We start from the raw sequence: 41,907 nt of genomic DNA on the forward strand, positions 1-41,907 counted from the left end.
GCAGGGCGGCGGGGCGGGGCCGGGACGTCCGGTCAATCACGGCCGTACTCGGCGAGGACCTCGCCGTAGAAGTCGCGGGCCGCGTCGCCGCCGTCGCGTCGCCACTGGGCGACGATGTCGCCGAGTTCGCTCACCTCGCGGCGGCCGCGCAGGATGTCGGTGATCCTGTCCTCGGTGGGCTGCTCGGCGCTGGCGTAGGAGGAGGGGCGCTGGATGCGGATGCCCTCGAAGGGGTTGTCCTCGGTGTACTGCGCGGCGTCGTTGAACCAGGCGGTGAAGGACTCCACGTAGTCGGGGTACTCGCTTTCGGCGATGGCGTTGTTGCGGCCGCTGATGAACAGGTAGCCGTTGGACACCTCCTTGTGCCCGAGTTCGGTCAGCTCGGGGGCGCCGTCGTCGTTGAGCTCGTGGTGCGTGCCCTCCTCGCCGTAGCGGTAGGCCATGTACTCGGCGGTGCCGAAGGGGGCGGCGCAGTAGTTGAGGATCGCCAGGATCTCGGTGACCTTCTCCTCGCCCAGGCCCTTCTTGATGAACACGCTCTGGTTGGAGGGGTCGTTGCCGTGCAGGGACGGGGTGCCGCCGTCGTGGGCGAAGGCGGGCACCAGGTCCATGCGGAAGTCGGGGTTCTGCGGCAGGATCGCCTGGTAGGCCTCGGTCCAGCCGCCGAAGCCGTCCTGGGTGAGGAGGATCTTGCCGCTGTTGAACAGCTCCTTGGAGTTGGCGCCGGAGCCCGAGGCGATGTCGGGGTGGACGAGTCTGGCGTCGTAGACGCGGCGCATGAACGCCACGGCCTCCTCGAACTCGGGGTCTCGTAGCGGTGCACGAGCTCGCCGTCCTCCAGGCGCCACTCGCGGGGGGCGCGGAAGATCTGGCGGGCCACCCGGTAGAAGTCGCCGAAGGCCCAGCGGTTGTTGCTGGGGTCGTTGATCTCCGCGCCGAGCGCGAACAGCTCCTCGGCGGTGGTGGGCAGGGCCCAGCCGTGCTGGTCGAACAGGTCCTTGCGGTAGAAGATCCACTCCGACAGCGGGTCGGTGGGCCAGGGCACGCCGTGCAGTCGGTCGCCGAAGACGCTCCACTTCCAGGCGTTGGTGGGCAGGCTGGCCAGCATCGGGTAGGGCTCGACCGCAGCTCCGGCCAGGTAGGGGGTGAGGTCCTCGAACAGCTGGAGGGCGGCCTCGGCGAAGTCGGGGATGAGGTTGATGGCCCAGTCGGGGATCATCGTGATGTCGACGACGTCGCCGGCGGCGATCACCGCGTTCATCTTGTCGATGATGGTGTTGCCGTCCTGGAACTGGAAGTCGACGGTGGCGCCCAGCTGGCCGTTGACGAAGTCGTAGAAGGAGTTCTCCCCCAGTCCCGGCGGGATGGGGCCCCACAGCGGGGCCATCGCCTTGTAGGTCCCGCCCCTGCCCGGGGTGCCCTCCACCGCGCGGACCAGCTGGTCGGGGTAGGAGGTGAAGCCGGGCGGGGCGCCGTGCCGGCCGGGGATGTCGGGTTCGACGGCCTCGAACGGGATGTAGTCGGGGACGAGCGCGTCCAGTTTGTCGAGGTCGGCGGCCGATCCGCTGCTGCCCGGGCGGGGTCCGTCGGGGGCGCAGGCCGACAGCAGGCCGCCGCCGGCCAGCAGTGCGGCGGCGGTGCCGGTCAGGCCGAGGAAGCGGCGCCGGCTCGTCGTCCAGGCGGGTGAGGGGCGGGAGTGTCTCATGGTGGTCCCTTCGGGGGAGGGAGGCCCTGTTGTTTTGCGGTCACTCTCTGGAGTCCGGAGGGCGACCGCGATAGAATTAGTTCGGGTTATAGACAAACAAATTACTCGTGAGTGATGCGGACCACAAGATCCGCAACCGAAGCGCTGCGAAACGGGAACGGGACACACGGTGATCGGCAGGACAAGAGACCCCAACAAGGCAGAGGTGGGCGACGTCCGCGCCACCAACCTGGCCCTGGTGCTGCGCTGCGTCCGCGAACAGGGCCCCTGCTCGCGGGCCGACATCGCCGCGGCCACCGGACTGAACAAGACCACCGTCTCCAGCCTGGTCTCCGAACTGCTGCGGCGCCGGCTGCTGCGCGAGACCGGCACCACCGAGAACCGGGTGGGCCGCCCCGCCATCATGCTCACCCTGGACGGCGCCTCGTGCGCGGCCATCGGCATCGAGGTCAACGCCGACTACCTCACCGCCGTCGCCGTCGACCTGGCCGGCCGCCCCGTGCTGTCGTGGCGGCGCGCCTTCCCCGCCAGCACCGTCCCCCCCGCGCGCGCCGTCACCGCCGTCACCGCCCTGGCCCGCCGCGTCGTCACCCGCATCGAGCACGACGGCCGCCAGGTCCTCGGCCTGGGCGTGGCCCTGCCCGGCCTGGTCGACCCCGACGGCCGAGCCCGCCTCGTCCCCGCCCTCCACTGGCGCGACGTCGACTTCGCCGCCGAACTCGTCGACGCGCTGCGCGGCCCCGGCTTCCCCGTGGAGATCGGCAACGACGCCAACTACGCGGTCCTGGCCGAACACCGCTTCGGCGAGCACGTCGGCACCCGCGACCTCGTCTACCTCACCGGCGGCACCAGCCTGGGCGCGGGCCTGCTCGTCGACGGGGCACTGCGCCGCGGCCACTCCGGCTACAGCGGCGAGGCCGGACACATCCCGGTGCCCGCCCCCGGCGGCTCGGCGCGCCTGGAGACGGTCGCGTCGGTGACCGCGATCGCCCGCCGCACCCTGCCCGACGAGGCCCGCGATGACGGACACCTGTCGCTGGCCGAGGTGGAACTACGCATCGACGAGATCGTCGCCCGTGCCCGCGCCGGCGACACCACCACCCTGACCCGCCTCGACGAGGCCGCCCACGACCTGGCCGCAGGTGTGTTCACCCTGGTCAGCGTGCTCGACCCCGAACGCGTCATCCTCGGCGGCTACTACGCCGAACTCGCGCCCTGGCTGCTGCCCGTGGTCAACGGCCTGCTCGACACGCGCGGCGTGGCGGTCGAGGAGCCCATCGCGGTGCCCTCCACCCTCGGCCTGGACGCCCCCGCGCTGGGTGCTGCCGCCCGCATCCTCGACGCCGTCGAGGAGGGCCCGCCTCCCCGACGGCACCACCCCGACCCACGACCTCGCCGCGGCCGCCCGCGCCCCCCGCTGACCCCGGCCCGCCCTCACGACCAGATTGGGACCCACCGTGACCGAACCCTTCCGCGACCCCTCCCTCAGCCCCCGAGAGCGGGTCCGCGACCTCGTGGCCCGGCTCACCACCGAGGAGAAGATCGGCCTGCTCCACCAGTACCAGCGGCCCGTGCCCCGCCTGGGCATCGGCCCGTTCCGCACCGGAACCGAGGCCCTGCACGGCCTGGCCTGGCTGGGCCCGGCCACCGTGTTCCCCCAGGCCATCGGCCTGGCCAGCACCTGGGACCCCGACCTGGTGCGCCGGGTGGGCGCGGCCACCGCCGCCGAAGTGCTCGCCTTCCACACCAAGGACCCCGCCGGAGCGGGCCGCAACGTCTGGGCGCCGGTCGTCAACCCGCTGCGCGACCCCCGCTGGGGCCGCAACGAGGAGGGCTACTCCGAGGACCCCTGGCTCACCGGCGTCATGGCCGTCGCCTACGCCCGCGGCCTGGCCGGGGACGACCCCGACCGGCTGGACACCGCCCCCACCCTCAAGCACTTCCTCGCCTACAACAACGAGACCGACCGCTGCACCAGCTCCAGCCACCTGCCCCCGCGCGTACTGCACGAGTACGAACTGCCCGCGTTCCTGCCCGCGCTGCGCGACGGCTCCGCGGTCGCCGTCATGCCCTCCTACAACCTGGTCAACGGCCGCCCCGCGCACCTGAGCCCTCTCATCAACGAGGTGCTGCGCGCCGCCGCCCCCGACGAGCTGATGGTGGTCAGCGACGCCATGGCCCCCGGCAACCTCGTCGACCCGCAGCACTACCACGCCGACCACGCCACCGCCTACGCCCACGCCCTGCGCGCCGGGGTCGACAGCTTCACCCAGGACGACGACCGCGCCGAGGCCACCCTCGGCCACCTCCGCGACGCCCTGGCCCGCGGCCTGCTCACCGAGGCCGACCTGGACCGGGCCGTCACCCACATCCTGTCGGTGCGCACCCGCCTGGGCGAGTTCGACCCCGGCCTGCCGCTCCGCGTCGGCACCGACGTCGTCAACTGCCCGGCCCACCAGGCGCTGGCGCGCACCGCCGCCCGCCGCTCCATGGTGCTGCTCAAGAACGACGGCCTGCTGCCGCTGTGCGCCCCGCGCCGCGTCGCCGTCATCGGCCAGCTCGCCGACACCCTCATGGAGGACTGGTACAGCGGCACCCTGCCCTACGCCGTCACCGCCCGGACGGGACTGGCCGAACGCACCGAGACCGTGTTCTGCGAGGGCGTGGACCGCATCGCGCTGCGCACCGACGAGGGGTACCTGACCGCCGGAGCCGAGGGCACGCCGCTGACGCTGACCCCCGCCCCCGGGTTCGGACCCGTCGCCGAGTCCGCGGCCTTCGACCTGTTCGACTGGGGCGGGGCGTGGGCGCTGCGCGCGGTCGTCAACGGCCGCTACGTCTCCGAGACCGAGGACGGCCACCTCACCAACGACCAGCCCGGACCCAACGGCTGGGAGGTGCGCCAGACCTTCCGCTGGCAGCCCGACCCCGGCGGCACCGGCGTGCTGCAGCACCTCGCCACCGGCCGCTACGTCGCCGTCGGCGAGGGCGGCGTGGTGACGCTGACCCCCGACGCCGACGCGGCGGCGGTGTTCACCGTGGACGTGCTGCGCTCGGGCGCGGCCGAGGCCGCCGCGGTCGCCGCCACCGCCGAGGTCGCGATCGTGGTCGCCGGAGACCACCCGCTGGTCAACGGACGCGAGACCGAGGACCGCGCCGACCTGGACCTGCCCGCCGCCCAGGAGGAGGTGCTGCGCGCGGTGCGCGCCGCCAACCCCGCCACCGTCCTGGTGCTCAGCAGCGGCTACCCCTTCGGAGTGGTCTGGGCCGACGAGCACGTCCCGGCGATCCTGTGGTCGGCGCACGGCGGACAGGAGTACGGGCGGGCACTGGCCGAGGTGCTCTTCGGCGACGCCGACCCGGCCGGGCGCCTCACCCAGACCTGGTACCGCTCCGCCGCCGAACTGCCCGACCTGTTCGACTACGACATCATCGCCAACGACGCCACCTACCTGTACTACCTGGGCTCGCCGCTGTACCCCTTCGGGCACGGGCTGAGCTACACCACCTTCGACTACGCCGACCCCCGGGTGCACGTGGACGGCGACCGGGTGGCGGTGGAGGTGAGCGTCGCCAACACCGGGGACCGCTTCGGCGAGGAGGTCGTGCAGTGCTACACCCACCAGCGGGTCTCCCGGGTCAAGCAGCCGCTGCGCAAACTCCAGGGGTTCGCCCGGGTGGCCCTGGAACCGGGGGAGACCCGGCGGGTGCGCGTGGAGTTCCCCGTCGCGGCGCTGGCGGTCTGGGACGTCACCCGATCCCGGTTCGTGGTGGAGGACGCGCCCCGCACCGTGCACCTGGGACGCTCCGCCAAGGACCTGCGGGTGTGCGCGCCGCTCCAGGTCCCGGGTGAGGCCATCGGGCCGCGCGCGGCCGCACGCATCCAGGCCGCCGACAACGACGAGTACCACGGGGTGGTGCTGTGCGCCGCGGCGAAGGAGAGCGGCGACGCGGTGCGCGCCACCGAGTCCGCGGCGTGGGTGGCCTTCCTCGACGTGGACTTCTCCGCGCGGCCCGAGCAGGCGGTGCTGTCGGTCAACGCCGCCGAGGCGGGACGGCTGACCCTGCGGGTGGACAACCCGATCGGCGGACCCGTGGTCGGCACCGCCGAGGTGGCGGCATCAGCTGACCGGTTCGACTTCACCGAGGTCCGCGTCCCGGTGGCCGGCCTGTCCCAGCGGCGCGACCTCTACGTGGTGTTCGAGACCGCCGGGACGGCCCTGGCCTGGGTCGACCTGTCCTGACAGGCGCGGGTGGGCGGCGTCGCGCGCAACGCCGCCCACCCCGGGTCACGCCGCGCCCATGCCCAGGCCCATCTTGGACCCCAGACCCATCTTGGACCCCAGGCCCATGCGGGAACCCGTCTTGGCTCCCATGCCCATGCGCGAGCCCATCGCCCGCATGAACCCCAGCTTCTGCTGGGTGGCCTTCTGCTGTTCGCCGTGCAGGGCGTTGAGCACCACCAGGGCGCCGGTCAGGGCGGGCACCGCCCACTGCGCGATCCGCAGCTTGCGCGAGGTGTCCTCCAGCGTCTCGGGGCTGTTCGCGGAGGACGCGCTGTCGAGCGGCTCGGGCGAGGTGGCGGCCTCCTCGGCGCGCCGTCCCAGCATCCGGGAGTAGGCGGTGGCGCCCAGCGCCGCGGCGGTCACCGCGGTCTTGGCGACGGTCGAGGCGCCCACGCCCTTCTGGTTCATCACCCGTTCCCGGTTGGCGCCCAGCAGTCCGGCGCCGCCGACCAGGTGCGCGCCGATCGCGACGAGGTTGAGCGGGGCCCACTTGTCCCATCCCGCGCCGGAGATGCGGATCGACTCGTTGAGTCCTTTGGACTCCTGGTCCGCGGCCTTGTTCAGACCGACCGCCCCCATGAGGGAACCGCCGAACCACGCGGCCAGGCCCAGGTCGTGCAGTCCGCGCACCACGGTGTTGCGCTGGGCCATCTGCATCATCTGCATCTGCATCGCAAGCGCCTCCAAAGGCGAGAAGCAGGGTCGAAGGTCGTGCGGCCCGCTAGCCGAGAAAGCCCAAAGCAATCACTGCTTCGTGTATGGATTTCCCTTCGCGGTCCCTTTGTCCGAGGGGTCTGCTTTGCTCCGGACAGCAGGGCAGGGGCGGCGCCGGTGCGGCCGTGGACGGTGGAGCGGACCTGGTCGGGTGCGCCGGGTGGTTGGTGTGGAGTCCTTCAGTGCGTGACTCCAGGCTTTCGGGGCCCCGGTGTCCGTGGCCGAGGACGGTCCGTGGGCCGCGTCCCACCGCCAGTCCTCCCCGGGGGACCGCAGCCGCCCGCTGCCATGTCCTCGGCCCGCAGCCACCAGACCGGTCGGGACGGGAGGCTCGCACCGTCTCCACCGGTGGACCGAGTGGGCGTGGGGTGTGTGCGGTCCAGTGGCCGTGTTGCCTGCAACAAGCCGGTACAGGAACCGGTTTTCAGGGGACGTTTGCGGACGGACGACACAGAAGACCGGCAAGGAGAGGTCCCTTTTCCGCGCTGCAGATATTCCATAACACGAATATTCGCGAAATTCGTTGACGTGCTTCGGTGATGGCCGTAAGTTCGTTTCGCCGTCCCCCATAGCGGAGGTACACCAGTGGAACTGGTCAAGATCGCCGGTACCTGTTCGAAAGACGACTGCCCGAACGTGTTCACGACAGACCGTGGAACGATCGCAGTCCAGGGCTATCTGGTCGCTGGACTCACCATCCCGGAAGGCGAGGCCGTTGTGGAGATCCCCCTGGAGCTGTTGAGGGAGGCCGCGCGTGCGCTTGGGACGTGAGGAGTGGCGCGAGTTCTTCGACTCCTACACCGATTACGCCTTCCGACTGGAGACGCTGCCGGTCTACAAGGTTGCGATCGAGGACGATGAGTACCGTCGTTTCCTGGCAGGGGAGAAGCGACCCGAAAGCGAACTGCACACCGACGAGTGGCTGCGACGAGTCTCCGGCTACGTCGCCTCGGGGCGACGGCTTCAACGGGTCCACGTGATCACCCCGCCGCTGACCGAGTATCTGCGCTACGAGTTCGAGTGGGGCTACGACTTCAACGTGCGGGTAGGAGAGGAGATCGGAATCATCGACACCACCGAGGCTCCGGAGCTTTCCTTCCCGGCACATGAGGACTTCTGGCTGTTCGACGACAAGCATGTGGTGCTGATGCGCTATGAGGAGGACGGCACCCAGATCGACCGTCTGTTGCTGGAGGACGTCGACGTCGACGAGTACATCGCCCGCAAGGATGCGGCGCTCGCCATGGCCACCCCCTACCAGGAGTACCGGGCTAGGCTCGACGGATAGTGCTGGAACCAGAAGATCTCGGTAAACGCAAGAGTGACCTCGCACAGGAGTTGCGACGGCTGCGCAGGCAAGCTGGTCTCACGGGAGACCGGCTTGCCGCGCGTGCGGGTATGAGTCAGAGCAAGATCTCCAAGATCGAAACTGGCAAGATTCTGCCCTCGCTCCTCGACGTGGAGCGCCTCCTCCGCGCGCTCGGTGCCGAGCCGCGGGTCGTGGAGGAGCTGTCCGCACTCGCTCGCCGCGCCAACACCGACTACCAGGACTGGAAGGCATCCCTGCGCAGAGGCCTTCACCACAAGCAGCAGGAGCTTGCCACCCTGGAAGCCACTTCCTCGCGGTTCCGCTATTTCCTACCCGCGATGATCACCGGCCTGCTCCACACTCCCGAGTACGCCAGAGCCAGTCTCGCCACCACCCGGGGGGACCATTCCAAGGCCATAGCCAGACGTCTCGATCGACAGGCGGTGCTTTATGAGGAGGACAAGCACTTCACCTTCATCCTGACCGAACAGGCCCTGCGATGGCCACTCTGCCGGGGGAAGGCCATGTCGGTTCAGATGGGGCGTCTTTCTTCTCTTTCGGAACTGCCGAATGTTCGTATCGGAGTCATTCCGCTCCGGTCGTCTCCGATCCCCGAAGGGCCGCTCACCACGTTCACGATCTACGACGACGCTTTGGCTACCGTAGAGATGTTCACCGGGGCCCTGCTGCTCCGTGACCCTCGTGACGTCCACTACTACCTGGAACTCTTCGCTTCCTTCGAGCGCGCAGCTCTCTTCGATGGCGCAGCTCGCGGATTTATCGCGAACATCGCCGAGGACTTCCGCAACCAGTCCTGAATCCATTTTATTCCCTTTCGGGAATAGCGTTGATTTGCTGTGCTCCGTGGCTATCCTCATGGGTGTGTCAGTTTGCTGCTGCGGACAGACACGTGCCGTATTCCTGATTTCTTCTTGCTGCGGAAGGAAAAGATGGACGAGGAGATCTATCAGCCCCCCGAACTGGTCGAACTGGGAGACGCCCGTGAAGTGACGCTGGGAGCGGCGGACGACGACACCGCCGACATGAACACGGCCAAGTACTACTAGGCCGCTCTGTCCGCAGGAACTGCGGAACAGCCGTTTCGGCGACGTGGGTGAGCAAGCGGATCTCAGCCGCAGGACGGGGTGGGCCTCCCATGAGAGGCCCACCCTTCAAACCGAAGGAACGCGTCCATGGCGATACGGAAGTTCTTCATCGGGTCCGTGCGGAAAGCCGCCGGAAGGCGGCAAACCCACAGATCGATACCACTGGCCGAGCAGCACACACTAACCCTGGTCGGTGAATGGCCGGAATCCAGGGTTCGACGGTTGCACGCTGAGGGACGCCACGTGACCCTGCTAGGGGAATGCTTCGCCTCCGACCAAAATCTTGTAGACGCCCTGACCGATGACGCTTCCCTCCCCGAAGCCGCGGAGGCGTTGGCAAGACTGGCGGGCTCTTACAGCACTGTTGTCACCGACGGAGTAACCACAGCGGTCACAGGAGACATCGCGGGTCTGCACCGGATCTGGTTTCGCCGTGGTGAAAGAGAAGTCCAGTACGCGTCCAGCCCACTCCCACTGGCTGCCATGAATGGGTACCGCCTGGATCAGGAGGCACTGGCCGCCCACTTGTTCTGCGCCGAGTTCAGTCCAAGCCTGGGCGGTGATTCGCTGTTCGACAGCGTCAGAGCGCTGGCACCAGATCAGATACTTCTCGTCCGGAACGGCACGGCAACGGTACTGCGACGCATGTTCCCGACCGAGCAGACGGGCTTCTTCGCCGCGAGCACAGCACTTCGTCATGCTCTGCAGGAGAGCGTGCACCACCGCACCACGAAAGCTGCCGCTGTTTCTGCAGACTTCTCCGGTGGTCTGGACTCCTCCACGCTGGCACTGCTCGCAGCTCAGCACCACCAGGAACCAATACAAGTGGTCACCTACGCCGACCCGTTCGCCCGCAACGACGACGACATCGTCCATGCGGCGCGTTTCGCAGGAATGGAGTCCTCTCTGAGGCAGACCGTTGTCGAAGGAACCACGCAAACTCTGCCCTTCACCAACATGGCGGCAACGCCGTTCACAGAGGAACCCAGCCTCGACTCGGTCATCTACGCCCGTGACCGAGCCCGGCTTCTACCCGTCGTGGGCACCTCGGTGCACTTGACCGGAGACGGAGGCGACGTGGTGCTCGGAGCCCCTCTCACCTACCTTGCTGATCTGGCTCGTCCACGTCATCTGCTCCGCTTCCTCCGAGAGTCCGGGGCCTGGGCAAGACTTCGCCACCGGCCGGTACACCGTGTTGTGCAAGCCGCCGTGGACACCGCCCGCACAAGCTATTCCGCCACACTCACACACCTGGCCCACGAACTGGAGAGCAACGATCCCCCTGAATGGAGGCGTCACCCGGCTGTCGAACGCAACATCGTGTGGGCGTCCCTCTCCCGAGCGGCAGACTGGGGGACCCGTGCGGCGCGGACAGCCGTGGCAGAACGCCTCCGCCGCGCAGCCGAAACCGTGACAGGTATTGAAGGGGCCGACGCACACACACTACGCACGATCCATCGGCACACGGCTGCCTCCCGGTCCTTCATCGATATCGCCGAACACCTGGGTGTGCAGATCGCCATGCCCTTCTTCGACAACCAGGTCGTGGCAGCCTGCCTCAGCGTTCCTGCCACGCAACGGGCCTCGGTCGACCGGGTCAAACCTCTGCTCGGGGCAGCTATGACCGGTCTGCTTCCCCCTGAACTGTTCGAACGGCGAACCAAGGGCGACTACAGCGCCAGTGAGTACCACGGAATCCGCCGCAATGCGGCAGCGCTGCGCTCCTTACTCCGGGATTCCCGGCTCGGTGATCTCGGAATCATCGATCCTTCTTCGGTGCTGCGCGAACTGGAGGCCGCAGCCAGCGGTGCATACGCGGCGATGGCCTCCCTCGGGGAGGTGTTCGCCTTCGAGGTGTGGTTGCGCGGACTTGACCACCAACCCCGTGTGTCTTTCTCCCCATCGACGCTGCTGGAGGTGTGTTGATGACAGCTGTCAAGCCGGCCTCGAACGTGTGTTCCGTGGCTACCGACGACGGAGCGGTACTCCTGGACCTCGGCACCGGGAAGTTTTTCGGGCTCAATCCGACCGCTGCGGTGATCTGGGCCGAGCTCGCCACCGGCAAGGACATGGCCGCGCTTGTACCGGAGTTGGCGTCCAGATTCGAAGTTGGCGAGGAACGGATGAAAACCGATATTCGTGAGCTCGTTGAGGTTCTGCGCCGACACCGTCTCATCGACGAGAGAAGGACAGCCAAGTGAGCATGCACATGGCTCTGCCTCCTCCTCCCACCGTCCGGCTGAAAATCCGGCATCGTGCCGCGGGTCTGCTCGGCTTCGTATTGGCCCTGGTACTGCTCAGATTTCCCATAGGTCGTGCCGTGGTGGTTGTCACCCGAGTCAAAAATTGTGTGGCTTCCCCTGCCTCCCCGGATGAGGCCCTGACCGCGGTGGTTGCGGCCAGGAACGCGGCCCGCTGGTTTCCTGGCCGGGCGGCCTGTCTGGAGAATTCCCTGGCCGCCACATTCACTTCTCTTCTGCTGCGTCGCCGTCTCGACTGGTGTATCGGGGCGCGACTCATGCCCTACGCCGCGCACGCCTGGGTTGAAACCGGTAACCGACCTGTGGGGGAACCCCACACACCAGATCGCCCCTATCTACTGCTGCTTCGTGTATGACCCACCACACCTTCTTGGAAAGGCCTGCCATGTCCATCAGTCCGCCTATCGCTGCCGCTCTGGCCACTGTCGACGAGGACTACTACACGCGCCGTCCCGACGGGAGCGTGCTCGCCCAGACCACGTCGGCGCGGACGATCGCGCGCATGCTGGACGCACTCGACGTCCGCCCCGGACACCGAGTGCTGGAGATCGGCACCGGGTCGGGATTCTCCGGTGCCCTGCTGCGGGAACTGGTCGGCGAAACGGGACAGGTCGTGTCGGTGGACGTGGTGGCGGACCTGGTCGACCGGGCCCGTGACCTGCACACCAAGCGCGGGCGCGAGGACATCGACGTGCTCCTCGGCGACGGACTCCTGGGAGCGCCCACCCGCGGCCCGTTCGACCGGATCGTCGCCTGGGCGAGCGCCGAACGCATCTTTCGGGCCTGGGTGGAGCAGAGTGTCGCGGGCGCGGTGCTGGTGGTCCCGGTCGAACTGACCGCGCGGGTGCGCACCACCGCGATCGTCCGCCTGCACACCACCCCTGGCGGCGACCCGGTCGCGGACAAGGTGTTCGCAGGCGGCTACGTGGAGATGCACTCCGAAGAACTCACCCAGTGGCTGGTGCCGCCCCGGGGCGTCGACGCGCTCGTCCACGACACGCAGGGGCAGCCGTGGTGGCTCTCCGCCGACTGGGCCGGACGGGACCGGGCTGCGGCCGAACACCTACTCGCTCTTCTCGGTACCGGGGCCGAAGCCCGTCCCCTGTTGGCAGAGGACGAGTCGGGGCAGGACTTCGTGGCGTTCCTGTACGCCACCCGCCCGGAGGAGTTCGGCGTGGTCGGCCTGGGACAGACCGGATGGCGGCTCGGCGTCACCAGCCCGTCCGGGGCCGCGCTGGTCACCAGACGCCAGGCCAGTGACGCCGTGTGCGCGGGAGAACAGACCGCGTTCGACCGTCTGTGTTCCTGGGTGGAGGAATGGAGGACAGCGGGTCGGCCCGGCTACGCGGACCTGCGCCCCGTGCTGTACCGGCAGGCCGACGGCTGGACCGTGCGCGCGGAGTTGGTCTGACCGTGGCAGCGGTCCTGCTCCGAGCGGGACCGCTGCCACTGCCGTCAGGCATTCAGTCTGTCCAGGGCGGCCTGAATCCGGTGCAGGGTGCGGTCACGGCCGAGGACTTCCAGTGACTCGAACAGCGGCAGCCCGACGGTGCGGCCGGTCACGGCAACCCGTACCGGGGCCTGGGCCTTGCCGAGTTTGAGGCCGTGGCCCGCCCCGACCTCCTCCAACGCGCTCTTCAGCGAGGCGGCCTCCCAGGCCAGCGCCGGATCGGTGAAGCGGTCGAGCGTATCGGCGAGCACCGGTCGGGCGGTGTCGGACCGCATCGCCTTGGCCCAACTCTTCTCGTCCCGCACCGGTTGCTCCAGGAACAGGAAGTCGACGTAGGCGGCGATCTCACCGAGCACGGAGACACGGCTCTGCGCCAGCGGCGCCACCCGGGCGAAGGTGGCCGCGTCGTAGGCCTCCTTCGGCCAGGGCACGTTCTCGGCGTGCAGATAGGGGGTGCAGCGTTCGACGAACTCCGTGGTGTCCAGGGCGCGGATGTACTCCCCGTTGAACGCGCGCAGTTTCTTCTCGTCGAAGAAGGCCGGAGAGGAGTTGACGTCGGCCAGGTCGAACAGCGGCACCATCTGGTCCAACGGCATGATCTCGCGGTCCTCGCCCGGGGCCCAGCCCAACAGCATCAGGTAGTTGACCATCGCCTCGGGTAGAAAGCCCTCGGCCCGGTAGGACTCCAGGGAGACCTTGTCACGGCGCTTGGACAGCTTCTGCCGCCTGTCGTTGACCAGCACCGGCGCGTGCGCCCACACCGGCGGGATGTGTCCCAGGGCCTGCCACAGCAGTTGCTGCTTGGGTGTGTTGGACAGGTGCTCCTCACCGCGGATGACGTGGGCGATGCCCATCTCGGCGTCGTCGACCACATTGGCCAGCACGAACAGCGCCGAACCGTCACCGCGGGCGATGACGAAGTCCTCCAGTGCGGAGTGCGGAAACTCCACCCGACCCCGAATCCGGTCCTCCACCACCGTGGTGCCGCCCTCAGGAACCCGGAACCGCAACGCCCGGCCCGCCGCGGCCTCCAGGCCCCGCTCCCGGCAGTGGCCGTCGTAGCCGAGGTTGGGATTGTCACGGCGCTGCTGCACCTGCTCGCGAGTGCAGTCGCAGTAGTAGGCCAAACCCTCCGCGAACAGGCGCTGGGCGGCCTTGGCGTGCTTGGCGGCGTAGTCGGTCTGGAAGTAGGGGCCCTCGTACTGGCTGTCGTCCACACCCAGCCAGGCCATGGCCTGCAGAATGCCCTCGGTCCACTCGGGACGGGAGCGGGCCGTGTCGGTGTCCTCGATCCGCAGCACCATGGTTCCACCGGATTGTCGCGCGACCACCCAGTTCAGCAGTAGCGACCGGGCGTTGCCCACGTGGAACATGCCGGTCGGTGACGGAGCGAACCTGGTGCGAATCGAAGAGTCAACCACAAGGAAACCCTAGCGCCATTGGAAGGGAACAGAGTACGGACTGATTGGTGAGAGCTCACTCTTCTGAAAGTCGGAGTGTGGACCATGGTTTTTCTGCGGTCGTTGCGACCAACGTTGTGGCTTCCCCTCGGTTCCATGCGACCAGCACCGTCGGAGGGGAAACGACCCGAGGTGTCGTGGCCGGAGAACCGAGGACGAGTAGTTGGAAGGACCGCGGGAAAGCGAAGGAACACAAGGTGAGGAAGGTTCTCGCCGTGATTGGGGAAACGGCAGGGACAGGAGGAGCATCGTGGACCACCACACCTACCGTGTATTGGTCAGCAGGGGACGAGCCCCAGGTCGACACCGCCGCAGAACTGCTATTCGCCTCCCTGGGGCGTATTCGCCTAAATCAAGGCATTTGGAGGAATTGGGCAGTTCGCTGCCGAAGTCGTTGACGACACGTCCGCTTGGGAAGCGGAGTGGAAGGGTGTCCGCTGAGCAGCAGGCTTTATGACTCGTGGCGACGCGGGACGGGTGTCGGGCACTGGGGTTTCTCAGAGTCTGCGGCGGTGCGCTGGTCCGGAGGAACCGGGGCGCCATTGCTCGGCGAGTACGGTCCTGATGGCCTCGGCCACTGTGGCGGGGGGTGACGGCCACGGATGGTGCGCCCGTTCAGTTGCTCGGGTGGGGGAGTGGGGCAGTGACCATGAGAGCCTGCCCGGGGTTGTCGGCGAGTTCCACGGTGAAGGCCAGCGGTGTCGCACAGAACCCTTGGGTGTAGGCCGGCCGGTGGCGTCCGCGCCATCGGTGGGTGTCACCGTCAAACGGTGATGAGGCTCGCCCTCTTCTTACCAGTGTCACGCGTTTTCCTTTGGGGATGGCGTCGGCACTTCGGCGACAGTGGGGTTTTCATGTCTGCCCGGCCCGGGACATCCGCAACCACAACGGCGAGCAACCACGAACCGGGAACAGGCCGCCGGGCGCGTGGCCGGATCCTGCCAGTTTCCGCGATGGTCTGACGGCTCGGCCCGTGCTGTGGTGGGATACCGGTCGGCGAAGCCCAGCCCCGTGGCAGCGTGGCTGTGGTCGAGAGGAGGGGGCAGGTGCCAGGCGAGTACGAGCGCATCGCGTCGATCGACGATCCGTTCGCTCTGCTCCGGGCGGCGACCGAACGCCTTGCCCAAGCACAGCAGGAGGTGACCGATCTGGCTCGGTTGCGTCGCCGTGTGATTCAGGACCTGCACGCTCAGGGTTGTCGTATGCCCAGATCGCCAAGCAGGCGGGTTTGAGTCGAGGGCGCATCCACCAGATCCGGCGCACCGATCCGGCTTCGGAGGGGACGTTCCCCGCTCCTGTCCCGGAGTCTGGTGAGGCGGACGTGGACCCAACAGTCAGCCGTCGGTGATGGTGTCCCCAGCGCCCTTGGGACAGCTCAGGATGGCACTGGGGACACCATCACCCGCGATCCGGACGCTGGGGACATGCCCGACGTGTGATCCTGGCTCCAGGGACACGATCACGCCGGGTTGGCGGACCAAGTCCCGTGGGTAGTTGGCCACAGAGAGTGGGTGGAGAGTGAAGCCGACACCGCATCCGACCTTCGGCCTGCTCGCTGCGGCCCTGTCCGCATCGATCCTCGCCGTCGACCTCCCCTACTACGCCGTCGCGGCATCGGCGGCTCTGGTCGTTCTTATCGCCGTCTGGCTCGTGGTGGCGGTCCGCGACGCGAAGAAGAGAGCCCGCGGCGGCCCCCGCTAGCCGCCTCGCGGACCCCCGCGCCACCGCCGTGCTCCTTCCGGACAGTTCCCGGAGGATGGCGGGCGCCGCGTCGAGGCCGCCGGGGCCTCCGGGACTGTCCCGGGCCGGGATCCCCGGAACCGTCGCCTCGGACATGCGGGCTTCACCGCCGCAGACCAGGCCGCCTTCTCCCCGGCCTCTCACCCGCTCAGGTCGGAAACCAGCAGGTCCAGAGCGGACTCCTCGTGGACGGCCACTCCCAGGGAGTGCATGGCCGCCGCCAGTTCGGGGTCCCAGTCAGCCTCGCGGGCGGGACCGGAGAGCGGATTCAGCGGAGTCCTCCGCTGCCGGGCGCGGGTGACGTGCTCCTCGTAGTCACCGGCGCGCATCCGCCACGGTTGGACGTTGTAGCGGGTCACCAGGCGGTTCATCATCGCCACCCCGGGCCAGTCGAAGTCGCAGCGTCCGTGCAGCACCGCTCCGGCCGCGCAGAGCGCGTCCAGCAGGGTGAGAACCACCGTCGTGGCGTTGCCCGAGGTGCACACGACCGGTGCCGCGCAGCCGTGGTCTGCGGCGGCCTCCACGATCCGAGGATTCTCGCAGACGTACACCACCGGATCGGTTCCGGGGAAGTCCCACCGCAGCCGGCGGAGGTCCCGCAGGCTCAGATGGGTCTCGGCATGGTGTTCGGCCCGTTCGCGGAGTTGTCGGGCGAGCCAGTCCGGGCCGGCGGGGCGCAGACCGTACGTCAGCACGGTGCTGGACACGTTGTCCGTGCTCACCCCGGCCTCGGCCCACAGCCAGCGGCGTTGCGCGGCGTCGGCAGGCAGTGGAAGGTCCAGGGCCAGGGCGAGGGCACGCTGTACGGTCCGTGCCAGCAGCGAGGTGTCGTCGAGGCCGTGCGCGGTGCCGGTGACCCGCTCGGCGAGTTCGTGGCGTCCCACGGTCCCCGTGCCGTTCCCGGAGAGTGCGGGGATTCCCTCCAGCACACGTACGGCCCGATCGACGAGGTCGGCTGCCTCCGTCGGGGTCAGACGGCCCAGGATTCCCGACCGGAAGAGTTCGTCCAGCCACTGCTGCACCCAAGGGTCCGCCCCCAGGCGTGCGGCACTCGACTGGGCGGACTCGCGCAGATGCTGTCGCGCGTCTCTTTGATCGCGCAGCTCACGGGGGCGGTCGGTGATCGTGCCGCGTAGTTCGGCCACCACGTCCACCAGACCGCGCCGGGCGGCGCTGGCCCGCAACCGGGCGTCGAGGTCCGCCAGGTCCACGGTCACGTTCTCGGCCGTGAGAGTGCGTCGCATCAGCAAGGACAGCGCCTCGCGTTCCTCCGGAGTCGTTTCGGGCACGCGCAGCCGTCCCCGCACCGCCAGCCCGTTGCGGCGCAGCCGGTCGTGCAGCAGGTCCCACAGCCGCGACAGTTGCGGCCGGTCGAGGTGGCGTCGGATCTGCGGGGGCAGACCGTCGGTCATGTGGAGACCAGCCTCCGTTCCCTGCCGTTCCAGGTGAAGTGGACGGTGGCGACCCCGCGCCGGGCCGGGTCGCGCAGGCACTCGTAGATGTGCAGGTCGGGGACGTTGGGAAAAGTGCCCCACAGGCGTTCGCTGGTGATGACGAAGTCGAGGTCGAAGTCGATGAGCAGCCCCAGCAGGCGGGCGTGGGTGGGCTCGTCGACCTTGGCGAAGGCGTCGTCGAGCAGGATGAGCCGGGGGGCGTGCGGCGCGGTCTCGGCCAGCGAGGTGAAGTGCGACGCCGCCGCCGCGAACAGCAGCAGGTAGCTGATCACCCGCTGTTCCCCCTGGCTGAGCGCGATGCGGTGGTTGAATGCGCGGCGGCTCTTGCCGTCCGCGCCGAGTACGTAGGGGTGGAACTCGAACCAGGTGCGGTAGTCCAGGGCCGCCCGCAGGTGCACCCCGTATCCGGCGGTGGGATCGTCGCGGCGGATCGTCTCGATGTGCCGCCGCAGCGCGTCGCGCAGCCGTGCGGCGTCGTCCGGGTGGCGGGTGGCGGAGGTCTCGTCGAGCAGTGCGACGGCGAGTTGGACGTCGGGGGAGGCGCCAGGAGAGAGCTTCCACTCCACGGTGGCTCCCATGCCGTGCGAGGAACGCACGTCCTGCAGGGTCCGGTTCATCCGCTGCACCGCCTGGCGGGCCTGGAGCAGTTGGTGGGTCAGATGGTCACCCAGTTCGCCGAGCAGGTACCGCTGGAACACCTCCTGTTCCCGGGCGGAGACGCGGTCCCGGTCGGCTGCGAGGTTGGCTTCGAGCCGCTGTCCCACGGTCGCGATGTCGTGGGTTCCGGTGTCGTCGGCCAGCTCCCACATCTGGATGTCGCCGTGCGCCAGGCGGAACGTGGCGTCATAACCGCCGGCGAGCCGGTCCTTGAGTTCGTTGCCCCGATTGAGCAGCGTGTTCGCGGAGACGTCGGACTTGGGCGGGCCGAGTGCCGCGGCGACCTCGCCGGCGAGTCGTGCCAGTGCTGCGATGCGGTCGCGTACCGGCCCCTCCTGGGCGGCGTCGAACCGGTCGACCATGTCGGCCGCACCGGTGATGCCCGCGGCGGCGGCCAGGCCGGGCGAACCGAGGGGGCCGAGCAGGCGACCGGCCGCCTCAACGGTGGCAGCCTCCTGCTGCGCGCGGGCCTCGGTGGCGCGACGGTGTTCGACCTCGGCGGCGATCCGGCGGTCGTGAAGGTCCTGGACGTGCCTGGTCAGCCGGGGCAGGTGCTGCTCGGCGGCGCCGATGCGCCTGCGCAACTCGGCTTCCCGCTGCCGCAGCTCCTCCTCGCCCGCGCCCAGGGAATCGCGGAGAAGAGCGAGCTTCCGCTGTTCGGTGGTGAGGCGGTCGAACGCGGAGGTGTAGTCGTCCACGGCGTGCTGCACCGTCTCACCGGTTGCGGCCAGGGCGGAGCGGGACACCTCGAACTTCTCGACCGCCCCGGCCAGGCGTTCCACGTCGTCGACGAAACGGGCCAGTGTCCCCTGGAATCTCTCCAGCGCCACAGCCAGGCGGTCCAGTCCGTCCGCCTCCTCGGGGAGCCGTTCAGAGCTCGCCTTGGCGCGCGCTCTGGCGTGTGCGGCGGTGGCCTCGGCCCGGGTGGTCTCAGCCCGACGGCGGGCCGTGCGCAGCTTTTCGGCGGCTGTTGCGATGTCGTCCTCGGTGAGCCGGTGGGCCTCCCAGGCGCTGACGAACGCGCGGCTGGACGGCAGAGCGCCCAGCGCCCGCCGCAGTCCTTCCCGGCGTTCATCGATCGCGGCCAACTGGTCAGCGAACGCCTCGGCTGCGGCCCGGGCCTCCTCCAGCCGCGCGGTGAGGTCGGCGATCCGGCGGCGGCGGGTTTCGGCGCGCACTCCCGCGCCGACGTACTCGGCCTGCTGTTTGCCGTGCGTCCCACGCAGCGGGCCCAGTCGCCAGCGGCCGTCCAGAGCCACCCAGTGCTCAGCGGCCGTCTCGGTGCCGGCGAGCGCGATCGTGCGCAGCACGTCGGCGACGGCGGTCTCGGACACCGTTTCGGTGGCGACGGGGCGAAGCACGTCGGCGAGACTGGGACCGTCCACCGGCCGCCCCGGGACGGCGAGGAGATCGCGGGTGCGGGAGTCGCGCAGCCGCCCCGCCGGATCCAACCACGCGGACAGCAGTCCGCTCGCCTGGAGAGCCGCTTCGAGCCCGGCGCGTTCGGCCGCATCGAGGTGGTCGGCGAAGTCGACCAGACGGTACAGCGCGGCCCCTGCGTCCTCGGGGCGTGGTGCCACGGCCCAGTCCGGGCGGGGTGGTTCCGGGTCGGCGCGCCGCTGCCACTCGGCGAGTTCCCGTTCCAGGTCGGCGGCCCGCTGCGCTGCCGCCTGACCTGCGGCGCCGACCCGGTCGCGTTCGGTGTCGAGCTCGGCCAGGCGCGGGGCCAGCAGGAGGCGGGCGGCCTCGGCGACCTGTTCGGGCGTTTCGGGGCCGGGGACGCGGTCGGCGACGCTGCCTTCGGTCTCTGCGCCGACCGCGGCGAGGGCCACGACGGGGCGGCTCTCCTGCGACGGGGTCTCGGGGAGCGCCTCGGCCCAGGAGCGGACGGCTTCGGCGTACCGCTCGGCGTGCTCCAGCAGCGCGGCGGCGTGTTCGGTGTGCCGTTCGTGGGCCCGCGCCAGTTCGTCCTCGCAGCGGTCGGCTTCGGCCTCGGCGCCACGGGCCACGTGCCAGGCCTGCTCGGCCTGTTGGAAGAGACTGCGGACGTCGGCGACGGTGCGGACGTGGTTGCGTCTGATCTGCTCCACACCGTGCAGCTTGGCGGCCGTGTCCCGCAGGTGTCCGGCCAGCCTGTCAGGCAGGGCGGCGAGCCGAGGACGGGCGATCTCGACCCGTTCGCCGTCGGGCGAAGTCAGCGGGGTGCTGGGGACGGCGGTGGACGTGTCGCGGACCGGTTGGGGGAGAGTGCCCAGCAGCGTCCCGTCGATGCCGCAGTGGTGCGCGGCGTCACGGAGGCCGCGCTGCCGGTCCCGGAGGTCGACAAGGGCCTTGGCGATCGTGGTGAATTCCTCGGTGAGCCGCTCGGCCTGGCCATGTTCGGTGGTGAGGGTGCGGTGCAGTCCCTGCCAGGTGTTCACCGCGCCGGTGTGCAGCGCCCGCACGGTTTCCTGCTTCTCGCGCAGGTCGCCGAGGGCCTGGTAGGCCGAACTGTTGACCAGGGTGGCCAGGTCGCCGCGGGCCGTTTCCAGTTGGGCGGCGACCGTTTCCGCCTCGGCCGCAGCCTCCCGTTCCCGCTCGACCAGTTCGGCGTGTTCGCGTTGCCGATCTCCTGCCGCGCGCCGTCGCTGCGCCAGCTCCCCGAGGAAGCCGCGGACGTCGTCGACCCGCCCGCGCAGCACTCCATGCAGGTAGCGGCGGTAGTCGCGGAGGAACTGTGCCACGGCCGTGGTGGTCTGCTCCAGCCGGGCCAGTTCGTCGCGGACGCTGTCCAGGTCGTTGAGGTTGCGGGCGACGGTGTCGATGATCTCGTCGTCGAGCGGGGGAAGGGATTCGTCGAGGATCTTGGTGAGTTCTCCGGCGAGCACCCGGTCGCCGACCGTCGGCTTGCGCAACTGGTAGAGCAGGTGCAGGAGATTGTGGTACTTGCCGCTGTCCTGCACACCGAACAGGCGGCGCATCACCTCGGCGCGGTAGGCGCTCGCCTGGGTGAAGTGGCAGCCCTCGCCGACGGTCTCCCGGAGTTCCCGGACGGTGGGCCTGCGGGTGCGGTCGTGCAGGGGCAGTCGGGGGCCGACGGGGATGTCGGTGATGAAGTACTCGGCGTCGGCGCGTTTCGCGCTCTGCGACGCGGTGATCGCTGCGCCGAGGGTCAGCAGGTGCTCCCGGCCCTCGGGGTCGGTGCGGTGGAACTCCACCCACAGGTAGCCGAGGCGGTTGACGCTGTCCCGGTAACCGTCGAGCATCAGCCACTTCAGCGTGGTCTTGCCGCTTCCGGTGGAGTCGATGGACCGGGTACGGCCGTCCAGCAGGAACGGCAGCAGCATCTCCAGCGCCTTGGACTTGCCCGCGCCGTTGGTGCCGCGCAGCAGCAGCCGTCCCGTGCCGAAGTGGAACACCTGGTCGTACTGCCACACGTTGTGGATACCGGCCCGGTGCAGGCGGAACCGGTGCGGGAAGCCGAGCGGGCGCGGGGCGGGCAGTGGGCGGACGGCTCCGGTGTCGCTCATCGGGCACCGCCTTTCGGGGAGGGGGTGGTGTGTCGGCGTGGCCGGTCGGTGCGGCCGGACGTGGTGGGGCGGTAGCGTGCCGCGGCGGCGAGGAGCACCCAGTGGCCTGCCTCGGGCCGGGGCGGTGGTGTGGCGAGCTGTCCGCGTGCGTTGCTCACGTCGGTGACCTGGCGATTGGGGTGTTCCGCGGCGGTGTCCCGCTCGCGAGCGGCGCGTTCGGCCCGGGTGGGGGCCACGGGGGCCATGAGCCGCATGTCGCACAGCAGGCGGCACACGTCGGCGCGGAGCGTGCTCACGTCGGTGACGTAGCTTTTGGCCCAGGCCGAGGCGTACTCGGCCGCGAGGTCGGTCAGGATCGCGTCGAGGCGTTCGGTGGGGACGGCCACCCCGATGACGAGTGTGCCGCCCGTGGCGGGATGGCCGGCCTGTTCGGGGCGCTCGGTCTCCAGCAGCCGTTCGACGAGCAGCAGCGCGGCCTGGGCGACCGTGCCCGTTCCGGGGAAGTCGATGTCGCTGAAGTCGTCCTGGTCACGGACCAGGGCGACCCCCTCGGCGCGGATCTCCAGGTCGGCGCCGAGGATCTCGTGGAAGTTGAGCTGTTCGCGGCGCTGGTTCCGGCGCAGCCAGGCGCGTTCGGTCTCGTCGAGGTCGTCCAGGTAGACGACGGGGGTTTCCACGATGCGCCGCCGCACCGCGAGCCGGGGGCTGTCGCGGTCCGGACGTTCGGCGGCGCGGAGGAACTCCTCGGGAGTGCGGGAAGCGCCGAGCGGGCCGCTGACGATGCGGCGTGCGAGGTCGGTGTCGATGGTGAGCAGGGCTTCGCGCTCGTCGTCGGCGAGCAGTGCGTCGACGCTGCCCTCGGTCTCGGTCAGCACGTCCCATTCGATGAGCGTGCGCAGCGCGGCGGTCAGGTGCCGTTTCTGGGCGCCGTCGGGGTCGCCGAGGTCGATCGCGGCGTCGGCCGCGGCGAGTCGGATCTCGGCGACGAGTTCGGACAGCAGCATCTGCTCGGGGGCGGTGACGGTGGCTGCGAGCGCGAGCACCAGGTAGGTGTAGGTGCGCGGGGAGAAGACGGTTCCGGTGGTGGCGCGGGTGAGCCTGCGGCCGCAGTCCGGGCCCAGACCGGGCTTGTGCAGGCGGGCGAAGCGGCCTTCGACGACCAGCCGGTAGCCGAGGAACTGGTGGAACTCGCTTTTGAGTTCGTCGGCATACCTGCGGACCAGGGAGAACCCCTCGGGGTCGCGCCGCGCGGTGAGGAGCGGGGTGCGCAGCAGCAGCCGCATCGCTTCGCGGATCTCGACCTTGGCGGCGCGGTCGTCGGCCAGTGGTTTCATGATCCGGTCGCCTCCCGGGTTCTGGAGGAGCTGAGGTGGACGGTGCAGCCCTCCAGGACGAGGTCGCCGCCGCGGCTGTGCACGACCGTGGTCCGGTCGGCCTGCTCACGCACTTCCAGGCTGAGGCGCAGACCGGCGTCGGCGGTGCGGAACACGCGGGAACCCGGTTCTCCCGACGGCTGGGCCATGGCGCGTCCGAGCAGTTCGTTGAAGAGTTCGAACGCTGCGGCGGAGAAGACGACCGTGTCCTCCCGGCCCGCGGCCGCAACCAGTTCGGCGGCTCCGGCCGCGCGCCGCTCCTCCCGTTCCCGGGCGGTGCGCAGCAGGTCCCGGCGTGCTTGCGTGTAGTCCTCGCCTTCGCGCCGCACCGCGCCCCGGGGCCTGCGGTCGCCGCGTTCGCGGATGCTGACGGGGACGTCGACGGGGTCGTCGTGCCACCAACTGGTGGAGCTGGTGGCGGTGTCCCGGTCACCGCGGGCGCCGCCGAGGTGGCGGACCCCGTACATGCCGAACGCGGCGGCGACGAGGTCGTGAGCCTGGGAGTCGTCGGCGGCGTCGACCCACCGGGCGAGCCGGAGCAGGTCGTTGCGGCGAGACAGTTCTCCCATGGCGGAGGAGCGCAGCATCCGCTTGGCGTTTCCCAGCAGCGACTGCAGCGCCTTCATGGTGGCCAGGCGCAGTTGGCCGACGCCGCTGCCCCGTCCGCCGGAGTCGATGAACCAGCCGCGCAGTTCCTGCCAGTCGCGCAGGTGCCGTCCGCTGCTGCGGCGGATGCGGACGTCGGAGTCGCCGAGAGCGCTCAGTCCTTGGTCGGCGGCGTCGATGCGGGCCAGCAGGTCGGGCAGCACCGGCCACAGCCCGTCGAGCGCTTCGCGGATCACCGGGGTCTGGCGGGCCACGTCCTCGGTGATGGTCTCGGCGTAGTCGAGCAGCACGTCCTTGAAGACGCGGAACTCGGTGTCGCCGAGGTCGAAGCGGTTGAGGACGTGGCCGAGGTAGGCGTAGAACTCGCGGACCGATTCCACGAACCGCTCGAACTGGGCGAAGATCGTGGAGACGCGGCCCAGGGCGTCCTGTCCGGCGACACCGCCGGGCTCCTGGGCGAGGTCGCGGAGGGCGGTGAGCCCCTCGGCGACCAGCCCCAGCAGTTCCCGGCTCACCTCGCGGACGGAGTCGGCGGCGAGGAGTTCGTCGCTGTGCCGCTGCACCATCTCCCCTGCGGGGGAGAGCTGGTAGCGGCCCCGACTGCGCTGGTACTCGGTGACGGTCGCGGCGCGCACCGGCCGTGCGCTCGGCAGCAGCGCACCCCAGGCACGGAGCTGGTCAAGGCGCAGCGCGACCAGGTCGACAGGCTTGGGGTCCCCGCTGTGCGCGAGTTTCTCGGCGACTTCGTGCGCGGACAGGTCGGCCAGCAGCGTGCCGGTGAAGACCCGCATGACAGCGATGTAGTCGGCCCGTTCCGGCACGGTGAGGTAGGTGTAGGCGGTCAGCCGTGCGTAGTCGGGCGGCGCGGCTCCGGACGGCCCGGTGGGGGAGGCGCCGTCACCGCCCGGACCGGAGGGCTCGGGTCCGGCGCCGTGGGGTTCGTCCATGTTCCGCACGATAAGCAACCAGACCGACTCTTTTGCGGGAAACCGGTGACTGGCCGGAAGCGGTCACGGGCCGGGGCTGCCCCGGGCGTGGGCGGGCCGCCTTCCCCACCGGCCCCGAGGGATGAACGACCGACGGCCCGCACCGGTATGGCCCTAGGGACAGGCCCGACGCGTGACCATGGCCCCCGGACCATGCCGGTGCGGGCCGGGTCAGGCCGCGTTGCTGCCCGGGGGCAGGGGGAGCGAACCGGTGTCCAGGGCGTCGATGAGGGCCATGGCCCCGCCGCGGGCGGCGGCGCTCAGCCCCAGGGTGGACGGCTCGATGCGGCAGTTGCCGCTGTCGGGGGCGAAGGAGTGCGCGGCCATCGCCTCGCGGCACGGCGGCAGCAGCCAGGGCGACAGCGGCACGAAGTAGCCGCCGAGGATGATGGCGCTGGGGTTGAGCAGGTTGACCAGGGTCGCCGCGGCGCGGCCCAGCCACTCCCCGGCGCTGGTCAGCGCGTCCAGCGCGGTGGGGTCGTCGGCTTCGGCGCGGCGCGCGGTCTCGGCCACCAGCGACTCCACGACGCTGCCGCGCACCGGTCCGTCGGGCACCAGGTCGGGGACGGCGCGGCGCAGGATGGAGTCGAGTCCGGCGAGCGCCTCCAGGCAGCCGCGCTGTCCGCAGGCGCACCGCGGCCCGTCCTTGAGCAGCGGGATGTGCCCGATCTCCCCGGCGAATCCGCTCGCCCCGCGCAGCGGTTCGCCGTTCATGAGCACGCCCGCGCCGATGCCGACCTCGCCGGTCAGGTACACCAGGTCCAGGGTGCGGGCCAGGTGGCCGCCCCGGTACTCGGCGACCGCGCCCAGGTTGGCGTCGTTGTCGACCAGCACGGGCGCCCCGGCCAGCGCGGTGTCGGCCAGCAGGTCGGTGAGCCGCCGCTTCAGCGGGAAGCCGCGCCAGCCCAGGTTGGGGGCGTTGGAGACGGTTCCGGAGGCGACGTCGATGAGCGCGGGCACGGCCACGCTCACCCCCAGCAGCGGGCGGTCGCGCAGCAGCGGGTCGGCGGTGGCCTCCAGCAGCAGGTCGCGCAGCCGCAGAGCGCACTCCTCGGGGCCGGCGGCGCGGGCGTCGAAGGCCACGTGCCGGGTGAGCACCTCGCGCTCCAGCAGGTCCATCGTGGCCAGGGCGAGGTAGTCGACGTTGACTTCCAGCCCGATCGCGACCAGGGTGGAGCCGTTGATGGTCAGCATCATGCCGGGGCGTCCCACCCGGCGCTGGTTGACCAGGCCGGTCTCGCACACCAGGCCCCGGTCGATCAGTTCGGCGACCAGGCTGGAGACGGTGGCCTTGGTCAGTCCGGTCGACGCGGCGACCACCGCCCGTGAACAGGGGGCACTGGTGCGGATCGTGCGCAGCACGATGCCCAGGTTGGTCTCCCTGACGGCCTGGAATCCGGCCGGTCCCTCGGTAGCGCCCACCATGCGGCGGCTCCCCTCCCGCTTCACGCCCTCCGCGGCGTTCCTCCGTGTTTTCCCACCAGTCTCCTGGTTACCGCCCCGCCGAGGATTGACAATCAATTCGTTCAAACACAAAACTAATGGATGTCCAGCCGTCCCACCAAAGAGAGGCAGCATGCCGCTCGTCGCCGGAGTCGACTCCTCCACCCAGGCAACCAAGATCGTCGTGCGCGATGCCGCCACCGGAGCCCTCGTCCGGCAGGCCCGCGCCCCCCACCCCGACGGAACCGAGGTCAACCCCCAGGCGTGGTGGCAGGCCCTGGTTGAGGCCGCCTCAGGGGGACTCCTCGACGACGTCGCCGCCCTCTCGGTCGCCGCGCAGCAGCACGGCATGGTCGCGCTCGACGCCGACGGCGTGCCCGTACGCGACGCGCTGCTGTGGAACGACACCCGGTCGGCGGGCGCGGCCAGCGACCTCGTCGCCGAACTCGGCGGCCCCGCCGAGTGGAGCCGCGCCGTCGGCTCGGTGCCGGTGGCCAGCTTCACCGTCACCAAACTGCGCTGGCTCGCCCAGCACGAACCCGACAACGCCGCCCGCGCCGAGAGCATCCTGCTGCCCCACGACTGGCTCACCCAGCGCCTCACCGGCGCAGCCGAACCCGTCACCGACCGCGGCGACGCCTCCGGCACCGGCTACTACGACCCCGCCACCGACACCTACCGCACCGACCTGCTCACCCTGGCCTTCGGCCGGGAACTGCGCACCCCCCGCGTCGCCGGCCCAGCCGAGACGGTCGGCGAGGTCACCGCCCCCGAACTGCCGTCCATCGGCGTGGTCGGCGTGGGAACGGGCGACAACATGGCCGCCGCGCTGGCCCTGGACGCCCGCCCCGGCGACGTCGTGGTCTCCATCGGCACCTCCGGGACCGCCTTCGCCGTCGCCGAGAAGCCCACCGCCGACCCCAGCGGCGCCGTCGCCGGCTTCGCCGACGCCACCGGCCGCTTCCTGCCACTGGTGTGCACCCTCAACGCCGCCCGCGTCCTGGACGCCGGAGCCGCCATGCTGGGCGTCACCCACGCCGAGTTCGACCGGCTGGCGCTGTCGGCCCAGCCCGGCTCGGGCGGCCTGGTGCTGCTGCCCTACCTGGACGGCGAGCGCACCCCCGACCTGCCCGACGCCACCGGCCGCCTGGACGGCCTCACCCGCGCCAACCTCACCCCCGCCAACCTGGCCCGCGCCTTCGTCGAAGGCATGCTGTGCGGCCTGGCCGACGCCGTGGACACCCTCGTCGACCAGGGCGTGCCGGTCAACCGCGTGCTGCTCATCGGCGGCGGCGCCCGCTCCGCCGCGGTCCGCGCCATCGCCCCCCAGATCCTGGGCCGCCCCGTCACCGTGCCCGCCGAAGGCGAGTACGTCGCCGACGGCGCCGCCCGCCAGGCCGCCTGGGCGCTGTCGGGCAAGCCCACCCCGCCCGAGTGGGAGAACGCCGTCACCGCCGTGAGCGAGGCCGACCCCACCCCCCAGGTGCGGGAGCGCTACGCCGCCGCCCGCGACCGTCTCTGAACCGCAAGTCCCGTACCACGACGAAAGAGGCACACATGAGCAACTACCAGCCCACTCCCGAGGACCGGTTCAGTTTCGGACTGTGGACCGTCGGATGGCGCGGCCACAACACCTTCGGCGAGGCGGTGCGCCCCGCGCTCGACCCCGTCGACGTGGTGTGGAAGCTGAGCGAGCTCGGCGCCTACGGCATCACCTTCCACGACGACGACCTCATCCCGCCCGGCAGCAGCCCCGCCGAACGCGACGCCGTCATCAAGCGCTTCACCGAGGCGCTGGAGGCCAGCGGCCTGACCGTCCCGATGGTCACCACCAACCTGTTCAGCCACCCGGTGTTCCGCGACGGCGGCTTCACCTCCAACAGCCGCGACGTGCGCCGCTACGCCCTGCGCAAGGTGATGCGCAACATCGACCTGGCCGCCGAGCTGGGCGCGCGCACCTACGTGTGCTGGGGCGGCATGGACGGCGCCGAGTACGAGCCGGGCAAGAACGACGCCGCCGCCCTGGACCGGCTGCGCGAGGCGTTCAACCTGCTGTGCGAGTACGTCCGCACCAAGGGCTACAACCTGCGGTTCGCCATCGAGCCCAAGCCCAACGAGCCGCGCGGCGACGTGCTGCTGCCCACCATCGGCCACGCCATCGCCTTCATCAACGAGCTGGAGCACCCCGAGATGGTCGGCCTCAACCCCGAGGTCGGCCACGAGCAGATGGCCGGGCTCAGCTTCACCCACGGCGTGGCCCAGGCCCTGTGGCACGGCAAGCTGTTCCACATCGACCTCAACGGCCAGCGCGGCGTCAAGTACGACCAGGACCTGCGCTTCGGCGCCGGCGACGTGCGGGACGCCTTCTTCCTGGTCAACCTGCTGGAGAGCAGCGGCTACGACGGCCCGCGGCACTTCGACTTCAAGACCCCGCGCACCGAGAACGTCGACGGGGTCTGGGAGGCCGCGCGCAACTGCATGCGCAACTACCTGATCCTCAAGGAGAAGGCCGCGGCGTTCCGCGCCGACCCCGAGGTGCGCGCGGCCATGGAGGCCTCCCGGGTCTTCGAACTGGAGCAGCCCACCCTGGGCGAGGGCGAGACCCTGGAGGACCTGCTCGCCGAGGACATCGACCTGGAGGCGGTGGCGCAGCGCGGCTACCACTTCGAGCGTCTCGACCAGCTCGCCCTGGACCACCTCCTGGGCGTGCGCTGACCCCGGCCGCCGGGACGGACACCCCGCGGCCGTCCCCTCTCTGCCGCGAGGGCGTGGAGAGGAACGGCCCCGTCCCGGCACGGCGCCACCGGCGGAGCGCGTCCCGCCGTGGCGCCGTCACCCCACGGGGGGGTCGAAACAGCCCGGCCGACCGGCGTCCCCGCCCCGGTCGGCCGGGCTCCCCGAGCAGGACAGGCGGGTCAGGGAGTGCGGCCGAGGAAGGCCAGCAGCCGGTCCTGGAGCGGGGCGTCGGCGGCCACCTCGACCGCGGGGCCGCAGATGCCCTCCATACGCAGGCTGTCGCCCAGCTCCAGGGCGTCGGAGTACACGCGGGCGACCTCCTCGGCGGGCAGCGTCTCGTCCTGCCCGGTGGCACGCGCGATGTCCCAGGCGTGCACGAGCAGGTCGAAACAGAGGAAGCGGTCCACCGTCGCCGCCAGGCTGGTGCGGCCGAAGAACCCGTCGTACTCCAGGCCGGCGCGTGCCGGATCGGCGAGGATCTCCCGCATCGCGTCGCGCGCCTCGGCCCACGCGGCGGCCGGGTCCTCGTCCACCGACCCGGTCAGCTCGACGCTCAGCCCCGCGTACCCGGGCATGGCCGCGCAGGTCTCCACCACGTGCCGCAGGACGTCGCGGGCGCTCCACCCGGCGCACGGCGACGGGGCGTCCCACGCCTCGGGCGAGACGTCGCGGACGCGGCGGGTGAACTCGGCGGCCAGGAAGTCGTAGCGTTTCAGCACCTGTGTCATGCACCCCAGCCTGCCGGGCGCAGCGCGCGCTGTCGTGTACGGATCGGACATGCGCGCCGCCCGGTCCGGGCGCTCACAGGCCGTGCCTGCGGGCGACCAGGCGCAGCACCGCGGAGCGGGGCAGCAGGCGGCGCAGCGCGAACACCGCGGGCGCGTTGCTGCCCACCGCGTACAGCGGGCGCGGGCGGCGGGCCCAGACCGCCCGCAGCACGGTCCGCGCGACCCGTTCGGCGGAGACCCCGCGGGCCTCGTTGGCGTCGATCGCCTCCAGCATGGTGCGGAACTCGGCCGCATAGGGCGACCCCTCGCGCAGGTAGGCGGTGCGGCGCCGGCTGATGCCGGTGTTGACCGACCCCGGTTCCACGGTCGTGACCGCCACCCCGTAGGGGGCCACCTCGCGCCGTGCGGCGTCGGCGAACCCCCGCAGTGCGGCCTTGGACGCCACGTAGGAGGAGCGGTAGGCCAGCGGGAAACTCGCCGCCATCGACCCGACCATCACCACCCGCCCGTACCCGCGCTCCCGCATCCCCGGCAGCAGCAACTGGGTCAGCCGCACCGCCCCGAACACGTTGATGCGGAACAGCCGCTCCACCGCGTCGGGGGGCAGCTCCTCCAGGGGGCCGCTCTGGCTCTCCCCGGCGTTGTTCACCAGCACGTCCACCTCCCCTGCGGCCTGCGCGCACGCCTCCACCGACGCGGTGTCGGCCAGGTCGAGCGGCAGGTACTCGACCCGCGGCACGGGATCGGACACGGCTTCGGGGGCGCGGCTGGTGCCGTACACGCGCAGCCCTCGGTCGGCCAGCGCGGCGGCGACGGCCGCACCGATGCCCGAGGAGGCACCGGTGACCAGAGCGGTCCGGGGAGGAGGAACGGGGTGAGGCACGGGAGTGTCCTTTCGCGGCGCTGGGAGGGCGGTCTCTCCTCGTGCTCTTCCTACCGTCCCACCGTCCCGCAGGCCAGAGGCTGCTGACAGCGGCGCTGGTACCGGCGTCGCGGTCCTGGGACGGGAGGTGCCGGGCTCGGCTGACCGGGTTCCCGGCAGCAGGCGGCTGACAGGGCAAGCCCGAACCCGGACTCCCGCCGGGAGGCGGTGCCCGCGGACACCCCGCGAAGACCCGCGCCCGCACCAGGGCGCGGCAGCCGGGACAGAAGGTCCCGCACCCGGTCGGAGCCGTGGTCCCGTGCTGCCCGGCCGCGGCACGGAAACGTCCGTCCTCCCCGCCGCGGGAGTCCCGTTCCGCGATCGGACAGGACACGGCCGACAGCGGAGGAGCGGCGCCGCGGAGTGACGGACACGCCGTCAGCACTTCGAGTGTGAGACCATGCACACTCAACAAACTTGAGTTTAAGAGACTCAACAAGGGGAATGTCAGGGGTGCAAGGTTCGCAGGTCCAGTAGCCACCCTCCCCGGTGGCCGTACGAGTTCGGAGGAGGCACAGACCATGGCACTGCCCGTCGTCCGTTCTTCTCAGACCCCGGCCGACTGGGACCCCTTCCGGGAACTGAACGAGCTGCACGCGCAGATGCACCGGTGGATGGACTCGGTGTTCGACCGGACCCTCGCCGTCGGCGCCGACCACTCGACCTGGTCGCCGCTGGCCGACCTGTCCGAGACCGAGGACGCCTACGTCGTCGAGGTCGAGCTCCCGGGCGTCACCCGCGACGACGTCACCGTCGACCTCTCCGGTGCCGAACTGGTCATCGAAGGCGAGCGCAAGGAGCGCGAGCGCGAGGGCTGGTTCCGCCACCGCACCCGCAGCGTCGGCCGGTTCCGCTACGCGGTCACCCTGCCCCAGGGCATCGACCCCGAGGGCGTGGAGGCGACCCTGTCCAAGGGGGTGCTGACCGTCCGCGTCCCCAAGAGCCGGGCGCTCAAGCCGCGCCGGATCGCCATCACCGAACGCTGACCTGTTCCCGCTCACGGCGCCGCACCGCGCGGCGCCGCGTGAGGGCCCGCACTCCGGAATGCCCGGAGTACGGGCCCTCACGCGTGCTGTCCTGTCGCCGCCCCGGCCTTCCGCGCTCTCCAACGGCCAGCGGTCCGGTCATGGCGTCCGGCGGAAAACCGCCGGAACCCGAACCGCAGGTGCACCGATACGGTCGAGGCGGCTGCGGCGCCCGAGAAGAGACGAGGGGACGTCATGGCGGACGGTTCTGCGGCATTCGCACTCACCCTGGACGAACTGCGCGAGCTCACCGGCTACGCGGTGGCGTGCGCGCGGCCCGCACCGGCGGTCCTCGAACGCGAACGCCCCGACGACCAGCGGCCACGGGCCGCGATCGACGTCGCGCAGGCGTTCGCGGACGGGGCCAGGCGGACCAAGGCGCTACGGGACCACGCATGGGCGACACATCGGGCGGCTCAGGAGGCCCGCGACGCGGGACAGGCCGCGGCCGGCGACGCCGCGCGCGCCGCCCACGCGTGCGGCGCGGCGTTCCTCCACCCCCTGGCGAAAGCCACCCAGGTCAAGCACGTCCTCGGATCGGCCGCCCACGCCGCACGCGCGCTCGAACTGGCAGCCGGGGACGACCGCCTCGCGCGGTCGCTGCTCCTCGCAACCCCGGTCGTGGTGGACGCCCTGAGACGCCACCCGGCCGCCCCGTCCGGCGGCGGACGGGTGGGGGAGCTGGTCCGCAGGTCGGACGCATCGCTTCGGGGAACGACGGAGACGCGCTGACCGGCAGCCTCCCACCGCCGGTCCCGGCGTTTCCCGCGCCCCCGCGCAGGCCGCCCCGCGGTCTGCTGCCGTCCTCCGGCAGCACTTCGCCCGGTGGGGCCTGGAACGGTCTCGCGGAGCGGAAGCGGAGACAATTTTTGATCTACGTCGTAAAGACCGCAGTTCTTGTGTCTCCAGTCGCACAGACCGTCCGCCTCTGCGACTCCAGAAGCGCAGGACCGCCCCCACGCCCACGGAAGCACCCGACGGTCGGGCCAAGCGGAGAGGGCGACACGCCAAGCCGCTGCGCACCGGCACCTTCGCAGTGGGCGGCTTCCAGTACGCCGGACTCCCGGAGGAACCTGAGGGCGGCGCGCCGACCGGCGGGAACCCCCGAAACCGCAGTGGTGCGGCGGCCGCCCGGAACGCTTCGTGCCCTCTGTCGCTCTTGCCCCCTGGCCTCAAGTCAGGTCGAGTCATCGGGACTGCCCCGGGCAGGACCGTGCTGCTGGTCCGACCGATCCGCCCGGCGGCGACGTCTCCGGAAGCGTTCGGCCCGAGAGACCGGAGCCGAGGGTGAGGCCGTGAGCCCCGCCTCGCCCTCGGCTCCGGACGCCCACCGTGGACGGGGCGCGGCAGCGGGACCCGGCAGCGTGAGGACCACCGAGACGGTGGCCGCACGGGAGGAGCCCGACGGGAGCCACGAGGCCGCGGCTTCGGCGACAGGCCGGTCCCGCCTCCGGCAGGGCTGCCGCGTCCAGCAGAGGACGGGACCGGCCTGGTCGTCGTGTCTCCGCAGGGTGATGAGAAGCGGACCATGCCGAGCGCGCCGTGGCCGGAGTCGTCCCCGCGTGCGGGGGAGCACACGTGGCGAACCGCGGCTTTGCTGCCACCCGGCGGTGTTTTCCTCTGCTTCCCGAGAACCGGCCGGTCGCTCCTCCGACCTGCACCGGCCGTACCCGGATCCGGAAACCCGCTCAGGCAGCAGGGGCGGTCTCGACGCCGGTGCCGTCCCGGCACCGCTGCCCTCCTGCGGCGAGGCGGGACACGGCCGCCGCCCGCCGCTCGACGTCGGCCAGCAGCCGGCGCGGGCTCACCCCGGCCAGGGCACGGCAGTCCCGCGACAGGTGCGGCTGGTCGGTGTACCCGGCCGCGCACGCCAGACAGGCCAGGTCGGCCGGTGCTCCGGGGCGGCGCGCCAGCCGCAGGAAGCGTTGCAGGCGCAGGATGCGGCGCAGCATGGCCGGACCGTAGCCGAACACCGCGGTGCAGCGCCGGTGCAGTTGCCGTTCGCTCAGCCCCGCCTCCCCGGCCAGCTCCGCGACGGGGGTGGCCAGGTCGTGCTCCAGCATGCGCACCACGGTTTCGCCGACCCGGTCCGCGTCGGGAGCGTCCCGCAACCAGCGGCGCACGTGGCCGTGGAGGACGTGCAGCCGCGACCGCGCGTCCGGGGCCTCGGCGACCTGCTCGGCCACGTGCCGCTGCACCCGGGAACCGAACACGTCCTCCAGCCGGACCCGCCGGTCGCGCGCCCCAGGGACGTCCAGTCCCAGCGCGGTGGCGGCCCGACCGGGACGGAACCGCACCCCCACCGCCTCGGTGCCCGGCGGCAGGGAGAACGTCCACGCCGTCGTCTCCGGCCCGCACACCACCACCGCCCCGGTGTCGAGCCATAGCACGTCCACGCATCCGTCCGGGACCAGCCGGTGCGTGCCGCCGCCCAGCCGGGTCGTCCAGCCCAGCACCACGTCGTCGGCGAGGTCGGCGGGCGGGGGAGAGGGAACGTAGGGGGTCACACCGGTCACGGTAGCGGGACGGGGCGACACCCCTCGGCTCAGCGCGGCGGGCGGGGCCGCGAGTCGGAGCCGCCCATCTCGATGGTCTGCTCGATGCGCGCCGCCAGCTCCACGTCCGTCTCGGTGACCCCCTCCCCGGGGGTGGCCACCCGCACCACCAGTCCGCCGGGGACGGGCCGCACGGCCACGTGGCCGGGCTCGTCCGCCGTGACGCCGTCCACCGCCGCGCGCATGCCCGCCGGATCGTCGGTGGGCGTCGGCCGGGCCAGTGCGCCGGCCCGGTGCTCCCAGTGCGCCAGGCTCACCAGCGCGGTGGAGATCTCCTCCTCGCTCAGCACCCGCATGGTCTGCTCCTCGCTCGTCTCCGGCCGTGCACCGCACCGCTACCCGAGGCACAGCGGTCCACCGCGCCGCGGGTCCCCGCATCGCCAACCACGGGTCAACGACCGGCCGGTAGGCGCATGACCGCCCCGGCCGGGGGCAGGGTGCGGCCATGGACCAGCAGCACCGCATTCCCGTCCCGCGCGGCGCGGACCGGCGGCCCCGGGGAGTCGACGACGCCACCGTCGCGGGGGTCGGCAAGCTCACCGAGGCGCTGGAGACCATCGAACGCGCCCGCGGCCACCTGTACTCGATGCACCAGTTGACCGGGCACGCCGACGCCATGCTCGACGAGGCGGTGCGGCTGCTGCGGGAGGCCGGGCACCGCACGGTCGCCGAGGAGGTCCGGCGCCGCCTCATCGGCCGCAACGTCGTCGACGGACGCTGGACCTACCAACTGGTGGAGGAGTACGACGACGGCTACTACGCCGAGTTCCGCCGGATCGAGCGGCAGGCCCGCGAGGACCTGCTCGGCGGGGTGCGGCACGTCCACGAGTCGGCGATGAAGGAAGAGCGCCGATCGCCGGGCGAGCCCGGGCACGAGGCCGAGCCCTCGCGACGGTGAGCGCCGCTCACAGCAGGCCGTCCCACATCTGCTCGACGATGACCGCCCACCAGTGCTCGGGGCCGCCGAACACCGAGCCGTCGACGTCGGCCAGCGCCTCCTGGAACTCGGCGACGATCCGGCCCGCGCTGTAGGGGTCCTGGTCGCGCATGGTCGGCAGCGTCCGGGACAGCAGCGCCAGGCAGCGCCCGAACTCCGCCACCGACCGGTTGACGTAGCGGCGGGCGCCGCTGCGCACGTCGACCGCCCACACCGATCCGGCGTCGGGGCCGACGGTGCGCACCGCCACCGCGCTTCCCCCGTCGCTGCCGATGCGCACGTAGTCGCCGAGGGCGGCGGCCAACTGCGGGTCGGACAGGTCACCGCCGCAGGCGCGCAGGTGGGTGGCGGTGTCGCAGAACAGCCCGCCGGCGGGCGGAAGATCGGGCAGGTCGGCGGCGAAGAAGTGGGGGACCAGGCCGGGCAGGCCCGCCCTGGCCAGGGTGCGCCGGGTGGCCTCGGGCAGCCCGCTGACGGCCAGCAGCCCGGGGTCGTACCGCAGCACCTGCGGGAACGTCTCGGCCAGGAGCTGCTCCAGCGTCCCGTCGTCCGTCGCGGGACCGGTCCGCCCCGCGGGGAACGGCACCCGGTTGGGGCGCGGCAGCGACGGGGCGCCGGGCAGCCGCCGCGCGGTCTCGGCCTGGCTGACGAGCGCGGCCACGCCCAGGGCGCGGACCGCACGGGTGGGGCCGTAGTCGTGGGAGCAGGACACCTTCACGTCGCCGAAGGTGTCGCGCAGGAACCGGCCGCGGTAGCCGCCGGGCAGGTCCGCCGGGTACAGGTCGGAGTAGACGCCCACCACCTCCTCGGGACACACCCCCATCCAGCTCAGCTCGGTCCAGATCTGGATCTCGGGGGGCGGCATGCCCGGACCCGAGGAACGGGAGACGGACGCCTCCCCGCCGTGGGAGTCGCGGTAGGTGAACACCACCGAGTTTCCGGGGCCGACGACCGGGGGCAGCGCCGGGTCGTAGGAGAAGAAGGGATCGTGGGAGTACTTGTCGCGGTACATCCGCACCACCTCCTCCACCGGTGCCGAAGGCCAGGTGCTCAGCTCGCCGGTGCGACGGTCGACCACCCCGCACACGCCGCCGGTGCCGGCGGGGGCGGCCCAGACGACCCAGCCCAGGTCGAACTCGTGGGCCCGTACCTCCCGGCGTCGACCCGGCGGGGAGGCGCCGTTGAGCCACGCGTTCGCGATCGCGACCGCCTGCTCATACGTGACCATCGCTCTCCTTCGGCGGAAAAATGACACAAAATGCGCCTTGGGTGAGATTACCGTTCTGTCGCATACGTCGCATGGGACGATCCTGCCGTCCTACCACACGGGAACCGTGCGGGTCATCACGTCCGGTGACGGCCGCGCCCCGTGTCCCCGCCGCCGGGACACGGACCACGAGTGGGGTGCCCGTTGCCCGCCTCGGGCCGCTCGACGCGACAACCGGCGGCCGATCAGGGCAGGGTAGAGGACGTGAGCACGGCAGAGACCACACGCAGAACCGGAACGGACGCCGCCGCGGGAGTCGCACGGCGGCCCGTCGACCTGCTGTTCACCGCCGCCGGTTGGGCGCTGCTGGCCCTGGTCCTCCTCGCCGTCGTGCTCGTCGCCGAGCCGTCCAGGGTCGGTGACACGGCCGAACTGCGCTCCCTGCTGCCGCCGTCCCTACTCGGCCTGGTCGCGGGCCTGGCCAACCTCGCCGTCCTGCTGCTGGCCGGAGTCGCGGTGGCCGAACGCCTCATCCACCGCGACGTACGCCACGTGGTGCGCGTGCTCTTCGCGGCCGGCCTCGGCTACGGCGCCGCCGTCACCCTCAACACGGTCCTGGCCGCACTGCTGGGCGAGGCCCGGCCCGACGTCCTCAGCACCTCCACCGCAGGAGGCACGGCCAGCAACCCGCTGCACGCCTACCTCGCCGCCGCCGTCGCCTACCTGCACGCCACCCGCCCCGTGCACCTGGTGTCCGTCACCGGCCTCATGGCGGCGGGCGTCGCGGTCACCGCGGCCGCGGTGCTGCTGTCCGGCTACACCACGGCACTCGCCCTGGTGCTCACCCTGCTCGTCGGCGCGGTCTGCGCCTCCCTGGTCAACTACACCGTGGGAGTGAGCATCCCGCCGCCCGACGTCGGGCGGCTCGTCCGCGAACTGGACCGCCTCGGCCTGGAACCGCTGTGCCTGGACCCCGTCGGCGAGGACCACGAGGGCAACCGGCGCTTCGTCGCCGAGACCGTGGACCGCCGCCTGGAGGTGACGCTGCTCGGCCCCGACCCGGCCGGCGGGGTGTTCCGGAGGCTGCTGGCGCGGATCGTGCTGCGCGACGCCGCGGCGCCGCCGCTGCTGCTGGGCCTGCGCGACCGGGTCGAGCACACCGCGCTGCTGGAGTACGCGGCCGCCGCGGCGGGAACGGCCGCCCCGCGCCTGCTGGCCGTCGGAGACCTCGACCCCTCCACGGCCTTCCTGGTCCGCGAGTACGTCGCCGTCCGCCCGCTCACCGAACTGGCCGACGCCGACCTCGACGACGACTTCCTCGACGAGGTCTGGACGCAGTTGCGGCTGCTGCACAGCCGCCGCGTGGCCCACCGCGCGATCGGCCCCGAGGCCGTCTGCCGCCGCACGGACGGGCGCGCCGTCCTCACCGGCCTGTCCACCGGCAGCGTCGCCGCCGGCTCCTGGGCGCTCTCCCTCGACAACGCCGCCCTGCTGACCACGCTGGCACTGCGGGTGGGACCGCGCCGCGCCGTGGACTCGGCCGTGCGCAGCCTCGGCACCGACACCGTCGCCGCCGTGCTGCCGTTCCTGCAGAGCATCGGCCTGCCCCCGGCGCTGCGCCGCGCCGTACGCTTCCGCCGCGACCTGCTGGGACGGCTGCGTGAGGAGATCTCCCGCAGCGCCCCGCACGCGCCCGCCCAGCCGGTGCAGTTGGAGCGGATGCCGCCGCGCACCGTGGCCACCGTCGTCGTGGCCACCGCGGTCGGCCTCGCCCTGGCCTACCAGCTTCCCGGCGTGGACTGGACCACCATCAGCGACCCCGACCCGCTGTGGACGGGCACCGCCGTCGTGCTGTCGCTGCTGTCCGTGCTGGCGCCCGCGCTCGCGCTGCTCGGCTTCTCCCCGGTGCGGCTGCGGCTGTGGCGCACCGTGCTGGTGCAGTACGCCTCCTGCTTCGTGCGCATCGCCACCCCGGCGGGCGTGGGATCGCTGGCGCTCAACACCCGCTACCTGGTCCGGGAGGGCGCCGGCACCGCCCAGGCGGTCTCCGCGGTGGGCGTGTCCCAGCTCGCCGGACTGGCCACCCTGGTCCCGCTGCTGGTGCTGTGCGCCTACCTGTCCCACACCGGCTACCCCGGCGACTTCTCCCCGTCGTTCACCCTGCTGGCGGTGGTGGGGGTGCTGTCGGCGCTGGCCGCCGCCCTGCTCGCGGTGCCCAGGCTGCGCCGCGCCGCGCTGGACCGGCTCCGCCCCCACCTGAGCGGGGTGCTGCCGCAACTGCTCGACCTCGTCCAGCAGCCGCGCCGCCTCGCCCTGGGCTTCGGCGGCACCCTGCTGCTCACCGTGAGCCTGGTGCTGTGCCTGCACGTCAGCATCCTGGCGTTCGGCGCGACCCCGTCGCTGGCCGCCGTCGGCGTCGTCTACCTGGCGGGCAACGCGATCGGATCGGCGGCGCCCTCCCCGGGCGGCCTGGGCGCGGTCGAGGCGGCGCTCATCGGCGGCCTGACCACCATCGCCGGAGTGCCCGCCGCCGCCGCGCTCTCCGGGGTGCTGCTGTTTCGGCTGCTGACCTTCTGGCTTCCGGTGCTGCCCGGCTGGCTGGCCTTCGCCCGCCTCCAGCGCCGCCGGGCGATCTGACCGACGCACGAGAGAGGAGAGCCGATGGCAGGGGAGGCGCTGCTCGGCGTGGACCTGGGCACCAGCGGCGTCAAGGCCGTGGTGGTCGACCTACGGGCCGACGTGCTGGGCGAGGCCGACGCCGTCTACCCGGTGCGCTCGCCCCGCGCGGGCTGGGCCGAGACCGACCCCGCCGACTGGTGGACGGCGACCGTCGCGGCGGTGCGCCGCGCCCTGGCCGCCGCGGGCCGCCCCCGCGTCGCCGCGGTCGGCGTGGACGGGCAGATGCACGGCCTGGTGCTGGCCCGCGCCGACGCCGTTCCGGTCCGTCCCGCCCTGCTGTGGGCCGACCGCCGCGCCGAGGCCGAACTGGAGGCATGGCGTGCGCTTCCCGCGGCGGAGCGGCAGGCGCTGGCCAACCCGCTGGTGCCCGGCATGACCGGTCCGCTGCTGGCCTGGACCGCCCGCCACGAGTCCTCGGCCCTGGCCGAGGCGCGCTGGGCGCTGCTGCCCAAGGACTGGCTGCGGCTGCGCCTGACCGGGAAGGCCGTCACCGAGCCCTCCGACGCGTCGGCGACCCTGCTGTGGGACGTGCCCGCCGACACCTGGTCCGCGCCCGCCCTGCGCGCGGCCGGGATCCCCGCGGAGCTGCTGCCGCCCGTGGCGGCCTCCGACCAGGCGGCCGGATGCCTGACGGCCGCGGCCGCCGCCGAACTGGGCCTGCCGCCGGGCCTGCCGGTGGCCGCCGGGGCGGGCGACACCCCGGCAGCGCTGCTGGCCGCCGGGACGGCCGGGGAGGAGGCGGCCCAGCTCACCGTCGGCAGCGGCGCGCAGATCGTGACGGCCGCCGCCGAGCCCACCGCCGCGCCGGGCGTCCACGTCTACCGCACCGCAGAACGCACCGGCTGGTACCGGATGGCGGCGGTGCAGAACGCCGGGGTGGCGCTGGAGTGGGTGCGCACCCTGCTGGGCGCCACCTGGGAGGAGGTCTACGCCGCGGCCGGGGAGGGGGAGGCGGACAGCGGGGGAGTGGTGTTCCTGCCGCACCTGACCGGGGAGCGCGCCCCCGAACTGGGCCGGTGCGGGGCGCTGGCGGGACTGCGGCTGGACACCGGCCGAGCCGAGGTCCTGCGCGCCGCCGTGGAGGGCGTGGCCTTCACGATCCGCCACGCCGCCGCCCTGCTGCCCGACGGCCTTCCGCCGGTGGTGCGCCTGGCGGGGGGAGGCAGCCGCGACCCGCGGTTCCGTGCCCTGCTCGCCGACGTGCTGGGGGTGGAGCTGCGCCCGGTGCGGCTGCGCAGCGCCTCGGCCCTGGGCGCGGCCCGGTTGGCGGCACGGGCCACAGGGCTGCCGATGGCCCCGCCCCGCCCGCACCGGGACCCGGCGGTGCACCCCACCCGCAGAAAAGAAATCTACGACGTAAAGTTCGAGGTTTATGTGAACCACCTCAAAACCCACCAGACCGAACCCCCGAGAAGAGCAGCCGCCTCCCGCCACACGACGGCCCCGACCGGCCACAGCGAGACGGTCTGATGGCGCTGCACATCGAGGACCGGCCGTCGGACTCGCCCCACATCGCCCGCGTGTGGCGCAGCCACAGCAGCGGAGTCGACCGCATGACCTCGGTGGCGACCTCGCACTGGGAACTCGTCGTGTGGACCCACCGCGGCGCCACCCACGCCGCGGTCCGCGGCCCCGAGACCGCGGCGAGCACCGCCGAGGTGCCCGACGACTCCGAGTCGTTCGGCGTCAGCTTCGCCCACGGCGTGTCCATGCCGCACCTGCCCGTGCCGCTGCTGGTCGACCGGCAACTGGACAGCCCCCACGTGGGCGGGGGCGCCTTCGTCCTCCGGGGAGAGCGCTGGCCCCTGCCCACCTTCGACGACGCCGAGGAGTTCGTGGCACGGCTCGTCCGCGAGGGAGTGCTCGCCTGCGACCCGCTGGTGGCCGAAGCGCTCGACGGCGGGACCCCGCCGACCAGCAGACGCACCCTGCAACGCCGCGTCGCCGCGGCCACCGGGCTCACCCCCAGCGCGATCCGCCAGATCGAGCGCGCCCGCCAGGCCGCACTCCTGCTCGGCGAGGGCGCGGCACCCCTGGACGTGGTCCACCGGCTCGGCTACTACGACCAGCCCCACCTGTCCAGGTCGCTCAGACGCTTCATCGGCCGCACCGCCACCCAGTTGCGCCGCGCCGACCCCGCCCAGCCCTTGTCGCTTCTGTACAAGACCCGTACCTGAGCACGTCCATAACCTGGCGCGCGACGAGGTACGGCTCCCACCAGCCGACCTGAACAGCACGCTTCCGGAAACCGAGGACGAGGACCATGGGCAGGATCGTCGCGAACTTCTTCATCTCGCTCGACGGGGTGGTCGAGTCGCCCGACCAGTGGCACTTCCCCTACTTCAACGACGAGATGGGCGCCGTGGTGAACGCCGGGCTCGAACGGAACAGGGCGTTCCTCATGGGGCGCAGGCTCTACGACGAGTGGTCCGCGTACTGGCCCGGCAGCACCGACGAGCCGTTCGCGACCTACCTCAACACCATGCCCAAGTACGTGGTCTCCTCCTCGCTGACCGACCCGGCCTGGGCCAACACGACGGTCCTGCCCGGCGACACCGACGCGGTCCGCCGCCTCAAGGACGACGTCGACGGCGACATCGCCATGTCGGGCAGCGCCACCACCGTACGCTGGCTGCTCGCCCACGGACTGCTCGACGAACTCCAGCTCCTGGTCCACCCGGTCGCCGTCGGCCGCGGACAGCGCCTGTTCGAGGACACCCCCACCCACAGGTTCGACCTCACCCACAGCGCCACCCTGTCGACCGGGGTGCTCCACCTCGTCTACACGCCGCTTCCCTGACCGTCGGGCACGCCCGGCCGAGCCCCGCCGCTGCCTCCACGGGCAGGGCGGGGCTGCTCGTCCCCGACCGCCCGACCGGGGACGAGCAGCCCGTCAAAGCCTCGGGCGCACCCGGTGGGATCCTGGGAGCATGGACCTTCCCTCTCCCGTGAAGAAGCCGAGGTTCAGCCGCAGGGCCGTGGCCGTCCTGCTGATCGCCACCGCCCTGGTGGCGGTCGCGGTCGGGGCTTGGTCCGGGTGCTGCCGGACGGGGACCGCG

General features: G+C 71.6%; 33 protein-coding genes and 3 pseudogenes. 21 read left to right on the forward strand and 15 right to left on the reverse strand.

All coding sequences use genetic code 11. The annotated features are described in order from the left end of the window. Positions 1-32: 32 nt before the first annotated feature. Positions 33-788 (reverse strand): type 2 periplasmic-binding domain-containing protein, encoded by a 756-nt coding sequence (locus tag AC529_RS20880; RefSeq protein WP_232306679.1) that lies wholly within the window; start codon positions 786-788, stop codon positions 33-35. 167 nt (positions 789-955) lie between these two features. Further along, positions 956-1,261: pseudogene (locus AC529_RS20885) on the reverse strand (extracellular solute-binding protein); the annotation flags it as partial. Between AC529_RS20885 and AC529_RS20890 the strand changes: the two are divergent. Continuing rightward, complete coding sequence (locus AC529_RS20890) at positions 1,200-1,337, forward strand: hypothetical protein (protein WP_232306680.1); 138 nt, start codon at positions 1,200-1,202, stop codon at positions 1,335-1,337. The pseudogene AC529_RS20885 and the gene AC529_RS20890 overlap by 62 nt on opposite strands. 299 nt (positions 1,338-1,636) lie before the next feature. Here the strand turns inward: AC529_RS20890 and AC529_RS21265 are convergent. After that, positions 1,637-1,990, reverse strand: a pseudogene (locus AC529_RS21265) (hypothetical protein); the annotation flags it as partial. On the opposite strand from AC529_RS21265, the pseudogene AC529_RS20455 reads away from it, so the two are divergent. Next, positions 1,944-2,975, forward strand: a pseudogene (locus AC529_RS20455) (ROK family protein); the annotation flags it as partial. The pseudogenes AC529_RS21265 and AC529_RS20455 sit on opposite strands and share 47 nt — an antisense overlap. Positions 2,976-3,162: 187 nt before the next feature. Beyond that, the gene (locus tag AC529_RS08960) at positions 3,163-5,949 is read left to right on the forward strand and encodes a glycoside hydrolase family 3 protein (RefSeq protein ID WP_068755495.1); all 2,787 of its coding nucleotides are present in this window, start codon (positions 3,163-3,165) and stop codon (positions 5,947-5,949) included. Between the two features lie 45 nt (positions 5,950-5,994). Here the strand turns inward: AC529_RS08960 and AC529_RS08965 are convergent, their stop codons facing one another. Then, a complete protein-coding gene (locus AC529_RS08965; RefSeq protein ID WP_232306653.1) occupies positions 5,995-6,663 on the reverse strand; it encodes a hypothetical protein in 669 nt (222 codons plus the stop codon). Positions 6,664-7,290: 627 nt separating this feature from the next. On the opposite strand from AC529_RS08965, the gene AC529_RS08970 reads away from it, so the two are divergent. The 8 genes from AC529_RS08970 to AC529_RS08995 all read left to right on the forward strand — a co-directional run bounded on the left by AC529_RS08970 (position 7,291) and on the right by AC529_RS08995 (position 12,792). Further along, positions 7,291-7,476, forward strand: coding sequence for a hypothetical protein (locus AC529_RS08970; RefSeq protein WP_068755498.1), 186 nt, complete (start codon positions 7,291-7,293; stop codon positions 7,474-7,476). Continuing rightward, on the forward strand, positions 7,460-7,993 hold the full coding sequence (locus AC529_RS08975; RefSeq protein WP_068755500.1) for a DUF6879 family protein: 534 nt from the start codon (positions 7,460-7,462) through the stop codon (positions 7,991-7,993). The genes AC529_RS08970 and AC529_RS08975 overlap by 17 nt, the downstream gene beginning before the upstream one ends. Then, entirely contained in the window at positions 7,993-8,832 is an 840-nt protein-coding gene (locus AC529_RS08980) for a helix-turn-helix domain-containing protein (protein WP_083948051.1), read from the forward strand. Before AC529_RS08975 ends, AC529_RS08980 begins: the two co-directional genes overlap by 1 nt. Before the next feature lie 114 nt (positions 8,833-8,946). Then, positions 8,947-9,081 (forward strand): lasso RiPP family leader peptide-containing protein, encoded by a 135-nt coding sequence (locus AC529_RS20060; RefSeq protein WP_232306654.1) that lies wholly within the window; start codon positions 8,947-8,949, stop codon positions 9,079-9,081. 126 nt (positions 9,082-9,207) lie between these two features. Continuing rightward, positions 9,208-11,046 carry an albusnodin/ikarugamycin family macrolactam cyclase gene (locus AC529_RS08985; protein WP_157080134.1) on the forward strand — a complete coding sequence of 613 codons (1,839 nt, stop codon included), beginning with the start codon at positions 9,208-9,210 and terminating at the stop codon, positions 11,044-11,046. Then, positions 11,046-11,321 (forward strand): PqqD family protein, encoded by a 276-nt coding sequence (locus AC529_RS08990; RefSeq protein WP_068755505.1) that lies wholly within the window; start codon positions 11,046-11,048, stop codon positions 11,319-11,321. The genes AC529_RS08985 and AC529_RS08990 overlap by 1 nt, the downstream gene beginning before the upstream one ends. A gap of 8 nt (positions 11,322-11,329) precedes the next feature. Beyond that, positions 11,330-11,737, forward strand: a complete 408-nt coding sequence (locus tag AC529_RS19585; protein ID WP_157080172.1) for a lasso peptide biosynthesis B2 protein — start codon at positions 11,330-11,332, stop codon at positions 11,735-11,737. Between the two features lie 29 nt (positions 11,738-11,766). Further along, a complete protein-coding gene (locus AC529_RS08995; RefSeq protein WP_068755506.1) occupies positions 11,767-12,792 on the forward strand; it encodes a protein-L-isoaspartate O-methyltransferase family protein in 1,026 nt (341 codons plus the stop codon). A gap of 44 nt (positions 12,793-12,836) precedes the next feature. Here AC529_RS08995 and gltX read toward each other — a convergent pair whose 3' ends face one another. Next, positions 12,837-14,252, reverse strand: coding sequence for a glutamate--tRNA ligase (gene gltX, locus AC529_RS09000; protein WP_083948052.1), 1,416 nt, complete (start codon positions 14,250-14,252; stop codon positions 12,837-12,839). A 1,557-nt stretch (positions 14,253-15,809) separates the two neighbouring features. On the opposite strand from gltX, the gene AC529_RS09005 reads away from it, so the two are divergent. Then, positions 15,810-15,992: a hypothetical protein gene (locus tag AC529_RS09005; protein ID WP_068755510.1), complete on the forward strand. Its 183-nt coding sequence runs from the start codon at positions 15,810-15,812 to the stop codon at positions 15,990-15,992. A gap of 179 nt (positions 15,993-16,171) precedes the next feature. Here AC529_RS09005 and AC529_RS09010 read toward each other — a convergent pair whose 3' ends face one another. The 5 genes from AC529_RS09010 to AC529_RS09030 form a co-directional block, all read right to left on the reverse strand. Continuing rightward, positions 16,172-17,443: a TIGR02679 family protein gene (locus tag AC529_RS09010; RefSeq protein ID WP_068755512.1), complete on the reverse strand. Its 1,272-nt coding sequence runs from the start codon at positions 17,441-17,443 to the stop codon at positions 16,172-16,174. Continuing rightward, the gene (locus AC529_RS09015; RefSeq protein ID WP_068755514.1) at positions 17,440-21,651 is read right to left on the reverse strand and encodes a TIGR02680 family protein; all 4,212 of its coding nucleotides are present in this window, start codon (positions 21,649-21,651) and stop codon (positions 17,440-17,442) included. Before AC529_RS09015 ends, AC529_RS09010 begins: the two co-directional genes overlap by 4 nt. Beyond that, positions 21,648-22,985: a TIGR02678 family protein gene (locus tag AC529_RS09020; protein ID WP_068755519.1), complete on the reverse strand. Its 1,338-nt coding sequence runs from the start codon at positions 22,983-22,985 to the stop codon at positions 21,648-21,650. The genes AC529_RS09015 and AC529_RS09020 overlap by 4 nt, the downstream gene beginning before the upstream one ends. Further along, positions 22,982-24,577: a TIGR02677 family protein gene (locus tag AC529_RS09025; protein ID WP_068755520.1), complete on the reverse strand. Its 1,596-nt coding sequence runs from the start codon at positions 24,575-24,577 to the stop codon at positions 22,982-22,984. The genes AC529_RS09020 and AC529_RS09025 overlap by 4 nt, the downstream gene beginning before the upstream one ends. 210 nt (positions 24,578-24,787) lie before the next feature. Continuing rightward, entirely contained in the window at positions 24,788-26,041 is a 1,254-nt protein-coding gene (locus tag AC529_RS09030) for an ROK family transcriptional regulator (RefSeq protein WP_068755953.1), read from the reverse strand. A 151-nt stretch (positions 26,042-26,192) separates the two neighbouring features. On the opposite strand from AC529_RS09030, the gene xylB reads away from it, so the two are divergent. Next, positions 26,193-27,581 carry a xylulokinase gene (gene xylB, locus AC529_RS09035; protein WP_068755521.1) on the forward strand — a complete coding sequence of 463 codons (1,389 nt, stop codon included), beginning with the start codon at positions 26,193-26,195 and terminating at the stop codon, positions 27,579-27,581. A 35-nt stretch (positions 27,582-27,616) separates the two neighbouring features. After that, the gene (xylA, locus tag AC529_RS09040) at positions 27,617-28,774 is read left to right on the forward strand and encodes a xylose isomerase (RefSeq protein ID WP_068755522.1); all 1,158 of its coding nucleotides are present in this window, start codon (positions 27,617-27,619) and stop codon (positions 28,772-28,774) included. A gap of 200 nt (positions 28,775-28,974) precedes the next feature. Here xylA and AC529_RS09045 read toward each other — a convergent pair whose 3' ends face one another. After that, positions 28,975-29,523, reverse strand: a complete 549-nt coding sequence (locus AC529_RS09045; protein WP_068755523.1) for a TIGR03086 family metal-binding protein — start codon at positions 29,521-29,523, stop codon at positions 28,975-28,977. A 73-nt stretch (positions 29,524-29,596) separates the two neighbouring features. Then, entirely contained in the window at positions 29,597-30,406 is an 810-nt protein-coding gene (locus tag AC529_RS09050; RefSeq protein WP_068755525.1) for an SDR family oxidoreductase, read from the reverse strand. A gap of 560 nt (positions 30,407-30,966) precedes the next feature. On the opposite strand from AC529_RS09050, the gene AC529_RS09055 reads away from it, so the two are divergent. Next, on the forward strand, positions 30,967-31,431 hold the full coding sequence (locus AC529_RS09055; RefSeq protein WP_068755527.1) for an Hsp20/alpha crystallin family protein: 465 nt from the start codon (positions 30,967-30,969) through the stop codon (positions 31,429-31,431). Positions 31,432-31,665: 234 nt separating this feature from the next. Next, a complete protein-coding gene (locus AC529_RS09060; RefSeq protein WP_068755529.1) occupies positions 31,666-32,202 on the forward strand; it encodes a putative immunity protein in 537 nt (178 codons plus the stop codon). Between the two features lie 956 nt (positions 32,203-33,158). Here the strand turns inward: AC529_RS09060 and AC529_RS19595 are convergent. Further along, on the reverse strand, positions 33,159-33,977 hold the full coding sequence (locus AC529_RS19595; RefSeq protein ID WP_157080135.1) for a helix-turn-helix domain-containing protein: 819 nt from the start codon (positions 33,975-33,977) through the stop codon (positions 33,159-33,161). Between the two features lie 38 nt (positions 33,978-34,015). Next, on the reverse strand, positions 34,016-34,321 hold the full coding sequence (locus AC529_RS20065; protein WP_068755531.1) for a 4a-hydroxytetrahydrobiopterin dehydratase: 306 nt from the start codon (positions 34,319-34,321) through the stop codon (positions 34,016-34,018). 149 nt (positions 34,322-34,470) lie between these two features. On the opposite strand from AC529_RS20065, the gene AC529_RS09075 reads away from it, so the two are divergent. Next, positions 34,471-34,923: a hypothetical protein gene (locus AC529_RS09075; protein ID WP_068755534.1), complete on the forward strand. Its 453-nt coding sequence runs from the start codon at positions 34,471-34,473 to the stop codon at positions 34,921-34,923. A 7-nt stretch (positions 34,924-34,930) separates the two neighbouring features. Here the strand turns inward: AC529_RS09075 and AC529_RS09080 are convergent, their stop codons facing one another. Beyond that, entirely contained in the window at positions 34,931-36,190 is a 1,260-nt protein-coding gene (locus AC529_RS09080; RefSeq protein WP_068755535.1) for an SUKH-4 family immunity protein, read from the reverse strand. Positions 36,191-36,433: 243 nt separating this feature from the next. On the opposite strand from AC529_RS09080, the gene AC529_RS09085 reads away from it, so the two are divergent. The 4 genes from AC529_RS09085 to AC529_RS09100 all read left to right on the forward strand — a co-directional run bounded on the left by AC529_RS09085 (position 36,434) and on the right by AC529_RS09100 (position 41,648). Beyond that, entirely contained in the window at positions 36,434-38,806 is a 2,373-nt protein-coding gene (locus AC529_RS09085; RefSeq protein ID WP_068755542.1) for a lysylphosphatidylglycerol synthase transmembrane domain-containing protein, read from the forward strand. A 24-nt stretch (positions 38,807-38,830) separates the two neighbouring features. After that, entirely contained in the window at positions 38,831-40,318 is a 1,488-nt protein-coding gene (locus tag AC529_RS09090; RefSeq protein WP_083948055.1) for an FGGY family carbohydrate kinase, read from the forward strand. Beyond that, positions 40,318-41,025 carry an AraC family transcriptional regulator gene (locus AC529_RS09095; protein ID WP_068755543.1) on the forward strand — a complete coding sequence of 236 codons (708 nt, stop codon included), beginning with the start codon at positions 40,318-40,320 and terminating at the stop codon, positions 41,023-41,025. The genes AC529_RS09090 and AC529_RS09095 overlap by 1 nt, the downstream gene beginning before the upstream one ends. Before the next feature lie 86 nt (positions 41,026-41,111). Then, positions 41,112-41,648, forward strand: a complete 537-nt coding sequence (locus tag AC529_RS09100; protein ID WP_068755544.1) for a dihydrofolate reductase family protein — start codon at positions 41,112-41,114, stop codon at positions 41,646-41,648. The last annotated feature ends 259 nt before the right edge of the window (positions 41,649-41,907 follow it).

Source organism: Thermobifida cellulosilytica TB100, from assembly GCF_001517975.1.
GTDB lineage: Bacteria > Actinomycetota > Actinomycetes > Streptosporangiales > Streptosporangiaceae > Thermobifida > Thermobifida cellulosilytica.

What these genes read in the sequence shown, in the direction of transcription:
- AC529_RS20890 (WP_232306680.1), top strand. Translation starts at nt 1,200, where the DNA reads ATGGCCCAGTCGGGGATCATCGTGATGTCGACGACGTCGCCGGCGGCG.
- AC529_RS08965 (WP_232306653.1), bottom strand. Translation starts at nt 6,663, where the DNA reads ATGCAGATGCAGATGATGCAGATGGCCCAGCGCAACACCGTGGTGCGC.
- AC529_RS08985 (WP_157080134.1), top strand. Translation starts at nt 9,208, where the DNA reads ATGGCGATACGGAAGTTCTTCATCGGGTCCGTGCGGAAAGCCGCCGGA.
- AC529_RS08990 (WP_068755505.1), top strand. Translation starts at nt 11,046, where the DNA reads ATGACAGCTGTCAAGCCGGCCTCGAACGTGTGTTCCGTGGCTACCGAC.
- AC529_RS19585 (WP_157080172.1), top strand. Translation starts at nt 11,330, where the DNA reads ATGGCTCTGCCTCCTCCTCCCACCGTCCGGCTGAAAATCCGGCATCGT.
- AC529_RS08995 (WP_068755506.1), top strand. Translation starts at nt 11,767, where the DNA reads ATGTCCATCAGTCCGCCTATCGCTGCCGCTCTGGCCACTGTCGACGAG.
- AC529_RS09010 (WP_068755512.1), bottom strand. Translation starts at nt 17,443, where the DNA reads ATGACCGACGGTCTGCCCCCGCAGATCCGACGCCACCTCGACCGGCCG.
- AC529_RS09015 (WP_068755514.1), bottom strand. Translation starts at nt 21,651, where the DNA reads ATGAGCGACACCGGAGCCGTCCGCCCACTGCCCGCCCCGCGCCCGCTC.
- AC529_RS09020 (WP_068755519.1), bottom strand. Translation starts at nt 22,985, where the DNA reads ATGAAACCACTGGCCGACGACCGCGCCGCCAAGGTCGAGATCCGCGAA.
- AC529_RS09025 (WP_068755520.1), bottom strand. Translation starts at nt 24,577, where the DNA reads ATGGACGAACCCCACGGCGCCGGACCCGAGCCCTCCGGTCCGGGCGGT.
- AC529_RS09030 (WP_068755953.1), bottom strand. Translation starts at nt 26,041, where the DNA reads ATGGTGGGCGCTACCGAGGGACCGGCCGGATTCCAGGCCGTCAGGGAG.
- xylB (WP_068755521.1), top strand. Translation starts at nt 26,193, where the DNA reads ATGCCGCTCGTCGCCGGAGTCGACTCCTCCACCCAGGCAACCAAGATC.
- xylA (WP_068755522.1), top strand. Translation starts at nt 27,617, where the DNA reads ATGAGCAACTACCAGCCCACTCCCGAGGACCGGTTCAGTTTCGGACTG.
- AC529_RS09045 (WP_068755523.1), bottom strand. Translation starts at nt 29,523, where the DNA reads ATGACACAGGTGCTGAAACGCTACGACTTCCTGGCCGCCGAGTTCACC.
- AC529_RS09055 (WP_068755527.1), top strand. Translation starts at nt 30,967, where the DNA reads ATGGCACTGCCCGTCGTCCGTTCTTCTCAGACCCCGGCCGACTGGGAC.
- AC529_RS09060 (WP_068755529.1), top strand. Translation starts at nt 31,666, where the DNA reads ATGGCGGACGGTTCTGCGGCATTCGCACTCACCCTGGACGAACTGCGC.
- AC529_RS20065 (WP_068755531.1), bottom strand. Translation starts at nt 34,321, where the DNA reads ATGCGGGTGCTGAGCGAGGAGGAGATCTCCACCGCGCTGGTGAGCCTG.
- AC529_RS09075 (WP_068755534.1), top strand. Translation starts at nt 34,471, where the DNA reads ATGGACCAGCAGCACCGCATTCCCGTCCCGCGCGGCGCGGACCGGCGG.
- AC529_RS09080 (WP_068755535.1), bottom strand. Translation starts at nt 36,190, where the DNA reads ATGGTCACGTATGAGCAGGCGGTCGCGATCGCGAACGCGTGGCTCAAC.
- AC529_RS09090 (WP_083948055.1), top strand. Translation starts at nt 38,831, where the DNA reads ATGGCAGGGGAGGCGCTGCTCGGCGTGGACCTGGGCACCAGCGGCGTC.
- AC529_RS09095 (WP_068755543.1), top strand. Translation starts at nt 40,318, where the DNA reads ATGGCGCTGCACATCGAGGACCGGCCGTCGGACTCGCCCCACATCGCC.
- AC529_RS09100 (WP_068755544.1), top strand. Translation starts at nt 41,112, where the DNA reads ATGGGCAGGATCGTCGCGAACTTCTTCATCTCGCTCGACGGGGTGGTC.